The 57034-nt window shown below is 71.0% G+C and carries 51 protein-coding genes and 1 tRNA gene (1 of these 52 cut by a window edge); 33 read left to right on the top strand and 19 right to left on the bottom strand.

The genetic code is table 11. From position 1 onward, the window contains the following. From ABZU74_RS22170 to ABZU74_RS22160, 3 genes are all read left to right on the top strand, one after another. A protein-coding gene (locus tag ABZU74_RS22170; protein ID WP_355426908.1) for an FAD-binding protein crosses the window boundary here: on the top strand, positions 1-738 show its 3' portion. The gene continues 645 nt to the left of window position 1, outside the view; the window shows 738 of its 1383 coding nt (coding positions 646-1383); the start codon falls outside the window, past its left edge; it ends in the stop codon at positions 736-738. A 234-nt stretch (positions 739-972) separates the two neighbouring features. Further along, positions 973-2421, top strand: a complete 1449-nt coding sequence (gene pyk, locus ABZU74_RS22165) for a pyruvate kinase (RefSeq protein ID WP_355426905.1) — start codon at positions 973-975, stop codon at positions 2419-2421. Continuing rightward, the gene (locus tag ABZU74_RS22160; protein ID WP_355426902.1) at positions 2418-3302 is read left to right on the top strand and encodes an acyl-CoA thioesterase II; all 885 of its coding nucleotides are present in this window, start codon (positions 2418-2420) and stop codon (positions 3300-3302) included. The genes pyk and ABZU74_RS22160 overlap by 4 nt, the downstream gene beginning before the upstream one ends. 96 nt (positions 3303-3398) lie before the next feature. Here ABZU74_RS22160 and ABZU74_RS22155 read toward each other — a convergent pair whose 3' ends face one another. Further along, positions 3399-4067 (bottom strand): YceI family protein, encoded by a 669-nt coding sequence (locus ABZU74_RS22155; protein ID WP_355426899.1) that lies wholly within the window; start codon positions 4065-4067, stop codon positions 3399-3401. A gap of 272 nt (positions 4068-4339) precedes the next feature. On the opposite strand from ABZU74_RS22155, the gene ABZU74_RS22150 reads away from it, so the two are divergent. The 3 genes from ABZU74_RS22150 (at position 4340) to ABZU74_RS22140 (ending at position 8847) form a co-directional block, all read left to right on the top strand. Beyond that, positions 4340-4804, top strand: coding sequence for an Rrf2 family transcriptional regulator (locus ABZU74_RS22150; protein ID WP_355426896.1), 465 nt, complete (start codon positions 4340-4342; stop codon positions 4802-4804). Between the two features lie 390 nt (positions 4805-5194). Continuing rightward, positions 5195-6193: a sulfite exporter TauE/SafE family protein gene (locus ABZU74_RS22145; protein WP_355427004.1), complete on the top strand. Its 999-nt coding sequence runs from the start codon at positions 5195-5197 to the stop codon at positions 6191-6193. Between the two features lie 392 nt (positions 6194-6585). Continuing rightward, positions 6586-8847 (top strand): cellulose binding domain-containing protein, encoded by a 2262-nt coding sequence (locus ABZU74_RS22140; protein ID WP_355426893.1) that lies wholly within the window; start codon positions 6586-6588, stop codon positions 8845-8847. A gap of 200 nt (positions 8848-9047) precedes the next feature. On the opposite strand, the gene ABZU74_RS22135 is transcribed toward ABZU74_RS22140, so the two are convergent. Both ABZU74_RS22135 and ABZU74_RS22130 read right to left on the bottom strand, forming a co-directional pair. Next, complete coding sequence (locus tag ABZU74_RS22135) at positions 9048-10058, bottom strand: LLM class flavin-dependent oxidoreductase (protein WP_238671665.1); 1011 nt, start codon at positions 10056-10058, stop codon at positions 9048-9050. Positions 10059-10130: 72 nt separating this feature from the next. Then, entirely contained in the window at positions 10131-10610 is a 480-nt protein-coding gene (locus tag ABZU74_RS22130) for an Lrp/AsnC family transcriptional regulator (RefSeq protein WP_030334356.1), read from the bottom strand. Between the two features lie 83 nt (positions 10611-10693). On the opposite strand from ABZU74_RS22130, the gene ABZU74_RS22125 reads away from it, so the two are divergent. Then, complete coding sequence (locus ABZU74_RS22125) at positions 10694-11872, top strand: PLP-dependent transferase (protein ID WP_355426889.1); 1179 nt, start codon at positions 10694-10696, stop codon at positions 11870-11872. Positions 11873-11874: 2 nt separating this feature from the next. Here the strand turns inward: ABZU74_RS22125 and ABZU74_RS22120 are convergent, their stop codons facing one another. The 3 genes from ABZU74_RS22120 to ABZU74_RS22110 all read right to left on the bottom strand — a co-directional run bounded on the left by ABZU74_RS22120 (position 11875) and on the right by ABZU74_RS22110 (position 13466). Then, positions 11875-12525: an NAD-dependent epimerase/dehydratase family protein gene (locus tag ABZU74_RS22120; protein ID WP_355426886.1), complete on the bottom strand. Its 651-nt coding sequence runs from the start codon at positions 12523-12525 to the stop codon at positions 11875-11877. Between the two features lie 82 nt (positions 12526-12607). Next, positions 12608-13030 carry a hypothetical protein gene (locus tag ABZU74_RS22115; protein WP_355427001.1) on the bottom strand — a complete coding sequence of 141 codons (423 nt, stop codon included), beginning with the start codon at positions 13028-13030 and terminating at the stop codon, positions 12608-12610. Positions 13031-13389: 359 nt separating this feature from the next. After that, positions 13390-13466, bottom strand: a tRNA-Leu gene (locus ABZU74_RS22110). 105 nt (positions 13467-13571) lie between these two features. On the opposite strand from ABZU74_RS22110, the gene ABZU74_RS22105 reads away from it, so the two are divergent. The 8 genes from ABZU74_RS22105 to polA all read left to right on the top strand — a co-directional run bounded on the left by ABZU74_RS22105 (position 13572) and on the right by polA (position 23558). Further along, positions 13572-14195 (top strand): response regulator, encoded by a 624-nt coding sequence (locus ABZU74_RS22105; RefSeq protein ID WP_130402813.1) that lies wholly within the window; start codon positions 13572-13574, stop codon positions 14193-14195. A 50-nt stretch (positions 14196-14245) separates the two neighbouring features. Continuing rightward, positions 14246-15430, top strand: coding sequence for a hypothetical protein (locus ABZU74_RS22100; protein ID WP_355426884.1), 1185 nt, complete (start codon positions 14246-14248; stop codon positions 15428-15430). Between the two features lie 209 nt (positions 15431-15639). After that, positions 15640-16806 carry a branched-chain amino acid ABC transporter substrate-binding protein gene (locus ABZU74_RS22095; RefSeq protein ID WP_355426881.1) on the top strand — a complete coding sequence of 389 codons (1167 nt, stop codon included), beginning with the start codon at positions 15640-15642 and terminating at the stop codon, positions 16804-16806. 109 nt (positions 16807-16915) lie between these two features. Then, a complete protein-coding gene (locus tag ABZU74_RS22090) occupies positions 16916-17866 on the top strand; it encodes a branched-chain amino acid ABC transporter permease (RefSeq protein ID WP_355426878.1) in 951 nt (316 codons plus the stop codon). Then, positions 17863-19053: a branched-chain amino acid ABC transporter permease gene (locus ABZU74_RS22085; RefSeq protein ID WP_355426875.1), complete on the top strand. Its 1191-nt coding sequence runs from the start codon at positions 17863-17865 to the stop codon at positions 19051-19053. The genes ABZU74_RS22090 and ABZU74_RS22085 overlap by 4 nt, the downstream gene beginning before the upstream one ends. A gap of 43 nt (positions 19054-19096) precedes the next feature. Further along, complete coding sequence (locus tag ABZU74_RS22080) at positions 19097-19966, top strand: ABC transporter ATP-binding protein (RefSeq protein ID WP_355426998.1); 870 nt, start codon at positions 19097-19099, stop codon at positions 19964-19966. Next, positions 19956-20666 (top strand): ABC transporter ATP-binding protein, encoded by a 711-nt coding sequence (locus ABZU74_RS22075; RefSeq protein WP_355426872.1) that lies wholly within the window; start codon positions 19956-19958, stop codon positions 20664-20666. The genes ABZU74_RS22080 and ABZU74_RS22075 overlap by 11 nt, the downstream gene beginning before the upstream one ends. Positions 20667-20858: 192 nt before the next feature. Next, the gene (gene polA, locus ABZU74_RS22070; RefSeq protein WP_355426869.1) at positions 20859-23558 is read left to right on the top strand and encodes a DNA polymerase I; all 2700 of its coding nucleotides are present in this window, start codon (positions 20859-20861) and stop codon (positions 23556-23558) included. A 168-nt stretch (positions 23559-23726) separates the two neighbouring features. Here the strand turns inward: polA and ABZU74_RS22065 are convergent, their stop codons facing one another. From ABZU74_RS22065 to ABZU74_RS22050, 4 genes are read right to left on the bottom strand one after another with little or no spacing between them, the layout of a single operon-like run. Then, on the bottom strand, positions 23727-24074 hold the full coding sequence (locus tag ABZU74_RS22065) for a DUF3140 domain-containing protein (protein WP_196924458.1): 348 nt from the start codon (positions 24072-24074) through the stop codon (positions 23727-23729). Beyond that, positions 24061-24279 (bottom strand): DUF2945 domain-containing protein, encoded by a 219-nt coding sequence (locus tag ABZU74_RS22060; RefSeq protein ID WP_355426866.1) that lies wholly within the window; start codon positions 24277-24279, stop codon positions 24061-24063. The genes ABZU74_RS22065 and ABZU74_RS22060 overlap by 14 nt, the downstream gene beginning before the upstream one ends. Positions 24280-24315: 36 nt before the next feature. After that, complete coding sequence (locus tag ABZU74_RS22055) at positions 24316-24918, bottom strand: Uma2 family endonuclease (RefSeq protein ID WP_355426863.1); 603 nt, start codon at positions 24916-24918, stop codon at positions 24316-24318. 56 nt (positions 24919-24974) lie between these two features. Further along, positions 24975-25781, bottom strand: a complete 807-nt coding sequence (locus ABZU74_RS22050; protein WP_355426860.1) for a class I SAM-dependent methyltransferase — start codon at positions 25779-25781, stop codon at positions 24975-24977. A gap of 471 nt (positions 25782-26252) precedes the next feature. Here ABZU74_RS22050 and rpsA point away from each other — a divergent pair, with 471 nt between their 5' ends. Then, the gene (gene rpsA, locus ABZU74_RS22045; protein WP_112582670.1) at positions 26253-27764 is read left to right on the top strand and encodes a 30S ribosomal protein S1; all 1512 of its coding nucleotides are present in this window, start codon (positions 26253-26255) and stop codon (positions 27762-27764) included. Between the two features lie 229 nt (positions 27765-27993). Further along, entirely contained in the window at positions 27994-29175 is a 1182-nt protein-coding gene (gene coaE, locus ABZU74_RS22040) for a dephospho-CoA kinase (protein ID WP_355426857.1), read from the top strand. A gap of 2 nt (positions 29176-29177) precedes the next feature. On the opposite strand, the gene ABZU74_RS22035 is transcribed toward coaE, so the two are convergent. Next, entirely contained in the window at positions 29178-31058 is a 1881-nt protein-coding gene (locus tag ABZU74_RS22035) for a hypothetical protein (protein WP_355426854.1), read from the bottom strand. 206 nt (positions 31059-31264) lie between these two features. On the opposite strand from ABZU74_RS22035, the gene uvrB reads away from it, so the two are divergent. The 4 genes from uvrB (at position 31265) to ABZU74_RS22015 (ending at position 35772) form a co-directional block, all read left to right on the top strand. Continuing rightward, entirely contained in the window at positions 31265-33373 is a 2109-nt protein-coding gene (uvrB, locus tag ABZU74_RS22030; protein WP_355426851.1) for an excinuclease ABC subunit UvrB, read from the top strand. A gap of 82 nt (positions 33374-33455) precedes the next feature. Then, positions 33456-34265 carry an AraC family transcriptional regulator gene (locus tag ABZU74_RS22025; protein ID WP_355426995.1) on the top strand — a complete coding sequence of 270 codons (810 nt, stop codon included), beginning with the start codon at positions 33456-33458 and terminating at the stop codon, positions 34263-34265. 90 nt (positions 34266-34355) lie between these two features. Then, entirely contained in the window at positions 34356-34724 is a 369-nt protein-coding gene (locus ABZU74_RS22020) for a VOC family protein (protein ID WP_355426848.1), read from the top strand. 190 nt (positions 34725-34914) lie between these two features. Then, positions 34915-35772, top strand: a complete 858-nt coding sequence (locus tag ABZU74_RS22015; RefSeq protein ID WP_355426845.1) for a helix-turn-helix transcriptional regulator — start codon at positions 34915-34917, stop codon at positions 35770-35772. 121 nt (positions 35773-35893) lie between these two features. Here ABZU74_RS22015 and ABZU74_RS22010 read toward each other — a convergent pair whose 3' ends face one another. Next, positions 35894-36187, bottom strand: coding sequence for an antibiotic biosynthesis monooxygenase family protein (locus tag ABZU74_RS22010; protein WP_355426843.1), 294 nt, complete (start codon positions 36185-36187; stop codon positions 35894-35896). Between the two features lie 83 nt (positions 36188-36270). Here ABZU74_RS22010 and pnuC point away from each other — a divergent pair, with 83 nt between their 5' ends. From pnuC to ABZU74_RS21995, 3 genes are all read left to right on the top strand, one after another. After that, a complete protein-coding gene (pnuC, locus tag ABZU74_RS22005) occupies positions 36271-36927 on the top strand; it encodes a nicotinamide riboside transporter PnuC (RefSeq protein ID WP_355426841.1) in 657 nt (218 codons plus the stop codon). Then, the gene (locus ABZU74_RS22000) at positions 36924-38048 is read left to right on the top strand and encodes an AAA family ATPase (RefSeq protein ID WP_355426839.1); all 1125 of its coding nucleotides are present in this window, start codon (positions 36924-36926) and stop codon (positions 38046-38048) included. Before pnuC ends, ABZU74_RS22000 begins: the two co-directional genes overlap by 4 nt. A 313-nt stretch (positions 38049-38361) precedes the next feature. Next, entirely contained in the window at positions 38362-39360 is a 999-nt protein-coding gene (locus tag ABZU74_RS21995; RefSeq protein ID WP_355426836.1) for a TerC family protein, read from the top strand. 203 nt (positions 39361-39563) lie between these two features. Here the strand turns inward: ABZU74_RS21995 and ABZU74_RS21990 are convergent, their stop codons facing one another. Both ABZU74_RS21990 and ABZU74_RS21985 read right to left on the bottom strand, forming a co-directional pair. Beyond that, positions 39564-40520 (bottom strand): NlpC/P60 family protein, encoded by a 957-nt coding sequence (locus ABZU74_RS21990; RefSeq protein ID WP_355426834.1) that lies wholly within the window; start codon positions 40518-40520, stop codon positions 39564-39566. Between the two features lie 29 nt (positions 40521-40549). After that, positions 40550-41647, bottom strand: a complete 1098-nt coding sequence (locus tag ABZU74_RS21985; RefSeq protein WP_355426831.1) for a dipeptide epimerase — start codon at positions 41645-41647, stop codon at positions 40550-40552. Between the two features lie 44 nt (positions 41648-41691). On the opposite strand from ABZU74_RS21985, the gene ABZU74_RS21980 reads away from it, so the two are divergent. Beyond that, a complete protein-coding gene (locus ABZU74_RS21980) occupies positions 41692-42489 on the top strand; it encodes a tyrosine-protein phosphatase (protein ID WP_355426828.1) in 798 nt (265 codons plus the stop codon). Here ABZU74_RS21980 and ABZU74_RS21975 read toward each other — a convergent pair. From ABZU74_RS21975 to typA, 3 genes are all read right to left on the bottom strand, one after another. Beyond that, positions 42458-43159 carry a lysoplasmalogenase gene (locus ABZU74_RS21975; protein ID WP_355426825.1) on the bottom strand — a complete coding sequence of 234 codons (702 nt, stop codon included), beginning with the start codon at positions 43157-43159 and terminating at the stop codon, positions 42458-42460. The two genes, ABZU74_RS21980 and ABZU74_RS21975, sit on opposite strands and share 32 nt — an antisense overlap. Positions 43160-43235: 76 nt before the next feature. Then, positions 43236-44087, bottom strand: coding sequence for a serine hydrolase (locus tag ABZU74_RS21970; RefSeq protein ID WP_355426822.1), 852 nt, complete (start codon positions 44085-44087; stop codon positions 43236-43238). A gap of 114 nt (positions 44088-44201) precedes the next feature. Then, positions 44202-46070: a translational GTPase TypA gene (gene typA, locus ABZU74_RS21965; RefSeq protein WP_355426819.1), complete on the bottom strand. Its 1869-nt coding sequence runs from the start codon at positions 46068-46070 to the stop codon at positions 44202-44204. A 133-nt stretch (positions 46071-46203) separates the two neighbouring features. On the opposite strand from typA, the gene ABZU74_RS21960 reads away from it, so the two are divergent. Then, positions 46204-47625 carry a DedA family protein gene (locus tag ABZU74_RS21960; protein WP_355426816.1) on the top strand — a complete coding sequence of 474 codons (1422 nt, stop codon included), beginning with the start codon at positions 46204-46206 and terminating at the stop codon, positions 47623-47625. Here ABZU74_RS21960 and ABZU74_RS21955 read toward each other — a convergent pair. After that, positions 47622-49745: an efflux RND transporter permease subunit gene (locus tag ABZU74_RS21955; RefSeq protein WP_355426813.1), complete on the bottom strand. Its 2124-nt coding sequence runs from the start codon at positions 49743-49745 to the stop codon at positions 47622-47624. The genes ABZU74_RS21960 and ABZU74_RS21955 overlap by 4 nt on opposite strands. Positions 49746-49868: 123 nt before the next feature. Here ABZU74_RS21955 and ABZU74_RS21950 point away from each other — a divergent pair, with 123 nt between their 5' ends. From ABZU74_RS21950 to ABZU74_RS21930, 5 genes are all read left to right on the top strand, one after another. Then, a complete protein-coding gene (locus ABZU74_RS21950) occupies positions 49869-50384 on the top strand; it encodes a MarR family transcriptional regulator (protein WP_355426810.1) in 516 nt (171 codons plus the stop codon). Positions 50385-50386: 2 nt separating this feature from the next. Beyond that, positions 50387-52066 carry a CocE/NonD family hydrolase gene (locus ABZU74_RS21945; RefSeq protein WP_355426807.1) on the top strand — a complete coding sequence of 560 codons (1680 nt, stop codon included), beginning with the start codon at positions 50387-50389 and terminating at the stop codon, positions 52064-52066. 158 nt (positions 52067-52224) lie between these two features. After that, the gene (locus tag ABZU74_RS21940) at positions 52225-53100 is read left to right on the top strand and encodes a hypothetical protein (RefSeq protein ID WP_355426804.1); all 876 of its coding nucleotides are present in this window, start codon (positions 52225-52227) and stop codon (positions 53098-53100) included. A gap of 108 nt (positions 53101-53208) precedes the next feature. Then, positions 53209-53784 (top strand): helix-turn-helix domain-containing protein, encoded by a 576-nt coding sequence (locus ABZU74_RS21935; protein ID WP_355426801.1) that lies wholly within the window; start codon positions 53209-53211, stop codon positions 53782-53784. After that, positions 53781-55061, top strand: coding sequence for an MFS transporter (locus ABZU74_RS21930; RefSeq protein WP_355426798.1), 1281 nt, complete (start codon positions 53781-53783; stop codon positions 55059-55061). The genes ABZU74_RS21935 and ABZU74_RS21930 overlap by 4 nt, the downstream gene beginning before the upstream one ends. Before the next feature lie 49 nt (positions 55062-55110). On the opposite strand, the gene ABZU74_RS21925 is transcribed toward ABZU74_RS21930, so the two are convergent. Then, a complete protein-coding gene (locus tag ABZU74_RS21925; protein WP_007462771.1) occupies positions 55111-55314 on the bottom strand; it encodes a cold-shock protein in 204 nt (67 codons plus the stop codon). Positions 55315-55507: 193 nt separating this feature from the next. Between ABZU74_RS21925 and ABZU74_RS21920 the strand changes: the two genes are divergently transcribed. Both ABZU74_RS21920 and ABZU74_RS21915 read left to right on the top strand, forming a co-directional pair. After that, positions 55508-56191: a 50S ribosomal protein L11 methyltransferase gene (locus ABZU74_RS21920; protein WP_355426795.1), complete on the top strand. Its 684-nt coding sequence runs from the start codon at positions 55508-55510 to the stop codon at positions 56189-56191. Positions 56192-56293: 102 nt separating this feature from the next. After that, a complete protein-coding gene (locus tag ABZU74_RS21915) occupies positions 56294-56902 on the top strand; it encodes a VTT domain-containing protein (protein WP_355426792.1) in 609 nt (202 codons plus the stop codon). Positions 56903-57034: the final 132 nt, after the last annotated feature.

Raw genomic sequence — 57034 nt, 5'->3', positions numbered from 1 at the left:
GTCCTGGCCGGCATGATCATGTTTGCGCTGTCCGAGGCGCCGGCCGTGCTGCGCGGCTACGGCGCGCTTGTCGCCGAGGCCCCGGACGAGCTGACCGTGATGGCCGGCTTCCTGCCCGGCCCGGCCGACGAGCCGGTGATCTTCATCTGCCCGTTCTACAGCGGCCCGGACCTGGCCGCCGGGGCGCCGTGGATGGACCGGCTGCGGGCGCTGGGCACCCCGCTCGTCGACCAGATCGGCCCGATGCCCTACGCGGACGCGCTGCGGATGTTCGACGGCGGAATGGTCGACGGCAACCACTACCTGCTGCGGACCCGGTGGTTGCCCGCGCTCACCGACGGCACCGTTGACACGCTCGTCGACGCGGCCCGGCAGGTCACCTCGCCGTTCTCCGCCCTGGCAGTGCACCACTTCCACGGCGCGGCCACCCGGGTCCGACCCGCCGACACGGCGTTCGGGCTGCGCACCGACCACCTGATGGCCGAGATCATCGCGGTGTGGGCGCCCGGCGACCAGGCCGGCCCGCACCGCGAGTGGGCCGAGCGGACCTCGGCGGCGCTCGCCCCGCAGGCCCTGCCCGGTGGTTACCCCAACCTGCTCGCCCCGGAGGAGACCGACCGGGTCCGGCTCGCCTATGGCGCGAACTGGGCGCGGCTGCGCCACGCCAAGCGCCGCTACGACCCCCGCGACCTGCTCCACGCGGTGCCCACCCTGCCGCCCTCGGGACCCCCGGAATGAGCCGCCGCCGACCGCCGTCGGGGCACTCGGAGTGGGCCGCCGCCGGGAGCACCCCGACAACGCACGCCAACGGAGGCGTACGATTCCCGGCGCGCGGTCGCTGATGCCCGTCGCCACAACGTTCCCGGTGCGGTTCCGCCCGCCGGCCCGACGCGCACCGCGCGTCGTTGGACACCTGTTCCGCTGCCTGCAAGGGGTCGGCCCCGAGTCCGACCTGAAGGAGAGACTAGCCTGATGGGCGTGACACGCCGCGTAAAGATCGTCTGCACTCTGGGTCCCGCCACCTCGTCCCCGGAGCGCATCCGGGGTCTTGTCGAGGCCGGCATGAACGTGGCGAGGCTCAACTTCAGCCACGGCAGCCACGCCGACCACGAGGCGGTCTACCGACTGGTCCGGGAGGCGTCCGAGGCAGCGGGTAAGCCGGTCGCCATTCTCGCCGACCTGCAAGGTCCCAAGATCCGGCTCGGTCGGTTCGCCGACGGCCCCCACGAGTGGCGCACCGGTGACTCGGTCGTCATCACCGGTGACGACATCATCGGCAGCAAGGAGCGGGTCTCCTGCACCTACCGCAAGCTGCCGCAGGAGGTGAAGCCCGGTGACCGGCTGCTGATCGACGACGGTCGGGTCGCCGTCGAGGTCACCGACGTCACCGGCAACGACATCCGCTGCCTCGTCACCGAGGGCGGCCCGGTCTCCAACAACAAGGGCGTGTCGCTGCCCAACGTGGCGGTCAGCGTGCCCGCCATGTCGGACAAGGACGCCGAGGACCTGCGTTTCTCCCTGGGTCTCGGTGTCGACCTGGTGGCGCTCTCCTTCGTCCGCTCGGCCGAGGACATCAAGCTCGTGCACGGGATCATGGCCGAGGAGGGCGTGTTCCGCCCGGTGCTCGCCAAGGTCGAGAAGCCGGAGGCGGTGGAGCACCTGGAGGCCATCGTGCTGGCCTTCGACGGTGTCATGGTCGCCCGTGGTGACCTCGGTGTCGAGATGCCGCTGGACGAGGTCCCGCTGGTGCAGAAGCGTGCCGTGCAGCTGTGCCGGGAGAACGCCAAGCCCGTCATCGTGGCCACCCAGATGCTCGATTCCATGATCGAAAATTCCCGCCCCACCCGCGCGGAGGCGTCCGACGTCGCCAACGCGGTGCTCGACGGCGCGGACGCGGTGATGCTCTCCGGCGAGACCAGCGTCGGCAAGTACCCGGTGCTCACCGTCAGCACCATGGCCAAGATCGTGACGACCACCGAGGCCGGTTCGATCGGGGTGCCGCGGTTGCAGCACGACCCGCGTACCCACGGTGGCGCCCTCACCGTCGCCGCCTCGTCGATCGCCCGGGCCATCAACGCCAAAGCGCTCGTCGCGTTCTCCCAGACCGGGGACACCGTGCGACGGCTGTCCCGCCTGCACTGCGACCTGCCGCTGCTGGCCTTCACACCGGTCCCCGAGGTGCGCGACCAGCTCGCCCTCACCTGGGGCGTGGAGACCTTCCTGATGCCGTTCGTGCAGCACACCGACGACATGTTCCGCCAGGTCGACCAGGCGCTGCTCGGCCTCGACCGGGCCAACCCCGGCGACTACGTGGTGATCGTGGCGGGCAGCCCGCCCGGCACCCCCGGCTCGACCAACACGCTGCGCGTCCACCAGCTCGGTTCGCTCGTCGACGCCGCGTCGGCGCGGGCGCTGCAGTGAGCGACGGTCGGGTCGCGGTCGGCCAGGCGGCGGTGGACCAGCTGCTGGAAGTGCTGGACCTCGACCCGACCGGGGAGATGACCTTCCGGGGGATGAGCCCCCCGGTCGGCCCACAACGGGTGTACGGCGGCCAGGTCGCCGGTCAGGCCCTGGTCGCCGCCGGCCGCACCGTCGACCCGGAGCGGTTCGTGCACTCGCTGCACGGCTACTTCGTCCGCCCCGGCGACCCGGTCGAGCCGATCGCGTACGAGGTGGAGAACATCCGCGACGGCCGATCCTTCTCGGTCCGCCGGTCGGTCGCCCTCCAGCACGGCAAGCCGATCTTCTTCATGTCGGCGTCGTTCCAGCGGGCCGAGGAAGGTCTGGACCACCAGGCCCCGGCCCCGCTGGACGTACCCCCGCCGCAGGACGTGCCGACGATGACCGACCGGCTCTCCCGCTACCCGGAGCGGCTGGGCATCTGGGGTCAGATCCCGCGACCGATCGACGTGCGCTACGTGGGCGAGCCCGGCTGGGTCCGCCCCGGCGACCGGCCCGCCGACCCGCACCAGCGAGTCTGGATGCGCATCGACGGCAAACTGCCCGACGACCCGCTGTTGCACGCCTGCGCGCTCACCTACGCCTCGGACCTCACCCTGCTGGACTCGGTGCTCTCCGCACACGGCGAGGTGTGGGGGCCGGGTGGGTTGGTCGGCGCGAGCCTGGACCACGCGCTCTGGTTCCACCGTCCGTTCCGGGCCGACGAGTGGTTCCTCTACGACTGCCTCAGCCCGTCGGCGTCCGGCGCGCGAGGGCTGGCCACCGGCCGGATGTTCACCACCGACGGCCGGCAGATCGCCAGCGCCGTCCAGGAAGGTCTGCTGCGCCGCGTCGGCGCCTGACGCTGTCGCCCATCCCGCCAGTCAGCTGTCGCTCATCCCCGCCAGCCAGTCAGCTGTCGCTCATCCCCGCCAGGCCGCTGGCGGGGATGAGGTGGGTCAAACCTGGTAGATGGCCTCCCCGGCGATCTCGATCTGCACCGTCTTGCCGACCAGCACCCCGCCGCTCTCCAGGACGACATTCCAGAGCAGGCTGTAGTCCTCACGGTTCATCTCGGCCGTCGCGCTGAAACCGAAGATGTTCTGCCCGTACGGATCCTGACGGGCGCCACCGAAATTCACCTCCAGGTCGACGGCCCGGGTGATCCCTTTCACGGTCAGCTCACCGGTGAGGACGAATCGCCCGGGAATACCGTCGGACTTCGGCGGAACAATGTGACTCCGGCCTCGTCCGCCCAACCGATGGTTGCGCAGACGCGCCCACTGGAATATGGGGTCCTCGTTGCCCTGCCATTTGATGCCGGTGCTTCGATATTCAAGGGTGGGAAAACGCTCCACGTCGAGGAAGTCGGCACTCTTCAGATGCGTGTCCCGGTCGACGCTCCCGGTGGTGATGCTGGCCGACATGATGGTGGCCGTCACCGAGGAGAGCAGCGGGTCCTCCGCCACGAAGATCTGTGCGGTGGCCTCGGCGAACTCGCCGCGTACCGGGCTCACCATCATGTGCCGGGACAGGAAACCGATCCGCTTGTGCGCCTGATCGAGAAGATAGGTGCCGGCCACCGGGATGGTCATGCCATCCCAGGTGCGGGTGGCGATATCGGTCATCGTGTTGCCTTCCCCCCCCCGGAACGCAACCCGGGTGTTTATCAATATGTTGCTGGCGGCCGGGCAAACGGCCAGACATTCGTACTCACGCCCAGCATAGGGACGCTCCAGACCGGCATTTCGGCCGCCACCGTGCCGTGGATCATGACCTACTTCACCGGTCCCTGCCGGCGGCCCGGACGGGCGACGGCGGCGTAACTTTCCATCGATGCGCAGCCGATCGGCCGAGGGTCGGCCGCCCGCCCGGTTGACCAGCGACTAACCTTGCCGACATGCGCCTCTCCGCCCGGGTCGACTATGCCCTCCGTGCGGCCGCCGAGCTTGCCGCGACGGCCAGCGGCCCCGGGCGCGGTCGGCCGGTCACGGCCGACCAGATCGCCCGCGCCCAGGAGATCCCGCCGAAGTTCCTGGAAAGCATCCTTCTCCAGTTGCGTCGGGGCGGCATCGTGCACGCCCAGCGCGGCCCGGAGGGCGGCTACTGGCTGGCCCGCCCCGCCGAGGAGATCTCCCTCGCCGAGGTCATCCGGGTGATCGACGGGCCCCTCGCCCACGTACGCGGGCAGCGCCCCGAGCAGCTCGGCTACCACGGCCCGGCGTACGCCCTCCAGGAGGTCTGGATCGCGCTGCGGGCGAGCGAGCGGGAGATCCTGGAGTTGGTCAGCGTCGCCGACGTGGCCGCGGGCACCCTGCCCGCGCGGGTCACCGAGCTGGCCGCCGACCCACGCGCCTGGATCTGAGCGCCGGTTCGCTTGCCGGCCCCACGGCACCTGGCCGCTGGCGTCTTCGCCCGGGTCTGCATGCCGGCTCGGCTTCCGGCCCCCTCACCGGCCGCTGAGCCGGCGCGCCCCGGCCTTCATGCCGGCTCGGTTGATTACCTAGCAGCACCTGCCCGCTGACCCCGTGCGCCTGGGTTGGGGCGCCGCTCGGTTTCAGCCTTGCGGCACCGGGCGCTGACTCGTGCGCCTGGATTGCGCGCCGCTCGGGTTCCGGCCTTGCGGCAAACGGGGCGCTGACGCGGCGTGCCGTCCGGCCGCGTCCCATCCACCGATCGGGGGCTTGACCCCGGCTGGCCCATCCCGCATTGTCGACCAAGTCGATAGGAGATGCCGAAAAGTCTGGGGGCGCTCGTGCGCAAGCTGTTGGTCCTCGCTCTGGTCGGGCTCGTCGCGCAACTGATCGATGGTTCGCTCGGCATGGCATACGGATTGACCTCGTCCACTCTGCTGCTGGTCGCCGGGGTCGCCCCGGCCGCCGCCTCGGCCTCGGTGCACCTGGCCGAGATCGGCACCACGCTCGCCGCCGGGGTCGCGCACTGGCGATTCGGCAACGTCGACTGGCGAGTGGTCACCCGCATCGCCCTGCCCGGCGCGATCGGCGCCTTCGCCGGCGCCACAGTGCTCAGCAGCATCTCCACCGAGGCCGCCGCACCGTGGATGGCCGGCATTCTCTTCACACTCGGCGCGTACCTCCTGGTCCGCTTCGCCCGGCCGCTGCGCACCGACCGGGTCGGCGGGCGGCTACGCGGTCGGTTCCTCGGCCCCCTGGGCCTGGTTGCCGGTTTCGTCGACGCGACCGGCGGCGGCGGGTGGGGCCCGGTGGCCACCCCGGCGTTGCTGGTCTCCGGCCGCATGGAACCCCGCAAGGTGATCGGCTCGGTGGACACCGCCGAGTTCGTCGTGGCCGGCGCGGCCAGCGTCGGCTTCCTGATCGGGTTGGGCACTGAGGGATTCCTGCTCCCCACCGTCGCGGCGCTGCTCATCGGCGGGCTCATCGCCGCCCCGCTGGCCGCCTGGCTGGTGCGAATCGTGCCCGCCCAACTGCTCGGCGCGGCAGTCGGTGGCGTGATCGTGCTGACAAACGCCCGCACCCTGATCCGTTCCGCCGAGCTGGACGGACCGACCCGCCCCGCCCTGTACGCCCTGCTGGCCGCCGGCTGGCTGGCCGCCCTGGTGCTGGCCGTGCGCGCCCTACGTCGTACCCGCCGCGCCCGCGCCGAGGCCGTGAGCGCTTCCGCCGCCGCCACAACCACCGCTGCCGGCGCGCCCGCTGCTGCCGCTCTCACCGCTTCTGCTGCCAGCGAGGTCCCGGCCGACCTCGCCGCAACTGGTACGCCTGCCCGACGCTGAACGCCGCCCCACCCCGGCCCCGCCCCGACCTCGGTTGGTTCCCTTCCCGCCCGCGGCCCCGTCCCTGGCCGAACGCTGTGATGGCCAAGGTTGAGTCACCAAGATCGCGCTCGATCGTGGATGTAGTGGCATCCCCGCGCTTCGTAACCACTACATCCTGGTTCGAGCGTGACCTTGGCGGCTGCGGCACCCGCAGCAGAACGATGATGGTCGATGTTGCGCGCCGGAAAGCGCTTGCCTTACGATGCGCGGTGAGTCGGATCCGTGAGTTCCAGGGCGTTTCACCCCGATCAGATCGCCGTCCTCCGCCGTCGCGGTGGGGTAGGTCCACTGTGCTTCCCGGGCAGGGCCGGTGGACCGCAGCGATCATCACCGGATCCCGGAGGCAGTGCATGCACCCGTCCAGACATCGGCTGATCCTGCTCGCCGCCACCACGGCGGCCACCGTCGTGGCCGGCACCCTCGGCACGGTCGTCGCCTCGGCCGCCGCCGTCGGCTGCCGGGTCGACTATCAGATCACCAACCAGTGGCAGGGCGGCTTCGGCGCCAACGTCACCGTCACCAACCTCGGCGACCCGGTCAACGGCTGGGCCCTCACCTGGTCGTACGCCGCGGGCCAGCAGGTCACCCAGGCGTGGAACACCGCCGTCACCCAGTCCGGCGCCCAAGTGACAGCGCGCAACGTCGACCACAACGTCGCCATCGCCACGAACGGCAACGCCTCGTTCGGGTTCAACGGGTCGTGGACCGGCAGCAACCCGGTGCCGAGCAGCTTCGCCCTCAACGGCACCACCTGCACCGGCGCCCCACCCACCGACGAGCCGACCACTCCGCCCCCCACCACACCGCCCCCCACCACACCGCCACCCACCACGCCGCCCCCGACCACGCCTCCGCCGGCGACCGGGGTGGTGCAGATGGAGAACCTGGACCGAGGGCTGATCAGCGTCCGCTCCGGCAGCGGCAACCTGGTCTCCTGGCGGCTGCTCGGCACCGAGACCTCCGGGGTGGCGTTCAACCTCTACCGGGGGGCGACCAAGGTCAACGCCAGCCCGATCACCGGCGCCACCAACTACCTCGACAGCGGCGCGGCGGCCGGCTCGGCGTACACAGTGCGGGCCGTGGTGGGCGGCGCCGAGCAGGCGGCGTCGGCGCCGGCGTTGCAGTTCGGCGCGGGCTACCTGGACGTGCCGTTGCAGGTCCCGGCCGGGGGCAGCACCCCGAGTGGTGAGAGCTACTCGTACAGCGCCAGTGACGCCTCCGTCGGCGATCTCAACGGCGACGGCAGCTACGAGATCGTGCTCAAGTGGGAACCGTCGAACGCCAAGGACAACTCCCAGTCCGGCTACACCGGCAACGTCTACGTCGACGCGTACACCCTCACCGGCACCAGGTTGTGGCGGGTCGACCTGGGCCGCAACATCCGGGCCGGCGCCCACTACACCCAGTTCCAGGTGTACGACTACGACGGCGACGGCCGCGCCGAGGTGGCCATGAAGACCGCCGACGGCACCCGCTCCGGCACCGGTCAGCTCATCGGCTCGTCGTCGGCTGACTACCGCAACTCCAGTGGCTACGTGCTGTCCGGCCCGGAGTACCTGACCATGTTCAACGGTCAGAACGGCGCGGTGCTGTCCACCGTCAGCTACGACCCGCCGCGCGGCACCGTGTCGTCCTGGGGTGACTCGTACGGCAACCGGGTGGACCGGTTCCTCGCCGGCACCGCGTACCTGGACGGGCAGCGTCCCTCGCTGATCATGGCCCGGGGTTACTACACCCGCGCGGTGATCGCGGCCTGGGACTTCCGCAACGGCACCCTGACCAGGCGCTGGACGTTCGACTCGAACTCCTCGGGCAACGGCGCCGCCGCCGGTCAGGGCAACCACCAACTCTCGGTGGCCGACGTCGACGCCGACGGCCGTCAGGAGATCGTGTACGGGGCCGCCACCATCGACGACAACGGCCGGCTGCTCCACTCGACGGGCAACGGCCACGGGGACGCCCTGCACGTCGGGGACCTCGACCCGGGCCGCGCCGGACTGGAGGTGTTCAAGGTCGACGAGGATGCCAGTAAGCCCAGCTCCTACTTTGCCGACGCCCGTACCGGTCAGGTCCTCTGGTCCACGCCGGCGTCCGGCGACAACGGCCGGGGTGTCTCCGCGGACATCTGGGCGGGCAGTCCTGGCGCGGAGTCGTGGTCGTCAGCGGTCGCCGGACTGGCGAACACCAGGGGGCAGAACGTGGGCCGCAAGCCGTCCTCGGCCAACTTTCTGGCCTGGTGGGACGGCGACCCGGTGCGGGAACTGCTCGACGGCACAAAGATCGACAAGTACGGCACCGGCGGTGAGACCCGGCTGCTCGACGGCAGCGGCGTGGCGTCCAACAACGGCACCAAGTCCACGCCGGCGCTCTCCGGCGACATCCTGGGCGACTGGCGTGAGGAGGTGATCTGGCGGACCACCGACAGTCGGGCGTTGCGCATCTACAGCACACCCACCCCGACCAGCACCCGGATCTACACCCTGATGCACGATCCGCAGTATCGGGTGGCGATCGCGTGGCAGAACACCGCTTACAACCAACCGCCGCACCCGGGGTTCTTCATCGGCAACGGAATGGGCACCCCGCCAACGCCGGACATCCACCTACGTTGATGCAACCCCTGGCGGTCCCGAGTGGGGTCGCCTAGGGTGGCAGGCACCGGGCCGCAGCCGCGGAATCCGCTCAGCTCCGGCCCGGTGCGCCACACCGCGGCATTCCCAACCCGTCCCGACCGGGAATGCCGTACCACCACCGGCACCAACATTAGGCACCGTCCGGGTCGGCGGGGTGACGCTGACGTGAAGATCGTGTTTCACGCGCTCCGGCGCAGACCGCCCGCCACCTGCTCGGCGATCAACTCGTACGACCGCACCCGGTCCTGCACGTCGTACACCAGGGTGGTCAGCATCAGCTCGTCCGCGCCGGTGCGCTCCACCAGCTCGGTCAGCTGCCGACGCACCGTCTCCGGCGAGCCCATCGCCTGACCGTCGCGGCGCGCCACGACGAACTCCCGCTCGATCTCGGAGTACGGGTACGCCGCCGCCTCGTCCGGCGTCGACAGCGGCTCCGGTCGCCCGGAGCGCAACTTCAGGAACGACAGGGCGCTCGGCCCGGCCAGCCACTCGGCCCGCTCGTCGGTCTCCGCGCACACCGCGTTGACCGCCACCATCGCGTACGGCTTGTCCAGCCACTGCGACGGCCGGAAGTTCTGCCGGTACAGGGCCAACGCCGGCAGGGTGTTCTGCGAGCTGAAGTGGTGCGCGAACGAGAACGGCAGACCGAGCAGGCCGGCGAGCTGGGCGCTGAAGCCGCTGGAGCCCAACAGCCACACGGCCGGCTGCTCACCGCGACCCGGGGTGGCGATGATCTGCCCCGGCTTCTCCCCGCTGAAGTAGTTCATCAGGTCCGTCAGCTCGCGCGGGAAACCCTCGGCCGACAGGCCCTCCATGGTGCGCCGCAACGCCAGCGCGGTCACCTGGTCGGTGCCCGGCGCCCGCCCGATGCCCAGGTCGATCCGACCGGGGTGCAGCGCCTCCAGGGTGCCGAACTGTTCGGCCACCACCAGCGGCGCGTGGTTGGGCAACATCACCCCGCCCGACCCCAGCCGGATCGTCGAGGTGTTCGCGGCCAGGTGCGCCAGCAGCACCGCGGGGGCGGAGCTGGCGATCGCCGGCATGTTGTGGTGCTCGGCCACCCAGAAACGGTGGTAGCCCAACTCCTCGGTGCGACGGGCCAGCTCGGTGGTGGCCTGCAATGCCGCGCCAGCGGTGGTGCCCTTGGCGACCGGAGCAAGATCAAGAACAGACAACGGTACGGTGATCACACGGTCAGCCAACCCGTCACCGGCCGGCTTTGTTCCGACATCCGGGTTTTCGTCGGTCACCTCACCCGCCGCTCAACCCATCCCGCGCGCCTGCTCGAAGATCAGGCTGGTCTGCGTGTGCTGCACCACCGGGTCGACCGCCAGGTGATCCAGCACGAAGTCCCGCAACGCGTCGCCGGACGCCGCCCGCACATGCAGCACGTAGTCCTCCGCACCCGCCACGTGAAACACCGACACCACCCCCGGCAGCCGCACCGACCGGGCTCGGAACGCGTCCACTGCCGCCCGCTCGTGCGCAGTCAACCGCACCGACACCAACGCCTGCAACGGCAGACCGAGCGCCGCCGGATCCACCTCGGCGTGGAAACCACGGATCGCACCGCGCTCCCGCAGCGCCCGGGTACGCGTCAGGCACGTCGACGGCGCCACACCCACTCGCTCGGCGAGGGCATTGTTCGGCAGCCGACCGTCCGCGGCCAGTTCGGTCAGGATCGCGCGGTCCACCTCGTCCAAGGCCGGATACGGCCGCACATCATTCGGCTCAGGGGGCATTCCGCCATCCTCGCCCGAACCCATCGCGGAAACCAGCCCATTTCACAGAATCATCTGCCGAACTGTTGCCCACCAACGGCCAGATGTTCGACGCTACCGCCATGGCAACGATGGACACCCGGGCCGTACACGCCGGCCGTGACGACCTCCGCACCCTCGGCGTGCACGTACCACCCATCGACCTGTCCACCACCAACCCGCTGCCGTCGGTCGACGACGGCGGCGCCGCGTACGAGCAACTCGCCACCGGCGGCACCCTCCCCGCCGACGGCGGCGCCGTCTACCAACGGCTCTGGAACCCGACGGTCGCCCGCTTCGAAACCGCCCTCGCCGAGTTGGAAGGCACCACCCAGGCCGTCGCCTTCGCCAGCGGAATGGCCGCCCTCACCGCCACCCTGCTCGCCGCGGCCCGCGGCGACCGCCGACACGTCGTCGCCGTCCGCCCCCTCTACGGCGGCACCGACCACGTCCTCGCCACCGGCCTGCTCGGCACCACCGTCACCTGGACGCGCCCCGACGAGGTCGCCGCCGCCATCGGCCCCGACACCGCCCTGGTCATCGTCGAGACACCCGCCAACCCCACAGTCGACCTGGTCGACATCGCCGCCCTCGCCGCCGCGGCCGGCGACGTCCCGCTGCTCGTCGACAACACCGTCGCCACCCCCGTGCTGCAACAACCCGCCCGGCATGGCGCCACCCTCGTTCTGCACAGCGCCACCAAGAGCATCGGCGGGCACGGCGACGTCCTCGCCGGTGTCGTCGCCTGCGACGACACCTGGGCCGTACGGCTACGTCAGGTCCGCGCGGTCACCGGGGCGATCCTGCACCCCCTCGGCGGCTACCTGCTGCACCGCGGCCTGCAAACCCTGCCGCTGCGGGTCCGCGCCCAACAGGCCACCGCCGAGAAACTGGCCGGCTGGCTCGCCAACCACCCCGCCGTACACCGGGTGCACCACCCCTCGGTGCACGACCCGGCGGCGCTGGTCGGGCGGCAGATGTCCGGACCCGGCAGCCTGCTCGCCTTCGAGGTACGCGGCGGCGCGCCCGCCGCGGCCGCCGTCGCCGGCGCCTGCCGCCTCATCACCCACGCGGTCTCGCTCGGCGGCGTCGACACCCTCATCCAGCACCCCGCCTCACTCACCCACCGGCCGGTCCAGGGCGACGCCAAACCCGCCGAAGCCCTGCTGCGTCTCTCCGTCGGTCTCGAAGACCCCGAGGACCTGCGCGCCGACCTCGCCCACGCCCTCGACACGCTCGCCTGACCTCAGCGCAGCTCGCGGTTGCCCAACACCCGGACGGGCGAACCCTGCCGAGCCACCCGCAGCATCGCCCGACCGATCCCGTCGGTAGTGGTGACCTGGTTCGGCAGCAACCGACGCAGCACCGGAAACAGCGGACGGGTGACCGCGTACCCGAATTGGTACCACCGCGTCTTCGACACCGCCCCGTACGTCGGCTGGATGAACCCCGGCCGCGCCGCGTAACCGTTGGGCAGCACATCCATGATCGCGTTCTCGGCACGCCCCTTGACCCGCGCCCACATCACCCGGCCCTGACCCGACGAATCGGTCCCCTGACCCGAGACGTAGACGAACGTGACCTGCGGGCTCACCTCCGCGAACAACCGCGCCGCAGCGAGGGGGTAGTCGTAGCTGACCCGGGTGTACGCGGCCTCATCCAGACCCAAGGAGGACACCCCCAGGCAGTAGAAACACGCGTCGACCCCGGTCAGCTCGGCCCGCACCGCGGCCAACTCGCCCACGTCCGCGACGGTCAACTCCCGCAGCTTCGGATCCTGCCGGCCGGTCGGCCGACGACCGACCGTCAGCACCTCCCGCACGTCATCGGCGAGCAGGCACTCGCGCAACACGCCCTGACCGACCATCCCGGTCGCACCGAAGACAACCACCCGCATCAGATCCACCCCTGTCGTCGCCCGCGTTTTCGCCGTGATCGTCAGCCAGGCTCCCACGGTCGGCCCGATCCGGGGGTGGCGGTCAGGACTTCGGACCGACGTGCCGGTCCAACGCGGCGACAGCGCCGCGGCGTGCCACCGACAACGCGTTGCGTCGGTTCATCCGCCAGGCGACACCGAGCAGGTCGAGGCCCCACTGGCAGAGCCGCATGATGTCGGCCGACTCGTTGACGAACATGTAGCGCGGGTAGACGTACGCCCTGCCGCGCACTGTCACCCGGTTGGCGAACCGGCAGCCGTCGGAGTGGAACAGCCCGCGCAGGAAGTCACCCGGATGCGTCGCAACGATGTCCCGTTGCCAACTGGCGAGAATGATCGGACGCTCGTGTTTCTTGCCTGGACCATGCTGGGGAAGCAGGCATGGCCAATGCTTGGCGGAGCTCTGCACGCTGACGCAACCAGGCTGCTGGACGCGCTGAACCTTCGCCGCGAGCACCTGCCGCATGCTGGCGTCGCATGCCTCGATCAGGCCCGGCCAGCTACTGCTGCAAGCGATGCGCAGCACCGGCACCCGTGCGGAGGTGACGAGATGCCCGTCGCCCAGGTAGAGACCGAGCAGGTAGAGGTATGCAGACGGATCTGTCTGATTCTTGACCTCAGGCCGGCAGCGAAAGCAACGAAGCTCGCTGCCGGACCTTCTCGGCTCGACCTGGTTCGTGCACCAGCCCCTGACCGTTGAGTAGGGAAGTCTCAGACGTCTGGCAACCTCGGCGACCGTGCTCCCGGCGAAGTGCTGCTGCCGCGCACGAATGCGTAGTTCAGGGGGATGCACACGACGATTTTGGAACAGCCGTACGACACTTTTGGTGCCCCCGGTGGGATTCGAACCCACACTGTCGGAGGTTTGAGCTCCGCTTCTCTGCCGGTTGGAATACGGGGACGCTTGGCCGAATGCTCTGGTGGCCTCCCATAGGTTACCTACTACGCTGAGGGCGGCGACACCCGGTCGGGTTGGTGTCGGCTTATGACTGGTGGGGGTAGGGCTGGTGGCTGAGATGCCGACGGATGCCGAGCGCAGGCGCGTACTGATCGCCGAGGACGAGGCGCTGATCCGGCTGGACCTCGCCGAGATGCTTGTCGAAGAGGGTTACGAGGTGGTGGGGGAGGCCGGTGACGGCGAGACAGCCGTGCGCCTCGCCGAGGAGTTGAAGCCCGATCTCGTCATCCTCGACATCAAGATGCCGATCATGGACGGGCTGGCCGCCGCCGAGCGCATCGCCGGTGCCCGGATCGCTCCGGTGATCATTCTGACCGCGTTCAGCCAGCGTGATCTGGTGGAGCGGGCACGCGCGGCGGGCGCGATGGCGTACCTGGTGAAGCCCTTCCAGAAGAGTGACCTGGTCCCGGCGGTGGAGATCGCGCTGTCGCGTTACTCGGAGGTCGCGGCCCTGGAGGCGGAGGTCGCGAGCCTGACCGACCGCCTGGAGATCCGTAAGTCGGTGGAGCGTGCCAAGGGCGCGCTGATGACCACGTACGGGATGACCGAGCCGCAGGCGTTCAAGTGGATCCAGCGCACCGCGATGGACCACCGGATGACTATGAAAGAGGTCGCGGAGCGGATCCTCGCGGAGACCGCTGGCGGCGAGGTGTCGCAGCAGCCGACCGTCTGATCACCGGGTGAGGCTCGGCTGCGGGCGGTCGGATCGATAGCATCAACTGCGTGTCGGTCCGGCGTGCGATGGCGGTGTTCGGGGTTGTCGTCACGCTGCTCGCCGGCTGCCGGGCCGCCGAGAAGGTACGCCTTCCCGAACCGGTTCGGCCGCAATGGGAGATGGCGGTCCTGCCGGTGCCGCCGGGCTCACCGGGTCGGCTGATCGTTCGCGATGTGACCGCCTGCGCGGGTCGGTGGTACGCGGTCGGCGCGGTGGGCGCGCCGGACGGCGGAACCCGCCCGGCGGCCTGGCGCAGCGTGGACGGTCGAGAGTGGACTCCGCTGCCGTCGCGTCCGTCGAGTTACTACGGCGAACGGGCGATCCTCTATGCCGTTGGCTGTCATGAGGGTCGGATCGCCGTCATCGGGGCGCGGGCCGGCGGCGCGCACGGCAATCCGCGGGTGCGGACGTGGCGGCAGGACGCCGACGGCGGTCTGCGCGAGGTGTCGGCGGAGTTTGAGCTGTACGGCGGACCGGAGGCGGTCAGCGCGAGCCGCATCGCGGGTGGTGCCGGCGGGTGGTTGATCGCGGGAGCCCGGACGGGTGGGGCGGCGGTCTGGCGTTCCCCGGATGCGAGTGGCTTCGAGTTGGTCGACCGTGCCGCGGAGCTGGCCAGCGAGGCGGGTCTGACGACGCTCGCCACGGACGCGGTCGCGGTGCCGGAAGGTTGGTTGGTCGGTGGCGGGGGACGGCCCGCGGGTCGGGCCGATCGTGACCCTTTCGTCTGGTCCTCCGCGTCCGGCGTGACGTGGAAGCGGTTGGCGCTGCCGGCGACGGGGGAGGACGAGATCGTCCAGCGTCTCGTGCGGGTCGGCTCGTCGGTGTACGCCGTGGGGGTGCGGGGGAGCCTTTTCCAGGCGTGGGTGCTGGAGTCGACGGGTGCGGTTTCGGGTGCCGGGAAGTGGCGCGCCCTGGGGGCCTTCGGGGCGACGGGCGCGGGCGCGGTGGCCGGTGTTGAGTCGGCGGCCGGCGGTGGTGGCGCGGTGTTGGCGATGACGATGGCGGCCGACGGGCACCGGTTGTGGCGATCCGACACGGGCGGCTCGTCGTGGCTGCCGGTGGTGCTTCCGGTGGACGTTTCCGCAGGTGGGGACACGTCGGCGGCGGCCACTATGTGGGACCGCGGGATGGTGGTCACAGTCGACGACGGGGTGGCGGCGAGGGTGTGGTTTGCGCCGTTGGGGCCCGTCTGACGGGTTGTCGACAGGCGCCGATGTGACATCTAAACGCGAGGTTCCCCGCCTCTGGTAACGGTTGAGTCAATGCCGCCTACGACACCTTACGGTGAGTAGTGCTTGTGGGATAACGTCCCGCCCCAGACCGGGTGAACGGTCCGGTCCGTGGTCGCCTCCGGCTTTCTGCCAGGCGACTTCGGGCTTCTGGACGGAGGAGGGTTCCAGCCTTGAGGCAAAACTTCGTGCGCGTCCTCGGCAGCGTCGCCATCTTGGCGCTTGTTGCCGGCGGCGCCAGCGCATGTAAGAAGGACGAGGGCACGTCGGAAGGTTCCGCCAACAAGGCGTGCGACCTCAAGATCGGTTTCTTCGGTGCGCTCTCCGGCGCCGACGCCGGCCTGGTCACCCCGATGAAGCAGGGTGCCGACCTCGCCGTGGAGAAGTACAACGCGGAGAACGCGGACTGCAAGGTCACCGTTCAGGCGTTCGACTCGCAGGGCAAGGCCGACCTGGCGGGTGGCCTCGCGACCAGCGCGGCGGCCGACACGAAGATCGTGGCGATGGTCGGTCCGGCGTTCTCCGGTGAGAGCGAGGTCGCGCTGCCGATCTTCGACACCGCCGGTCTCGCCGTCATCAGCCCGTCGGCCACCCGGCCGAGCCTGGCGGAGAAGGGCTGGAAGGTCTTCCACCGCGGCGTGGGTAACGACTTCTCCCAGGGCCCGGCGATCGCCAGCTACATCAAGAACGTGCTGAAGGCCCAGAAGGCGTTCGTCATCGACGACCAGTCGGCGTACGGCGCCGGTCTGGCCGACGAGGCCAAGAAGGGCCTCGGCTCCCTGGTCATCGGCACCGACAAGGTCGTCGACAACGCGCAGGAGTTCGGTGCGCAGATCTCCAAGGTGAAGACCAGCGGTGCGACCGTGCTGTTCTACGCGGGCTACACCGAGGAGGCCGCGCCGTTCCTGAAGCAGCTGCGGGCTGCGGGCTGGACCGGCACGTTCATCGGTGGTGACGGCATCAACGACGCCAACATGCTGTCGGTCGCCGGTCAGAAGGACGTCGAGGGCACCATCGCCACCTGCCCGTGCGGCCCGGCGACGGCTGCCAAGGGCACCTTCGTGACCGACTTCAAGGCCAAGTACAGCGTCGACCCGGGCGTGTACGCCGACGTGTCGTTCGACCTGGCCAACATCTACCTCGAGGCCATCAAGTCCGGCAAGACCAGCCGCGCTGACATCCAGGCCTTCCTCTCCACCTACAACAAGGCTGGCTCCGCCTCGGGCGTGACCTACAAGTGGGAGCCGAACGGCGAGCTGGACCCGGCGCAGGTCAAGGTGTGGGCCTTCAAGGCGACCGCCGGTGCGTGGGCTCCTGACGTGGAGGTCCCGAAGGCCTGATCCCTTTGGGGTCACAGGTTTGAGGGCGTGACGAACAGAGTTGTTTCGATGCGGTCGGGGTGTGTAACCCCGGCCGCATCGGCTCAACGCAACACCCTTCGGAGCATCGGTGGACTTTGCAGAACTCGTCCGGGGCTTCCCGGAACTGACCACAACCGGGTTGGTGCAGGGTGCGATCTACGCGCTCATCGCCCTCGGCTACACCCTCGTCTATGGCGTTCTTCGCCTGATCAACTTCGCGCACTCCGAGGTCTTCATGATCGGCACCTTCGGTGCCATCTGGACCTGGGCGGCCTTCGGGCTCGATAGCAACAGTGGTGCGCCCTCGGTGGGTCACGCGCTGCTTCTGATCGCCCTCGCGATCGTGGCGGCCGCGTTGCTGTCCGGCAGCGTCGCGCTGCTGATCGAGGTTACCGCCTACCGGCCGCTGCGGCGCCGCAACGCACCGCCGCTGGCCTTCCTGATTACCGCTATCGGTGCGTCGTACGCCCTGATGGAGCTGATGGGGACGCTGACCCAGCGTCGGCAGGTCGGCTCGCCGGCTCTGCTGCCGGCCGACACGTTGTTCAGCATCGGCGGCTGGAGCATCACGCCCGTGCAGATGCTGACGCTGAGCGTGGCCATCATCATGATGGTCGGGCTCGACTGGTTCGTTAACCGCACGCGCTTCGGCAAGGGCATCCGCGCGGTCGCGCAGGACGCCAACACCGCCGCGCTGATGGGTGTCAACAAGAGTCGCGTGATCGCGCTGGTCTTCGTGCTGGGTGGTCTGATGGCCGGTGTGGCCGCCGTCTTCAGTGACATGAAGAGCGGGAACACCCGGTACAACATCGGCTTCCTGCTCGGGCTCAAGGCATTCTCCGCCGCGGTGCTGGGCGGTATCGGCAACCTGCGCGGCGCGGCGATCGGCGGCGTGTTGCTGGGGCTGGTCGAGAACTACGGGTCGGCTCTCTTCGGCTCGCAGTGGCGGGATCTCATCGCGTTCGTCGTGCTGATCGTCCTGCTGATGTTCCGGCCGACCGGTCTGCTGGGCGAGTCGTTGGGGAGGGCGCGGGCATGACCGCTCTGCGAGAGCGTTGGCACTCCGCTTCGAGTGCCATCGGTCGGCGGGTCGACGAGCTGCCGAAGTCCGCCCGGATCACCGGGTTGCTGGCTTTCATCGCGTTCCTCTACGTCCTGCCGAACAAGTGGTTCTACGAGTACCTGAACATTCCTGGCCTGTGGATCCCGCTGTACACCACGCGCAACGACATGGCGGCGGTGCTGTTCTACTGCGCGTGGATCGTGCTGCTGTCGCTCGGTCTCAACGTGGTGGTGGGCTACGCCGGTCTGTTGGATCTGGGCTTCTTCGGCTTCTTCGCCGTCGGCGCGTACACGGTGGCGTTGTTGACGTCGCCGGAGAGCAAGCTCATCACCGAGTACAACTGGCTGGAGAGCCCGTGGCCGTGGTTGGTCACGGTGCCGATCGCCATCGCCCTGGCGTTGCTGTCGGGTGTGCTGCTCGGCGCGCCGACCCTGCGCCTGCGCGGCGACTACCTGGCGATCGTGACGCTCGGCTTCGCGGAGATGATCCGGATCGTCGCGAAGAACCAGGACTGGATCCTCAACGGTGACCGGGGCATCCCGCAGGTGGGGCACCCGCCGGGCAAGTACCCGGACGGAACGGCCATCTTCCAGTTCGAGTTCAAGCCGTACTACTGGCTGCTGCTCACGGTGATCATTGGCGCCGTCTTCCTGATCCGGAACCTGGCGAACAGCCGGGTGGGCCGGGCCTGGGTGGCGATCCGCGAGGACGAGGACGCGGCGGAGCTGATGGGCGTACCGACGTTCCGGTTCAAGCTGTGGGCGTTCGCGATCGGTGCGGCGGTCGGTGGTTTGTCCGGCACGTTGTGGGCAGGTCAGGCGAACTTCGTCAACTCCTCGACGTTCTCGTTGGAGAATTCGATCCTGGTGTTGGCGGCGGTTCTGCTCGGTGGTGCGGGCAGCATCGGCGGTGCGATCCTCGGTGGCTTCCTGGTCATCTACGTTCCGGAGTGGCTGCGGTCGGTGGGTGACGTGTTCGGTCTGCCGGAGACGGCCACCGTCTTCGGTAACGACTTCGACGTCAGCCCGACGTCGTTGCGCTACTTCATCTTCGGGATTCTGCTGATCATCGTGATGATCTTCCGACCGCAGGGTCTCTGGCCGAACCGGCGGCGGGCCGCCGAGCTCAAGGACCGGCAGAAGGAGGTGGCTGTCGTTGAGTGAGCCACGGATGGGTAGCGAGCGCGACGCCAGCAGCGAGCGCGACATGGCGATCGACGCGCGGACGACGGTGGGTAGCCCGCCGGAGAAGTCCTCGACGCCGGACGAGGCCGTCAGCGAGCCGGCTCCGGCGACCGACGGTCGTAAGCCGCTGTTGGAGGTCGACCACGTCACGCTGCGTTTCGGCGGCGTGGTGGCCCTCAACGACGTCAACTTCACCCTCTACGAGGGGGAGATCCTCGGGCTGATCGGCCCGAACGGCGCGGGCAAGACCACCTGCTTCAACGCGATGACGGGCGTGTACACCCCGACGACCGGGCAGATCCGGTTCCGGGGTGAGAAGGTCAGCGGCCGTAAGCGGTTCCAGATCACCAAGCTGGGCATCGCACGTACCTTCCAGAACATCCGCCTCTTCCCGGAGATGACGGCACTGGAGAACGTGCAGGTCGGCGCGGACGCCAACCACAAGACCAGCGTCCCGAGCGCCCTGCTGCGGTTGCCGCGGCACTGGCGGGAGGAGCGGCAGGGCAAGGAGAAGGCCCGCGCGCTGCTGGACTTCGTGGGCATCCAGGGTCGCGCCGGCGACCTGGCCCGCAACCTGTCGTACGGTGACCAGCGTCGTCTGGAGATCGCTCGGGCCCTGGCCACCGATCCCACCCTGCTCTGCCTCGACGAGCCGGCCGCCGGCTTCAACCCGGCGGAGAAGGTGGCGCTGCTGCAGCTGATCCGCAAGATCCGCGACTCCGGCGTGACCGTCCTGCTGATCGAGCACGACATGCGACTGGTCATGGGCGTGGTGGACCGGCTGGTGGTGCTGGAGTTCGGGCAGAAGATCGCCGAGGGGTCGCCGGCCGAGGTGCGCGACGACCCGAAGGTGATTGCGGCCTACCTGGGAGGTGTCGAGGATGCTGCTTGAGATCGATAATCTGAAGCTGCTCTACGGCCGGATCGAGGCGCTGCACGGCATTAGCCTGCACGTGGACCAGGGCGAGATCGTGGCGCTCATCGGCGCCAACGGTGCCGGCAAGACCACGACCATGAAGGCGATCTCGGGGTTGCACGCCATCTCCGGCGGCAGCATCAAGTTCGACGGCGTCGACGTCAGCCGGCTGCGTGCCGACCTGCGGGTGATCCGCGGGATCGGGCAGTCGCCCGAGGGCCGCGGTGTCTTCCCGGGCATGACGGTGCTGGAAAACCTGGAGATGGGGGCCTACACCCGTCGGGACAAGGCCGATATCGCCAAGGACCTGGCGATGGTGTTCGAGCTGTTCCCACGGCTGCACGAGCGGCGCAAGCAGGCCGGCGGCACGCTCTCCGGCGGTGAGCAGCAGATGCTCGCGGTCGGTCGGGCGCTGATGACCCGTCCGAAGCTGCTGCTGCTGGACGAGCCGTCCATGGGTCTGGCACCAAAGTTGATCCAGCAGATCTTCGAGATCATCACCCAGATCAACGAGCAGGGCACCACGATCCTGCTGGTCGAGCAGAACGCTCAGCAGGCGCTCTCCCGGGCCCACCGGGGCTACGTGTTGGAGACCGGTCGGATCGTCAAGGAGGGCACCGGCCAGGAACTCCTGCACGACCCGGCGGTCAAGGAGGCGTACCTCGGCGTGGCCTGAGTTGTCGAACGTGAACCGGCCGGCAGGTTTCCTGCCGGCCGGTTCGCCGTCTCCGAGCCGAGCCCTGCGCGCCTGCTGAAGATGCGACGATCAGCCGGCGACGAGGGAGTCGGAGTGGTCTCCGGCGACTTCTCGACATCACCGCCTGCCGGCGTCGTCACGTCGTCGTACCTACGGACTAGAGTCGCTGCCGTGACAGCTACGACACCGCGCCTGCTTCTCGTCGACGGACATTCCATGGCATACCGGGCTTTCTTCGCCCTGCCTGTGGAAAACTTCTCCACCACGACGGGGCAGCCCACCAACGCGGTGTACGGCTTCACCTCGATGCTGATCAACGTGCTGCGCGACGAGCAGCCGACGCACATCGTGGTGGCCTTCGACGTCTCCCGCCGTTCCTTCCGCACCGACAAGTACGCGGAGTACAAGGCCGGCCGCAGCGAGACCCCGACCGACTTCAAGGGCCAGGTCAGCCTGGTCAAGGAGGTCCTGGCCGCGCTGCAGATCCCGGTGGTGGAGAAAGAGGGCTTCGAGGCCGACGACGTCATCGCCACGCTCGCCTGCCAGGCCCGCGACCAGGGCATGTCGGTGCTGATCAGCAGCGGCGACCGCGACGCGTTCCAGCTGGTCGACGACCAGATCACGGTCCTCTACCCGCGCAAGGGCGTCTCCGACCTGGCCCGGATGGACCCGGCGGCGATCGAGGCGAAATACGGCGTTCCGCCACAGCAGTACCGGGACCTCGCCGCGCTGGTCGGCGAGACCAGTGACAACCTGCCCGGCATTCCGGGCGTCGGCCCGAAGACCGCCGCCAAGTGGATCACCACGTACGGCGGGGTGGAGGGCGTGATCGCCCGGGCCGACGAGATCAAGGGCAAGGCCGGCGACAGCCTGCGGGAGCGGCTCGCCGACGTGATCCGCAACTACGAGATCAACTGCCTCGTCTCGGACCTGGAGCTGCCGCTGCGCCCGGAGGACACCCGCTGGACGGGGTGGGACCGGGAGGCCGTGCACCAGGTCTTCGACACCCTGGAGTTCCGCATTCTGCGCGACCGTCTCTACCAGTATCTGGAGGCGGTCGAGCCGGAGGCCGAGTCCGGTTTCGACCTCACCGGCGAGGTGCTCACCGAGCCCGGCGCGCTGGCCGGATGGCTGAGCACGCACGTTCCGACCGGCACCCCGGTCGGGCTTGCGGTCAAACTCGACACCGGCCCCAACCGCCGGCACACCGCCTCGATCACCGGTCTCGCGCTGGCCACCGCCGGCGGCGCGGCGGCCTGGGTCGACCCGGCGCAGCTCGACCCGACCGACGAGGGCGCCCTGGCCAGCTGGTTGGCCGACGCGCAGCGTCCCAAGGTGCTGCACGACAGCAAGCCGGCCGTGCTGGCCTGCGCCGCGCACGGTTGGCAGCTCGACGGCATCGTGCGGGACACCCAGATCGCCGCGTACCTGGCCCGTCCCGACCAGCGGTCCTACGACCTGACCGACCTGGCGCTGCGCTACCTGCACCGGGAGCTGCGGGTGGACGTCCCGGAGTCCGGCCAGCTCACCCTCGACGGCCTCGGCGACGAAGGGGTGGTCGAGCAGAACCTGATGCTCCAGGCCCGGGCCACCCTCGACCTGGCCGACGCGATCGACGCCGAGCTGTCCCGCGACGGCGAGCAGTCCGCCCGGCTGATGGCCGGCGTGGAGCTGCCGTTGATGCGGGTGCTGGCCACCATGGAGAGCACCGGCATCGCCGCTGACACCCACTACCTGTCCGAGCTGGAGGCCCACTTCGCCGCCGAGGTGAAGGCCGCCGCGCAGGGCGCGTACGAGGCGGTGGGCCGGGAGTTCAACCTCGGCTCGCCCAAGCAGTTGCAGGAAATCCTCTTCACCGAGCTGGGCCTGCCGAAGACCAAGAAGATCAAGACCGGTTACACCACCGACGCGGACGCCCTGCAGTGGCTCTACGCGCAGCAGCCGCACCCGGTGCTGGCCCACCTGCTGCGGCACCGGGACGTGGCCAAGCTCAAGTCGACAGTCGACGGGCTGCTCAAGTCGGTCTCCGACGACGGCCGGATCCATACCACGTTCAACCAGACCGTGGCGGCCACCGGTCGGCTCTCGTCCACCGAACCCAACCTGCAGAACATCCCGATCCGCACCGAGGAGGGCCGGCGGATCCGGCGGGCCTTCGTGGTGGGGGAGGGCTACGAGTCTCTGCTCACCGCCGACTACAGCCAGATCGAGATGCGCATCATGGCGCACCTCAGCTCGGACGACGCGCTGATCGACGCGTTCAACTCCGGCGCCGACTTCCACGCCGTGACCGCATCGTCGGTGTTCGGGGTGCCGGTCGACGAGGTCACCCCCGACCAACGCCGCAAGATCAAGGCCATGAACTACGGCCTGGCGTACGGGCTGAGCGCCTTCGGCCTGTCCCAACAGCTCAGCATCAGCACCGAAGAGGCGCGCGGGCTGATGGAAAACTACTTCGCCGGCTTCGGTGGGGTGCGCGACTACCTTCAGCAGGTGGTCGCCCGGGCCCGCCAGGACGGCTACACCTCCACCATCCTGGGTCGGCGTCGCTACCTGCCCGACCTGGTCAGCGACAACCGGCAGCGCCGCGACATCGCCGAGCGGATGGCGCTCAACGCCCCCATCCAGGGCTCCGCCGCCGACATCATCAAGGTGGCGATGCTGCACGTCGACACCGCGCTCGGCGAGGCCGGGCTGCGCTCGCGGATGCTGCTCCAGGTGCACGACGAGCTGGTCTTCGAGGTCGCTCCGGGTGAGCGGGAGGCGTTGGAGGCCCTGGTCCGGCGGGAAATGGGCGAGGCGTACCCGCTGTCGGTGCCGCTGGAGGTGTCCGTCGGCTTGGGCCGCGACTGGAACAGCGCGGATCACTGATTTTGGTGTTGCGGTGTGGGGGTTCCGGGGCAGCCCGACCCACTCCGGGCGGTCAGGCTTGATCCCTGCGTGGGTCGGGCTGCCCCGGAACCCCTGACCGGGTCGCCCTGGTCGCGACCGCTGGTGTTGTGGGTCACGCCGTCGCCCTGGTTCTGAACAGTGACGTGGTTACTTCAAGGGGTCGTGGCCCCAGTTCATGAGGGACCAGCGCCACTTGGTGTCGCGGACGTCGCCCGAGGGCCGCTGGGCCATGTGCCGGCGTACGTAGCCGACCACCTTGCGCATGTGCTTGTAGTCGCCCTCGGACAGGTCGCCGCGTTTGCGACGGAGCAGGTTGATGATCTTCCGACCGGATTCGTGCCCGACGGACTCGCCACCACCAGCCTGACCGCCCTTGTGCCAACCGACCTGCTTCGACTCGTCGGTCTCCAGCCACGTGGACAGCTCACCGGGCTTCATGTTCACCGCTTCGGTGAACTCCCGGTAGGTGTCCCGGCCATCGTCACTTCTGCTCATGACGCAGCGCCTCGGGCCGGTGGGCCACGTCGCGGCCCGTGCCGTCACTGCGGACCCGGTACTGCGGATCATCGGGGGCCGCGTTCACGGCCCGCCCGCGGATCCGTGTCCGCTCGGTGATCGTCCCCCGCACCACGCCGTACGCGCGGCTGCCGTGGGCCGACCAGGAGACATGGTCGCCCTTACGGAATCTCTGTTCGGCCATGGCCCTCGGCTACCCGAGGCGGCCAGGGCGAAACGACTACGGGGTGATCTCGGCGACCGGCAGCTTGATGTCGAACGGCTCGGTCAGCTCAATCACGTCGGCACCGTCGGCGACCAGCTCGTACTGCCGCTCACCGCCCGGCCCCACATGGTCGCCGATCCGGTACGCGTAGACGTGCACCGGGTCCTGCTCGATCCGCCAGTAGAACGGGATGCCGGCGGCGGCGTACTCCCCGGGTTTCGCGAACCGGTCGATCCGTCGCGTGCCCGCCGAAACGATCTCCACGGCGAGTACGACGTCCTCCGGCCGCAGGAGGGAATGAACGGATGCGACGCTGGCACTGTGCAACAGCACATCCGGCTGTCGACTCGTGTTGTGGCTCAGCCTGAGCCCGACGGCCTGGGTGGCACGAAGGTGAAGCGGCGCGTGGTTGCGCAGCCAAAGCCAGAGCAGGCTGGAGATGTTCTGATGGCCCAGGGTGGGGGAGGGTGTCACCTGGACAACTCCGTCGACGAGTTCGACGCGGGGGGCGTCGTCCGGCAGGGTGAGCAGGTCCTCCAGCGTGTAGTCGGCACGCTGCTGCCGCATCGGGTCCGGACACCAGGGGCCAGGTGATGTCGGGATGGGCTCAGCGCTCATAGGGCGAGCCTACCGGCGATCGATGGGTCGCAGGTCGGACAGCGGGTACGACGCGCTCACCCGGCGGGCTTCTCGGTGACGAAGATGGCGGTGCCGGGGAAGAGCCGTCCGCGCAGCGGGCTCCACTGCCCCCAGACCCCCTCGTGCCCCTCCGGCCACTCCGGCTCCACCAGGTCCAAGAGTCGGAACCCGGCGCCGACCAGCTCGCGGATCCGGTCGCCGAGGGTGCGGTGCTGCTCGACGTAGGTGGCCACGCCGGTCTCGTCCTGCTCCACGTAGGGGGAGCGGTCGAAGTAGGAGTGCACGGCCGTCAGGCCGCCCTCGCCCGGGTCGTCGAGGAAAATCCACCGCATCGGGTGGGTCACCGAGAACACCCACCGGCCGCCCGGGCGCAGCACCCGGTGCACCTCGGCGAGCAGCGCCGCCGAGTCGTCCACGAACGGGATCGCGCCGAACGCGGTGCAGGCGACGTCGAACGACAGGTCGGCGAACGGCAGGGCGAGCGCGTCGGCCTGCACCAGCGGTACGCGTACCCCGGTGCGGTCGGCGGCCTCGGCGGCGTGCCGCAACATGCCGGCGGACAGGTCGAAGGCGACCGGCTGGGCGCCCTGGGTGGCGAGCCAGCGGGCGCCGGCCGCGGCGCCGGCGCCCACTTCGAGCACCCGTCGACCCGACACGTCGCCGAGCAGGCGGGCGTCGGCCTCGCGCAGGCCCTCGGGGCACCACACGAAGTCCACGTCGCCGAGGAACGCGCCGTGTTCGGCCTGGTAGTCGTCGGCGTCGGTGTCCCACCAGCCGCGGTTGGCGCGCCGGGCCTCGGCGTCACCCACCCGGCGCCGGGTAACCCGGCTGTCGTCATCCACGCGCCCACGCTAGGCCCCGCCCACCCCGGTGGGTACGGCGACGCGTCCACGATCTGCCCGACTCCTCGCGTGGCAGCCTTGATCCACTCTGGCTCGGTGGGACACACCGACATCCCAGGAAACAAGTCGATCACGCGCGGCGCGTGGGTGCGCGGGCGGCGGGGCGGGAGGGTCTGCTGTGACGCAGGAGACAGCAGGGGTGTTTTCCGGGCGATTGTTCGGCTTTCGCAGGTCATCGCACGAAGAGAACCCGGGAGGGCTTGCACGCTGTGGTAATGCGCACGGTAGGCTAGACGATGCGCTCGCGGATCGCGTTGCCTCGGCAGGGAGCAGGTGCGCGGTCGACGGAGCCACATCATGATCTCACTAGGCGATCGTTCGGTGTGCCCGGCGACGGATCCGCTGGCGCGAACAGGTCACTGCGACACACCAGCCTGCTGTGACAACCCACCGACCGGAGCAACCGCCCACATGACGAGCAGCATCGAGGCCCCCTCGAGCGCCACCCGGGTCACCCACGACGATCTCGGTTCCGAGGAGGCTTTCCTCGCCGCGATCGACGAGACCATCAAGTACTTCAACGACGGCGACATTGTCGAAGGCACCGTCGTCAAGGTCGATCGGGACGAGGTCCTGCTCGACATCGGCTACAAGACCGAGGGTGTCATCCCCTCTCGGGAGTTGTCGATCAAGCACGACGTGGACCCCGCCGAGGTTGTGACGGTTGGCGACCACATCGAGGCCCTGGTCCTCCAGAAGGAGGACAAGGAGGGTCGTCTGATCCTCTCGAAGAAGCGGGCACAGTACGAGCGGGCCTGGGGCACGATCGAGAAGATCAAGGACGAGGACGGCGTCGTCCGCGGTTCGGTCATCGAGGTGGTCAAGGGCGGCCTCATCCTCGACATCGGGCTGCGCGGCTTCCTGCCCGCGTCCCTGGTCGAGATGCGTCGTGTGCGTGACCTGCAGCCGTACGTCGGACGGGAGCTCGAGGCCAAGATCATCGAGCTGGACAAGAACCGCAACAACGTGGTTCTGTCCCGCCGGGCCTGGCTGGAGCAGACGCAGTCCGAGGTGCGCACCGAGTTCCTCAACAAGCTGCAGAAGGGCCAGGTCCGCAAGGGCGTCGTGTCCTCGATCGTCAACTTCGGCGCCTTCGTGGACCTCGGCGGCGTCGACGGTCTGGTGCACGTCTCCGAGCTGTCCTGGAAGCACATCGACCACCCGTCCGAGGTCGTCGAGGTGGGCCAGGAGGTCGAGGTCGAGGTCCTGGACGTCGACCTGGACCGCGAGCGGGTCTCGCTGTCGCTGAAGGCGACCCAGGAGGACCCGTGGCGGCAGTTCGCCCGCACCCACGCGATCCAGCAGATCGTGCCGGGTAAGGTCACCAAGCTGGTGCCGTTCGGTGCGTTCGTCCGGGTGGACGACGGCATCGAGGGCCTGGTCCACATCTCCGAGCTGGCCGAGCGCCACGTGGAGATCCCGGAGCAGGTCGTCCAGGTTGGCTCCGAGGTCATGGTCAAGGTCATCGACATCGACCTCGAGCGTCGCCGGATCTCGCTGTCGCTCAAGCAGGCCAACGAGGGCTTCGTCGAGGGCGAGGAGCACTTCGACCCGACCCTCTACGGCATGGCCGCGACGTACGACACCGAGGGCAACTACATCTACCCGGAGGGCTTCGACCCGGAGACGGGCGAGTGGCTCGAGGGGTACGACAAGCAGCGCGAGACCTGGGAGAACCAGTACGCCGAGGCTCGTCTGCGCTGGGAGGCCCACACCAAGCAGGTGCAGACCTCTCGGGCCGCCGACGCCGAGGCTGCCGCCAACCCGACTCCGGCCGTCCCGGCCGCTGGCGGCGGCGGTGGCGGTGGCACCACCTCTTCGTCCAGCCCGGCCCCGAGCCGGCAGGCCGAGGAGCCGGCCGGCACGCTGGCCACCGACGAGGCGCTCGCCGCACTGCGGGAGAAGCTCGCCGGCGGTAAGTGACCCGCTGAACGACGACGGGCCCCGTCCCCGCGATCTCCGGATCGCTGGGGGCGGGGCCTTCGCCGTACCCGCCGTAGGCCACCGGCGCGAGCTGCGCTCGGCGGCTGGTGTGGACCGCCACGATCGTGGCGCGGGGCGTTGGGCCGCACCACGGGCGCAGGGTGGGTTGGGTGTCGCCGGGCCGTGGGTGGGTTTGGCGGCGGGTTTGTCGATCCGGTTGACTGTTCGGGTGCTGAGGGTGGGGTTGACCGGCGGAATCGGGTCGGGCAAGAGCGCGGTGGCCGCGCGGCTCGTCGAGCGGGGCGCGGTGCTCATTGACGCCGACCGGGTGGCCCGGGAGGTGGTGGCGCCGGGTACGGACGGGCTGGCCGAGATCGTGGCCGCTTTCTCCGACGCTGTGGTGGACGCCGATGGCGCACTGGACCGTGCCGCACTGGGAGCTGTGGTGTTCGCCGACGAGACCGCCCGGCGTCGGCTGGAGGCCATCACCCACCCCCGGGTGCGGGCCCGTACCGCGGAGCTGGCCGCGGCGGCGGCACCTGACGCGATCGTCGTCAACGACGTACCGCTGCTGGTCGAGGTGGGTCTCGCGCCGACGTACCACCTGGTGGTCGTGGTGCAGGCGGCCGTGTCGACCCGACTGGAGCGGCTGGCGCGCGACCGGGGGATGCCTCGCGCGGAGGCCGAGCGGAGAATCGCCGCCCAGGCCGACGACGTCCGCCGCCGGGCGGCGGCGGACGTGGTGCTGACGAACGACGGCAGCCTGACGGCGCTGCACGACGCCGTCGACCTGCTTTGGAAGCAGCGGCTGGTTCCCTACGAGGACAACCTGCGCCAGCGGCGGGTGGTGCCGCCGGCCCCGGCGGAGAAGGCCGGGGCCGACGCGAGTTGGCCGGAGCAGTACGCGCGGTTGGCCGCCCGGATCCAGCACACGCTCGGTTCGGATGCCCTGCGCATCGATCACATCGGTTCGACGGCGGTGCCCGGTCTGGCCGCCCAGAACGTCATCGATGTGCAGGTGGCGGTCTCCAGCCTCGCCGACGCCGACGGGCCGTTGGCGGATCGGCTGGCGGGCGCCGGGTTCCCGCGGGTGCCGGGGCAGTGGTGGGACGACCCGCGCCCGGCTGGCCGGGGCCGGTGGGAGAAGCGGCTGCACGGCAGCGCGGACCCGGCCCGCCCGGTTCGTCTGCACCTACGGCTGGCGGATTCGCCGGGTTGGCGGTATGCGCTGCTGATGCGCGACCACCTGCGTGCCGACCCGGATCAGCGGTCCGCGTACCTGCTGCTCAAGCGGGACCTGATCGACGCGGCGCCGGAGGCCGGCGATTCCGGCACGGCCCGGAACCCGTGGTTCGACGAGGAGTACCTGCGGGCCGAGCAGTGGGCCGCGCAGACCGGCTGGCGCCCCTGAGGTCAGCGGGCACCGGGCCGAGGGGCCGAAGACCGAGGGGCTGAGGGTCGAGGGGCGACCAGCCGAGGGTTGGCGGCCAGTCGGGGTACGACGGCGGGGTGGAGATCCAGGTGGGCCCACGCGCCGGCGTCGGTCTGCAACTCGAGCCGGCGGAGCAACCCGTCCCGGTCGATCCAGTAGCGCAGCCGCCCGTCCGCCGGGCCCGACTCGATGACGTCCACGCTCCGTCCGGCGGCGACGTCCTCGCGTACCCGCACGGCCGCGCCGCGGTGCCCGACCGACCCGGCGGTCACCGCGGCCTCGACCAGCACGCTCAGGTCGTCCCGGCCGGGTCGGGAAACCCGCCAGCCCCCGGCCGGGGGCGGCAGTGGCGGCCGGGCCGGCGCCTCCGCGGTGCCGCCGCCGGCGGTGACCGCCGGCAGGTCCGCCCGGGCCAGACCGGCGGCGTCGCGTCGCAGCAGGGTCCGGCGATCGGGTACGCCCAGATCGGCGACCGCGAGGTACGCGGTACGCGCGGTCCAGCTCAACCAGCCGGCGCCCCGCAGGTTCGTGTCCGTGCCCGTCGGCGCGGTAAGCGTCAACGTGGCGCCGCCCTGGGCGCGGAGCCGGGCCGGCAGCCGGTCGAGCCGACGTTGCTCGGCGTCGGTCAGCGCGCGGGGCAGACCGGGTCGGCCGCCGAGTGCGTCCACCGGCCTCAGTGTCGGCCGGTCCGCCCGGTTGAAGATCAGGGTGACCGGGCCGGCGCCGGGCAGCCGGGTCACCAGCTTGTGCAGTCGGGCGTCCTGGTCCAGCCAGTACCGGGTCTGTTCGTCCGGGGCGGGCGTCGCGGCGCCGGGGGTGCCGACCGAGGTGCTGGCGGCCGGCGTGCCGGTGGGCAGTGGCGCCTGTATGACGTCCAGTGGGCCGGCCGGCACGGTCTCCCGGGCGATCCAGCGTGCTCCGTTGGACGGCGCCGTCCGGGTCGGGGTGTCCGGGCGGTCGGCGGCGAGGTCGAGGAGCAGGTCGAGCACCGGTGCCAGCTGCGCACCGGGTGCCAGTCGGTGCAGCCGCCACCGGTCCTCCGGGGCTACCAGTGGTGGCGCGGCGGGAGTGGGCACCGCCGCCGGATCGGGCCGGACCACCAGCACCCGGCCGCTTCTCTGCAGCAGCCCGCGTTCGGCGCCCGCGCCCGGCCCGCCCACGTCGAGGTAGAGCAACGACCGGGACCAGTCCACCCAGCCCACCAGCTCGATGCGGGTGGCGCCGGTGCCGGCCGTGACGCGTACGCCGGCGCGCAGGTCCCGCAGGTTGGTGACCCGCACGGCGGCCAGCCGTTCGCTCTCCGGCACGGTGAGCGGCCGGGCCGGCTCGGGCGGGTCGGGCGCCCAGCTCAACAGCCCGAGCACCAGGGCCGTCGCGGACGTCAGCGCCGTCAGACCGAGCAACAGCAGCACCGTACGCCGACGACGGCCGGCCGAGGTCGGGCCGGTGGTGTCGGCGGCGCCGGTGGTGTCGGCGGTGTCGGGGGTGTCGTCGCGGCGGGCGGTGTTGTCGCGGTTTTCCGCGAGGCTCCGCGCGGCGGCGGCCCGGTGCGTGTCGGTGGTCCTGCGGCCGGCGGTGGCTCGGCGCGTGCCGCCGCTGGGCCGGCCGGCCGTGGGCCCACCTCCGGTGTCGGTGGTGGGCCGGTTGGCCGCTGAGGCGCCGCCGGCCGGGCCGGTGCGGTGCCGCCCGCTGCCGGTGCTCGGGTCGTCCGACCGGGGCGTGCCGGTGCGGGCGGTGGTGTCGGGCGCCGGGGTCGGGGAGGTGTCCACGGAGGTGAAACGGGCGGGGAGGCATCGGGGTGACGAGCAGGGGCGCTCGCGGCGGCCGGTCTGCGCCTCGAGCGCGACCACACGGGTGCGCACGCCGGACGAGCCGGGTGCTGCGACCGCAGTGCCGGGGGTGACCGGCCGTGATGTTGGCCTGGCCACCGGCCCGGTCGGCCGCCGCGAGCGGCCTACATCAAGAGGGTAGTCCCGGTGACATGGGCCACACAATGGGAATATTGAAGCTGATCACGTACCTGGCGTGACGGCCGTTCCTGTCGGACCTCCGGCGTACCGTTGGTGGCATGGCGCTCGACATTCCCCGGCTCGACAACCGCTTCCAGGTCGTCAGTGACTTCCAGCCGGCCGGCGACCAACCGGCGGCCATCGATGATCTTGAGCGCCGGGTTCGGCGCGGCGACCGCAACACCGTGCTGCTCGGCGCGACCGGCACCGGCAAGAGCGCCACCACGGCGTGGCTGATCGAGCGGCTGCAACGCCCCACCCTGGTGCTCGCCCCGAACAAGACGCTCTGTGCGCAGCTGGCCAAGGAGTTCAGCGAGCTGCTGCCGCACAACGCTGTCGAATACTTCGTCTCGTACTACGACTACTACCAGCCCGAGGCGTACATCCCGCAGACCGACACCTACATCGAGAAGGACTCCTCGATCAACGAGGAGGTGGAGCGGCTGCGGCACTCGGCGACGATGTCGCTGCTCACCCGTCGCGACGTGATCGTGGTGGCGACCGTCTCGGCGATCTACGGTCTGGGCACCCCGGAGGAGTACCTCAACCGGGCGGTGAAGGTGCAGACCGGGCAGGAGCTCGACCGCGACCAGTTGCTGCGCCGGCTGGTCGACATCCAGTACACCCGCAACGACATGGCCTTCCAGCGGGGCACCTTCCGGGTCCGCGGCGACACCCTGGAGATCATCCCGGCGTACGAGGAGCTGGCGGTCCGCATCGAGCTCTTCGGTGACGAGGTGGAGAAGCTCTACTACCTCAACCCGTTGACCGGTGACGTGGTCCGCGAGGTCGACCAGCTGGTGATCTTCCCGGCCACGCACTACGCGGCGGGTCCGGAGCGGATGGAGCGGGCGATCCGCGACATCGAGGTGGAGCTGGCCGAGCGGCTCGCCGAGCTGGAGCGCCAAGGCAAGCTGCTGGAGGCGCAGCGGTTGCGGATGCGCACCACCTACGACATCGAGATGATGCGGCAGGTAGGTTTCTGCTCCGGCATCGAGAACTACTCGATGCACATGGACGGGCGGCTGCCCGGCAGCCCGCCGCACGCCCTGCTCGACTACTTCCCCGACGACTTCCTCACTGTGGTCGACGAGTCGCACGTGACCATCCCGCAGATCGGCGGCATGTACGAGGGCGACGCGTCGCGCAAGCGGATGCTCATCGACCACGGCTTCCGGCTGCCCAGCGCGGCCGACAACCGGCCGTTGCGCTTCGACGAGTTCCTGGAGCGGGTCGGCCAGATGGTCTTCCTCTCCGCGACCCCCGGCACCTGGGAGATGGAGCAGGCCCAGGGCGAGTTCGTCGAGCAGGTGATCCGACCCACCGGTCTGGTCGACCCGGAGGTCGTGATCAAGCCGACCAAGGGCCAGATCGACGACCTGATGCACGAGATCAAGCTGCGCACCGACCGGGACGAGCGGGTGCTGGTCACCACGCTTACCAAGAAGATGGCCGAGGACCTGTCCGACTACCTCCTGGAGAACGGCATCCGGGTGCGTTACCTGCACTCGGAGGTCGACACGCTGCGCCGGGTGGAGCTGCTGCGCGAGCTGCGCAAGGGCGACTACGACGTGCTGGTCGGCATCAACCTGCTCCGCGAAGGTCTGGACCTGCCCGAGGTGTCGCTGGTGGCGATTCTCGACGCCGACAAGGAGGGCTTCCTGCGCAGCGGTCGGTCGCTGATCCAGACCATCGGGCGGGCCGCCCGTAACGTCTCCGGTCAGGTGCACATGTACGCCGACAAGATCACCCCGTCGATGGCGGCGGCGATCGACGAGACCGATCGGCGTCGGGCCAAGCAGATCGCGCACAACGAGGCGCACGGCATCAGCCCGGAGCCGCTGCGCAAGAAGATCCACGACATCCTGGACGACATCTACCGCGAGGCGGAGGACACCGAGAATTCCCGGGTTGGGGGCGCGGTGCGTCAGCTCTCCCGGGGCAAGGCGCCGGTCAAGGAGACCCGCAGCCGGAGTCGGTCCGCCGCCGGCACCACCTCGCGGGAGGGGATGGCCCGCGCCGACCTCGCCCAGCTCATCCAGGAGCTCAACGACCAGATGTTGGCCGCCGCCCGCGAGTTGCAGTTCGAGTTGGCGGCTCGGATCCGCGACGAGGTCTCCGACCTGAAGAAGGAGCTGCGCGGCATGGACGCCGCCGGGGTGAAGTGACGGCCACCCGGTCGGCCACGCCCAGCGTTCCGCTCGGGCCCGGCTGATCGGGGCACGCGAAGGGCGGGCACGGTTGACAGCGGTGGTGCCGATCGGCGAGATGGTCCGCGGGCTGCCCGACGCCAGCCTGCGTCCATTCGTCGACAGCTACGTGGGCTACCGGGAACGGGCGGACGTGCCACTGGTCCGTCGGGAGTCGGCGGGCGTCTTCGTGGTGCTGATCCTGGGTTGGGGCGCTCCGCTGGACGTGACCGACCCGCGCAGCGCGGAGCGCGGCGTCACCGCTGTCGACTCGTTCGTGGCCGGCACCTTCGACGGTTGGTGCGCCACGCGAACGCTGGGTGTGGGGGAGGGCGTCGAGTTGCTGCTCGCCCCGCTGACCGCCCGTCGGCTCCTCGGCCTGCCATTGAGTGAGCTGACCAATCGGGCCGTCGCCGTCGGGCAGCTCCCGGGCCGTTGGCTGGATCGGCTTCGCGGCCGGCTCGCCGAGGCCCCCGGCTGGCCGGAGCGGTTCGCCCTGCTCGACAGGGTGCTCGCCGCCCGGCTGGCGGCGTCCTCGCCGGTGGATCCGCGGCTCGACTGGGCGTGGCGGTGGCTCGTCACCAACTGTGGGCGGGGGAGCGTCGGTGTCCTCGCCGACGAGTTGGGCTGGAGCCGGCGACACCTCGCGTCCCGGTTCCGGCGGGAGGTCGGGCTGCCGCCCAAGATGGCCGCCCGGCTGCTGCGTTTCCAGCAGGCTCAGGCGGTGTCGACCCAGGTCGGCGCGACCGGGAGGGCCGTCGACTGGGCCGCGGTGGCGGCGGGTTGCGGCTACTACGACCAGTCCCACCTGATCCGGGACTTCCACCAGTTCGCGGGGGCGACGCCGGCAGCGCTGCTCGCCGCCCGCTGACGGCGGCCGGCTGACCGCAGTCGCGTCGGCGACCCGCCGAGGTCACATTCGTCCAATCCGGATCGGCGTCGCCGGCCGCAGAATCGGTTCATGCGAACCATCTATCCCGTCTTCCGTTATCCCGACCCCCGCGCCGCGATCGACTGGCTCGGCGCCGCCTTCGGTTTCCAGGTGCATGCCGTGCACGAGGCCCCGGACGGCACTGTGGCGCACGCCGAACTGGTTCTCGACACCGGCATGGTCATGCTGGGGGGCCGGGCCGACGCCGCGTCCCGGCCGGCCGACGACGCCTGGTCGGTCTACGTTGCCGTGCCGGACGTCGACGCGCACTGCGCCCGGGCCCGCGCGGCCGGCGCCGAGATCACCCGCGAACCGTTCGACACCGACTACGGCTCCCGTGACTACGCAGCCCGCGACCTGGCGGGCAACGTCTGGTCCTTCGGCACCTACCGACCCTGAACCCAGCCGCACCGACCTACGGCCCGGCGGGCTCCGGTCTCGCCGGCCGTAACGGCTTCTGACCTGCGGAAACGGGACGTGCGGACCGGCCCGACCGGTCGACGGCACCGAATGCCCTGATTGCGGTGCGCGAGCGCGCTATTGCACTGGGTGATCGTCCTGCGTAGTCTCCCTCGGTGGGGAGGCCGGGATGCCGCTGCCAACAAGTCCTGTCATTCGACGCGCACGTCTCGGCGCAGAATTGCGCCAACTTCGTCGGCGCGAGTCGCTGACCCTGGAGCAGGTCTGCGACCGGCTGGGCTGGGCCTCGACGTCGAAGCTGTCCCGCATCGAGCTGGGCCAGAGTCGCCCGGACCTGGCCGACGTGCTCGATCTGCTGGACGTCTACAAGGTGCCGACGCCCGCCCGGGAAGCGCTGATCGTCATCGCCCGGGACGCGGCGACCAGTCGAGGCTGGTGGAAGACGCTGGGCGAGATGAGCGAACGGCAGCGCATCTACGCCGAGTTGGAGGCGGGCGCCGCCGACATCGTCGAGTACCAGCCGTCGGTGGTGCCGGGGCTGCTCCAGACCCCCGCGTACGCCCGGGTGCTGGTGACGGCCGGCGTCCAGCTCACGCCAGAGGTCGACGTGGAGGCCGAGGTGCGGGCCCGGGCGCTGCGGCAGGAGGTGCTGCGGCGGGCCTATCCGCCGCGCTACACGGCGGTGCTCGCCGAGGCCGTCTGCGACCCGGGTGACCTGCCGGTGGCGGTCTGGCGTGAACAGCTGCGGCATCTGGTCGCCGTGACCGGCCTGTCCCACGTCACGGTGCGGCTGTTGCCCCGCGGGGCGGCCGGTGGCGGGCTGCACCCGCTCACACCGTATTCCTGCTATGCCTTTCCCGACCCGGCGGACCCGCGGACGGTGATGCTCGAGGCGTTGACCACCGACGTCCGGTTGGCCACAGTGCTCGACGTCGACCGCTACGAGCGGATGACCGAGGCGCTGCTGGCCGCTGCGCTGTCACCGGAGGAGACGGTCACCGTGCTGGCCCGCCGCGTCGGCGAGTAACGGTTGCGGGTGCGACGGTGCGACGCCGCGCGGCCACCGGGCCCGGCGCCCCCGAGCCCGTCGGGACCGGCGGCCGGCGCGTGCGCCCCGGCACGGTAACCGCGCGGTACGACAGTTCGGCTCAGGCCGGTACGTCGAGGAAGTGTTCGACCAGGGGCGGGCCCGCGAAGTGCGGCCCGATCAGCGCCCGCCACCGAACGAACCGTTCGGTGGCCCGGAAGTTCTCCTCGTGTGCCTCGACCGAGTCCCATTCGACGAGCAGCACGAAGCGGGTCGGCGACTCGATTCCTCGGGTCATCCGCACGGACCGGCAGCCGGTCGCCCCGGCGAGCACCGGGTGACCCTCGGCGTACGCCTTGGCGAACGCGTCCTCGTGGCCGGGAAGGACATCGATCAGCGCGACCTCAAGCACCATGTCGGACAGCCTCCCACGGTGGCCGGGGCCGGTGGGATCGCGGGGGTCTGTTCCGGCGTCGGCGACGCCCCTAGGGTGGCCTCGTGATCATCGACTGGCTCACCGGCACCGCGTTTCAGGTGGCCGGTACGGGCACCACCTGGGCGGAGTTGCTGGGGTTCGCGACCGGTGTGCTCAACGTGTGGCTGGTGGCCCGGCAGAAGACCGCCAACTGGCCGATCGGCATCGCCAACGTGCTGCTGCTCATGCTGCTGTTCTGGACCGCCGGGCTGTACGCCGACGCGGGCCTCCAGGTCGTCTACGTCGCGCTCGGCTGCTACGGCTGGTGGCACTGGCTCTACGGTGGCGAGCGGCGCAGCCGGCTCACGGTGAGCCGGACGGGGCAACGGGAGTGGCTGGTGCTGGCCACCGCCGGGGTGGTGCTCACCGGCGCGCTCTGGGCGCTGCTGGACCGGGCCACCGACTCGACAGTGCCGCTGCCGGACGCGTTGACCACGGCGCTGTCCCTGCTGGCGACATACGGGCAGACCCGTAAGCGGGTGGAGAGTTGGTGGCTCTGGATCGCCGCCGACCTGATCTACATTCCCTTGTACGCGTACAAGGGACTGCACCTGACCGCCGTCCTCTACCTGGTCTTCCTCGCCCTGTGCGTCTTCGGGTTGCGGGCCTGGCGGGCCGATCTGCGTCGGGTCGCCCGGCCGAGCGCGGTGCCGCCCGGCCCGGCCCCGGTCAGCGCGTGAACGCCGAGACGTCCGGCCCTGCTCCGGCGCCACGCGGGTCGGCCCGTTCGGCCGCTGCGGAGTTCGGGCACGGGATGGTGGTGGGCAAGTTCTATCCACCGCACGCCGGGCACCACGCGCTGATTGGGGCGGCCGCCGCCCGGTGCGCCGAGGTGACAGTCGTCGTGGCGCCCTCGCGTCGGGAGTCCATTGCGCTCCCGCTGCGCCTCGACTGGTTGCGGGAGGCGCACGCGGACACGCCGTGGGTCCGTTTCGTCGGCCGGTACGACGACCACCCCGTGGACTACGCCGACCCGGCCGTCTGGGACGCGCACTGCGCGGTGTTCCGGGCGGCGGTCGGGTCGAGGTCGGTGGACGCGGTCTTCTCCTCCGAGGCGTACGGAGCCGAGCTGGCGCGCCGCTTCGACGCCGTACCCGTGTCGGTGGATCCGGATCGGCGGACGGTGCCGGTGTCCGGGACAGCCGTGCGCGCGGACCCGGTGGGTCACTGGCGGTGGCTGAGCGCGCCGGTGCGGGCGTGGTTCGTTCGGCGGGTGGTGGTGGTCGGGGCCGAGTCGACCGGGACCACGACGATGGCGGCGGCGCTCGCGGGGCACTACAGCACGTCCTGGGTGCCGGAGTACGGCCGTGAGTTGACCGCTCGCAAACTGGCCCGGTTGCGGGAACTCACGCCGGAGGCGACAGTCTTCGACGTCACCTGGGATCGGGACGACTTCCGTGCCGTGGTCAGCGAGCAGCAGGCGGCCGAGGACGCGGCGGCCCGGACGAGCGGCCCGCTGCTGTTCTGCGACACCGACGCGCGGGCGACGGCGGTGTGGGAGGAGCGCTACCTGGGCAGCGCGTCGGAGGAGGTGCGGGCGGCGGCGCGCCGGCCGGCGCTGTATCTGCTGACGGATCACCGGGGGGTGCCGTTCACCGACGACGGGCTGCGCGACGGTGAGCACCTGCGGGCCTGGATGACCGAGCGGTTCCGGGCCGAGCTGGCGGGGTGCGGGGTGCCGGTGGTGGAGCTGACCGGGTCGCATGCCGAGCGGTTGGCCCGGGCGGTGCGGGCCTGCGACGACCTGGTAGCCGCCGGCTGGTCGCTCACCGATCCGATCGTCGCACCCGATTTGCACTAGCCTCCTAGGAAGCCTTAGACGGTGTGACGATCCGACGGGTGGCCAGCGCCACCGGGTGCCCGGGGTGTGATCACGGCGCGTGGTGGGCAACAATGGTCACCGAGGAGGGGAGTATTCCCCCGCAACGGAGTCGTCAGCACGGTCGATCACCGGAACCACGGTGGCCCGACCCGGCCCCGTAGGTCGCCGCCCCTCTCCGGGGCGACGGCGGAAGAGACCTCCGACAGTCACCAGAGTGAGCGACAGCGGCACGCCGGCTCCCGCAAGGGCGTACGGTGTGCCCGACGCCGCGTGTCTGCCGGAGGAATGAACGTTGGACGTGTCCGGATTGGTGTGGGCGGGGACGCTTGTCGCACTGACTGCGGTCCTGCTCGTCGACCTGTTGATCATCGGTCGGCGCCCGCACGAGCCGAGTGTGCGAGAGTCGAGCCTCTGGGTCGCCTTCTACGTCGGTCTCGCTCTGCTCTTCGGCGCTGGTGTCTGGCTGACCTCCGGAGCCAGCGCGGCCGGCCAGTTCTACACCGGCTGGCTCACCGAGTACAGCCTCTCGGTGGACAACCTCTTCGTCTTCGTGATCATCATGGCCCGCTTCGGGGTGCCCCGGCAGTACCAGCAGAAGGTGCTGCTCGTCGGCATAGTGCTGGCGCTCGTGATGCGCGGTGGGTTCATCGCCGCGGGTGCGGCGCTGATCACGCAGTTCTCCTGGGTCTTCTACATCTTCGGCGCGTTCCTGATCTACACCGCGGTGAACCTGGCCCGGCAGGGTGAGCCGGACGAGGACGAGTTCTCCGAGAACGTGCTGATCCGGTGGAGCCGCAAGGCGCTGCCGATCTCGAAGGAGTACGACGGCGCGAAGCTCACCACCCACGTGGCCGGTCGGCGGCTGTTCACCCCGATGCTGATCGTGATGATCGCGATCGGCACCACCGACCTGATCTTCGCGCTTGACTCGATCCCGGCGATCTTCGGCATCACCCAGGAGCCGTACCTGGTCTTCACCGCGAACGTCTTCGCGCTGATGGGCCTTCGGCAGCTCTACTTCCTGCTCGGTGGCCTGCTCGACCGGCTGATCTACCTGAGCTACGGCCTGGCCGTCGTGCTCGGCTTCATCGGGGTCAAGCTGGTGCTGGAGGCGCTGGCCGACAACAACCTGCCGTTCATCAACGGGGGCGAGCACGTCGGCTGGGCGCCGCACATCCCGATCTGGTTGTCGCTGCTGGTCATCATCGGCACCCTGGGCATCGCCACCGCCGCCAGCCTGATCAAGTCCTCCCGGGACCGGCGTCGCGAGTTGGCCGACGCCCGACGCTGACCGGTCACCGGCCGGGTGCGGACACGCGCCCGGCCGGTTAAGGGCGTGGTTCGGAAGTGCTGGCCGGCCTGCGCCGGGCCCAGCCGCCGCCCGGCGGCGTTGTCGCGGTGTCCGGATACAACACCGGTATCCGGACACCGCTCCGCCTTGCCAGACGACGGCTGGACTCCGGCTCGACTCGACCGACACTTCCGAACCACGCCCTAGACCCGGTGGGCGCCCACCAGCGTGGCGGTCCGGTCGGCCGGCAGCGGCTCCTCGATCACCCGTCGCCGCCGGTAGCAGGCGTGCAGCATCCGGCGCTCCCCGCCCTCGCCGGGCGTGGCGGTGACGATGCCGATGTGATGGATCTTGCGGCCGGGTCGGGCGAAGAAGTAGAGATCACCGGGGCGTTCCGCGCCCAACGGCAGTGGGGTGGTGGCCACGGCCTGATCATCGGCGTCGCGGGGCAGCAGCACCCCGAACCGCCGCCAGGCCAGATGCACCAGCCCCGAGCAGTCGATGCCGTGCGCGGAGAGACCGCCCCAGATGTAGACCACGTCCAGCAGTCGCTGTGCCACCGCGAGCGCCTGCTCGGCGGTCGGCGACGCGGCCGACGCCGGGACCAGGTGCCCGTCGGGCAGCCAGAGCGGTGTGGCCCGGCCGGGGACGTGCACCGGCCGCCAGCCGTCCTGCGCGGGGCCGGCCGGGACGAGGCGGGTGCCGACGACGACACCGGGCAGCTCCACCGGCCCGTTCGGGGCGGCGTGCAGCCCGGTGACCGTGGCGTCCACCACCAGCGGGCGGTCGGTGCTGGTCTGGGCCGGGTCGTCGAGAACGGCCAGCTGCCCGGCGGGGAGCCAGCCCGGGTAGCCGCGCGGGTCCAGCTTCGCGGCTGGTTGTTCGACGGCGACGACCCGAGCCCAGCCGTCCGGGCGGAGCTCGCTGACGAGGACCCGTTCGCCGAGCAGGAGTTGGCTCAGCACGCAGTCGCCGACCTGCTGGTCGGTGTCGAGTCCGGAGACCCAGGTCGGGATGTCGACGCCGGCGGTCAGCGCTGGGCAGTCGACCGGGCGGACCGCCTCGGGGGACGTCCACAGCGTCGCCACGGCGACCCGGACGACGGCCTCACGGCCCGGTTGCAGCTCCACGTCAACCCCCAGATCGTGTCGGCTGTCCACAGAAACTCTATGAAAGAAACCGACAGCCATCAACCGCGAGCCTGCACTTTTGCTTCAGTCAGGCCGGAGATGCCCAGGCCAGGGGCATCCGGCAACACCACTGTCGCCCCGTCGTAGCGTATGCCGCCCTGCACCGGTGACCAGGCCAGCCACCAGGCGGCGTCCAGGTCGGCGACGGCTGTCGTGCCGTACGCGGCGACCAGACTCGCCGCCGCCCCGATGCCGACCTGGCTCTCCATCATCGAGCCGACCACAGTGCCGAGCCCGTGGGCGGTGGCCAGGTCGAGGAGGGTACGGGCCGGATGCAGCCCACCGCACTTGGCCAGCTTCACGTTGACCAGGTCGGCGGCCCGGCGACGGATCACCTCCACCAGGTCACGGACCCCGAAGACCGCCTCGTCGGCCAGGATCGGCACGGACACCCGGTCGCTGACCCAGGCCAGCCCGTCCAGGTCCCAGCGGGCCACCGGCTGCTCGACCAGCTCCACGTCCAACCCGGCGTCCTCGATGCCGCGGATCACCCGGACCGCCTCCCGGGGCGTCCAGCCCTGGTTGGCGTCCAGCCGGATCCGGGTGCCCGGACCGACGGCCGCCCGCACCGCCCGCACCCGGTCCAGGTCACCGACCGCGTCGGTGCCGACCTTCAACTTGAGAACGCCGAAGCCGTCGGCCTGCCGCTGCCGGGCCGCGGCCGCCAGGTCCACCGCGTCCCCCGCCGCCAGCGTCACGTCCGTGGGGACCCGCAGCGAGGTGCCCCCGAGCAACCGCACCAGGGGTACGCCCAGTCGCCGCGCGGCGAGGTCGTGCAGGGCGACGTCCACCGCGGCCTTCGCGGCCTCGTTGCCGACCACCGCGCGCTGCACCTCGGCGCACCGGGTCACCAGGTCGTCCGGGTCACGGCCGATCAGCTGCGGGCCAAGCAACTCGCGGACACACGCCTGTGCGCCAGCGACCGACGCGCCGGTGACCTGCCAGACCTGGGGCGCCTCGCCGAAGCCGGACCGGCCGTCGCTGTCGACGAGTTCGACGACCAGGGTGTCCACTGTGGTGGTACGGCGCAGCGCGGTGACGAACGGGGTGTGTAAGGGGGCGGAAACCCGGTGGGTGCGTACCGCCGAGATCGTCATGTGAGGCACCCTATACGCAGGTTCAGCGCGGGAGGGGAGACCGGATGGCCGGGCAGGGCTGGGAGCTGGTGGGTGCACCGAACGCACGTGACCTGGGTGGGCTCGTCGGCGCGGAGGGGCGGCGGATCCGGGTCGGCCAGTTGATCCGCACTCCGGCGCTGGGTCGGCTGACCGACGAGGACCTACCGGTGCTGGCGAAGCTCGGCCCGGCGTGCGTTGTCGATCTGCGCGACGGCACGGAGATCGCGGTCGCCCCGGAGGACCGGTTCGCCAGTGAGCCACGGGTGGTGCGCCTGCCGGTGCACGACCCGGGGCACCCGGTCTTCACGTACGTCTCGGCGGTGCTGCTCGGTCACGACCTGGACGCGTACGCGGAGCTGGCCCGGCAGGGCACGGCGGGGGCGATGGCGGCGATCTACCGCTGGTTCGTGACCGGTGAGTCGGCGCGGGTCGGTTTCGCCGAGGCGGTGCGGCTGGCGGCCCGACCGGAGAACCTGCCGCTGGTCTACCACTGCTCGGCCGGCAAGGACCGCACCGGTTGGCTCACCGTCATCCTGTTGACGGCGCTCGGGGTGGACGAGGCGGCGATCCGCGCCGACTACCTGCGCAACAACGAGCTGACCGAGAGCCTGCGGGCGGTGATCGTCGAGGCGATGCGACGGCGCAATCCCGAGCTGGACGTCGACGCGGTGCTGCCGGTGCTGGAGGTTCGCGCCGAGTACCTCGACGCCGGTTACGCCGAGGTGCGTCGGGTGCACGGCTCGTTCGACGCGTACCTGCGCGACGGGTTGGGGCTCACCGACTCCGACCTCAGCGCGCTGCGGGCGCAACTGCTGGAGTGACAGGTGAGCCGGGCGGTCTGCCGGCGCGGGCGGCCCAACCGGTGACGATCAGCGCCTGACCGGCGGCGTAGGTCGCCATGACCAGCACCGGCGCACCGGGTGGCTGGGCCACCTCGGCGACCCCGGCGGCGATCAGCAGGTCGGAGCCGAGGAAGAGCGCGGCGCCCAGACCGACCCGCCAGCCCTGGGTGGTGGCGGTGCTGGCCATGGCGGCCAGCGCGATCGCGTAGCCGGCCACCGGCACGGCCAGCCCGACGTCGGTCAGCCCCGCCCACATCCAGGTCAGGGCGACGACGGTCAGCACCGCGTACCCCAGGGGGACGGCGACCAGCGGCGTGCGGCGCAGCGCGGTCGCGGCGCCGTGTCGGGTGAAGGCCGCGAGGTAGCAGAGGTGCGTGCCGAGGAAACAGGCCATGCCGGCGAGGAACCAGTAGGTGCCGTCGATCATCAGGGCGACGTCGCCGCCGGTGGCGAAGGCCAGCGCGGCGAGCAGCAACCGGTCCGGTCGGGCCGCGCGTTCGGCGCTGACCCACCAGAGGTACGCGGCCAGCAGCGGCATCAGCAGCGGCTTGGTGAGCAGGAGGGCCAGGCCGTCGCCGGTGGCGTTGGCCAGCAGGTTCGCGGCCGTCACGACGAGGAAGGCGATCAGCATCGAACGACTGCGGGGCATCGGCGGCTCCGGGGTGGGGGTGCGAGCAGCCTAGCCGCAGTCGGCGACGCTGGCGCGGGCCGTCGAGGCCGTCGGTTCAGAGCTGGTGGCGGGCGGCCCAGACCTGCGCCGAGATGTGCGCGAGCAGCAGGCAGGCGTCGTCCTCCACCTGGTCGTCGCCCCCGGCCAGGTCGGTGGTGGTGCAGACGGCGATCAGGTACGGCGGGGCGTCGTCGGGCAGCACCACGCCAGCGCCGTGGCGGACGCCGCGTACCCACCCGTTCTTGTGCGCGATGCGGGTGCCCTCGGGCAGGCCGGCGGCCAGGTCCTCGCGGTGCTCCTGGGCGAGCAGGACGTCCAGCATGGTGGCGCAGGCCGCCGGCGAGGCGAGTGGGCCGGGAGTGTCGGCCCCGGTGGCCAGGGCGCCGAGCAGGGCGGCCAGGTCGGCGGCGGTGACCGTGTTGGTGATGGCGGCCTCGCGGGCGGCGAAGTCCTCGATGCCGCGGCCGGTGACGCTGGTACGGGCACCGGCGAGCGCCCAGACCTCGGCGACCGCGGGCAGCCCGACGTGGCCGAGGACGAGGTTGGTGGCGAGGTTGCTGGAGCGCACGATCATCCGGTCGGCCAACCAGCGCAGCGTCGCGGTGCCGCCGATGCGGTCCCAGACCGCGTCGTCGTTGTCGTAGGCCTGCGCGCAGGCGAAGCGGGGTGCGCCGGGCTGGGCGGAGGCGAAGTCGTTGACGACCGGGACCGGGGCGTCCAGGTCCAGGGTGCCGGCCTCGGCGGCGCGGTGCAGCGCGGCGAGCACCGCCACCTTCATGGTGCTCGCGGCGTAGTGGGCGGCATCCGCGTGCCGGGTCCAGGTAGGCGGCGCGTCGAGCCGACCCACGTACGCGGAGATGGTGCCGGGCACCCGGTCGAGGTGGGCGTCGAGATCATCCCAGGTCATGCCGGTGACCGTAGCGGATCACGGGTGAGCAGGGTCCGCGTACCCGTCGGGAGAGAAGCGAACGGGCGCGCCGGCCGCAAGCGGCCGACGCGCCCGGTGTCGGGTGCTGGTGGGTCAGCCGGCGTGCTTGCGGCGGGCGGCGGCCCGGCCCCGCAGCTGCTGGTCGAGCACCACCTTGCGGATGCGCACCGCGGTCGGGGTGACCTCGACGCACTCGTCCTCGCGGCAGAACTCCAGGGCCTGCTCCAGCGAGAGCTTGCGCGGCGGGATCAGCTTCTCCGTCTCGTCGGAGGTCGACGCCCGCATGTTGGTGAGCTTCTTCTCCTTGGTGATGTTGACGTCCATGTCGTCGGAGCGGGAGTTCTCCCCGACGATCATGCCCTCGTACACCTCGGTGGTGGGGTCGACGAAGAGCTGGCCGCGCTCCTGGAGGTTGATCATCGCGAAGGCGGTGACCGCGCCGGCCCGGTCGGCGACGAGCGAACCGTTGTTGCGGGTACGCAGCTCGCCGAACCACGGCTCGTACGACTCGAAGACGTGATGCAGGATGCCGGTGCCCCGGGTGTCGGTGAGGAACTCGGTGCGGAAGCCGATCAGGCCGCGGGCCGGCACCAGCCACTCCATCCGGATCCAGCCGGTGCCGTGGTTGACCAGCTGCTCCATCCGGCCCTTGCGGGTGGCGAGGAGCTGGGTGATCGCGCCCAGGTATTCCTCCGGGGCGTCGATGGTCAGCCGCTCGACCGGCTCGCAGGTCTTGCCGTCGATCTCTTTGGTGACCACCTGCGGCTTGCCGACGGTCAGCTCGTAGCTCTCCCGGCGCATCTGCTCGACCAGGATGGCCAGCGCCAGCTCGCCGCGGCCCTGCACCTCCCAGGCGTCCGGCCGCTCGGTGGGCAGGACCCGCAGCGACACGTTGCCGACCAGCTCCTTGTCGAGCCGGTCCTTCACCATCCGTGCGGTGACCTTCGAGCCCTTGACCCGGCCGACCAGCGGCGAGGTGTTGGTGCCGATGGTCATCGAGATGGCCGGCTCGTCGACGGTGATCAGCGGCAGCGCGACCGGGTTCTCGACGTCGGCGAGCGTCTCGCCGATCATGATCTCCGGGATGCCGGCGACGGCGATGATGTCGCCCGGGCCGGCGGTCTCGGCCGGCTTACGCTCCAGGCCCTCGGTCATCAACATCTCGGAGATGCGGACCCGCTGGGTGCTGCCGTCGGTGCGGCACCAGGCCACCGTCTGACCCTTGCTGATGGTGCCCTGACGGACCCGGCACAGCGCCAGCCGGCCCAGGAACGGCGAGGCGTCGAGGTTGGTCACGTGCGCCTGCAACGGCGCGCCGTCCTCGTACGCGGGCGCCGGGATGGTGTCCAGCAGGGTGCGGAACAGCGGCTCCAGGGAGGTGCTGTCGTCGGGCACCGAGCCGTCGGCGGGCTGGGTCAGCGAGGCGATGCCGTCGCGGGCGCAGGCGTAGACGATCGGGAAGTCGATCTGCTCCTCGTCGGCGTCCAGGTCGAGGAAGAGCTCGTAGGTGTCGTCCACGACCTCCTTGATCCGGGCGTCCGGACGGTCCACCTTGTTGATCACCAGGATGATCGGCATCCGGGCCCGCAGCGCCTTGCGCAGCACGAAGCGGGTCTGCGGCAGCGGGCCCTCGCTGGCGTCGACGAGCAGCACCACACCGTCGACCATGGTCAGGCCGCGCTCGACCTCGCCACCGAAGTCGGCGTGGCCGGGGGTGTCGATGATGTTGATGGTGACCGGATCGGAGCCGTCCGCCGGCAGGTAGTGCACGCCGGTGTTCTTGGCCAGGATCGTGATGCCCTTTTCCCGCTCCAGGTCGCCGGAGTCCATCACCCGCTCGGTGTTCTCGCCGCGTGCGCCGTACGCGCCGGCCTGCCGCAACATGGCGTCGACCAGGGTGGTCTTGCCGTGGTCGACGTGAGCGATGATGGCGACGTTGCGGAGGTCGGTGCGAAGCTGCATACCCTCTATCCTTCCGCCTGCGCTCGCGCAGGCTGCGTCGGGGTCACCCCCAGGTGCCCCTGATCTATGGTGAAACCGCTGTGCCGGTGGTTACCCCGGCTGGCATGCTGGCTCCCGTGTCCCGGGGGCCTGAATGCACGACCTGCTGACCTGGGTGCAGGGTCTGCCCACCCTGTGGATCTACCTGGTCGCCGCGCTGATCGTGGCGGGCGAGACCGCGGTGATCTTCGGCCTGCTCGTGCCGGGTGAGGCTACCCTGCTGCTGGTCGGCTTCCTCACCTACAACGGTACCTTGCGGCTCGGGCCGGCGTTGCTCGCGATGATCGTCGCGGCGGTCCTCGGTGATGGGTTGGCCTTTCGCGCCGGACGGCGGTACGGCTCCCGGCTGCGCGCCGGGCTGGGTCACCGGGTCGGGCCGCAACGGTGGGCCCGCGCCGACGCCATGCTCGCCCGCCTCGGTGGGCGGGGGGTGTTCGCCGCTCGGTGGGTGGCTTTCGCCCGCACCCTGGTGCCCCGGCTGGCCGGGGCGGCCGGCATGCCGTACCGGCGGTTCGCCCTGTGGAACCTGGCCGGGGTGGTGACCTGGGTGGGCGGCTCGGTGCTGCTCGGTCACCTCGCGGGTGAGTCGTACGACACGGTCTCCCGGTTGCTCGGCCGGGCCACCGGGGTGGCGTTCCTGCTGCTGGCCGGCCTGGTGGGTGTGGTGCTCGTCGGTCGGTGGCTGGGTCGTAACCCCGACCCGGTGCGCGCGCTGCTGTCCCGGGCCGGGGCGTTGCCCCCGGTGCGGTGGCTCACCGCCCGCTACGGGGTGCTGTTCTTCCTGGTGGCCATGCGGATCGGCCCGGCCTGGACGCTGCTGCTCAACCTGGCCGCCGGGCTGCTGTTGCTCTTCGCCGCCGGGCTCGCCATCGCCGGCCTGCTCGCGGTGGCGGTCCGCAACAGTGGGCTGGCCGCGCTGGACGGCGCCATCGCCGGGTGGTTCGCCGCCCGGCGTACCCCGGGTGCCGCCGACGCCACCCTGGTCGTGGTGTCGGTGGTACGCGGGTCGGTGCTGATCCTGTTGGTGGCGCTGGTGGCGGCGGTGCTGGCGTGGCGCAACCGGCCCTGGCGGGCGGATCTGCTCAGCGTGGTCGGCACGGTGGGCGCGTTCGTGCCGTTGGTGGTGCTGGCCGTGGTGGCCGAGCTGACCGGCCCGAACGGGACCGCCCCGGGCGGCGGTGAGGCGGCCCCGCTCTCGACCCAGAACGCCGTGGTCGCGGCGAGCTTCTGCACCCTGGCCTGGCTGGTGTCGCGCGGCGCTCACTGGCCGGTGGCCGTGGCCGCCTGGACCGCCGCCGCGGCCGGTGTGCTCGGGGTCGGCGGCGCGCGGCTCTATCTCGGGCTGGACACGGCGAGCGGGACCGCCGCGGCGGTGCTGCTCGGGGTGCTCTGGACGGTGGTTTTCATGGTCGCCTGGGCGACCAGGGACCGGGCGGTGGGCAATGGTCAGCCCCCGGCCGACCAGGCGGACCGGCGACCGTCGCAGGGGCACCGTCGCCCGGTCGAACCCGGCTAGGGCGCTGCCACCGGCTCCGGTGACCTCGGGGTGGCTTCCGCCGGGTCGCGGGTGATGCGGCCGGGCCACCAGAAGCGGTCGCCGAGCAGGAAGGCCAGCGCCGGCACCAGGACCGTGCGGACCAGCAGGGTGTCGAGCAGGACACCGATGCAGACGATGATGCCGATCTGGGTCAGGGTGATCAGCGGCAGCACGCCGAGCACGGCGAAGACCGCGGCGAGCAGCACTCCGGCGCTGGTGATCACGCCGCCGGTGACCCGCAATGCGGAGAGCATGCCGGGGCGGGTGCCGACGCTGCGGGCGTCCTCCCTCGCCCGGGTGACCAGGAAGATGTTGTAGTCCACTCCGAGCGCCACCAGGAACACGAAGGCGAGCAGCAGCACCCCGCTGTCCAGGGCGGGGAAGCCCAGCACGTGGTCGAAGAGCAGCCAGGCCGCACCGAGGCTGGCGAAGAACGACGCGATCACGGTGAGCACCAGCAGCAGCGGTGCGAGCAGGCCGCGCAGCAGGAGCACGAGCACGCCGCCGACCAGCAGCAGGATGATCGGCAGGATGAGGCGTAGGTCACGGTCGTTGGCCTCGTCGGAGTCGTAGGTGGCGGCCACGGAGCCACCGACGATCGCCCCGGACGGGGCGTCGGCACCGGCGACGGCCGGCGGTGCGGAGTCGGGCACGGCGGCGACGGCCGCACGCAGCGCCTCGATCGCCCGGTCCGAGGCGGTGGTGCCGGGTTCGGCGTCGAGGACCACGTCGACCTGGGCGACGGCCGCGCCGGCGTCGCCGGGGCGCGCCGAGGCGACACCGGGTACCGCGGTGGCGGCGTCGGTGACCGCCCGCACCGCCGCCGGGGTGGTGAGCACGGCGACGGGTTGGGTGCTGCCGGCCGGGAAGGCCCGCGCCAGGGTCTGCGCCCCGGTCACCGCCTCGGGCTCGGCCCGGAACTGTTCGGTCTCGGACAGGCCGGTACGGATGCCCAGCCCACCCAGGGCCAGGCCGCCGAGCAGCAGGGCGGCCAGCGTGGCGACCACCACCGGACGGCGTTGCACGGCGGCACCGAGTCGACCCCAGAGCCGGCCCTCGCGGACCGGTCCGCCGACGCGGGGTACGAACGGCCAGAACAGGCCGCGACCGAAGAGCACCAGCACGGCGGGGAGCACGAACAGGGCCGAGAGCATGGCGAACACCACGCCGGTGGCGCAGGCCACCGCCAGTGCCCGGTTGGTCTCCTGCTCACTGAGCAGCAGGGTGAGGACACCGAGCACGACGGTGCCGCCGCTGGCCAGGATGGGTTCCGCGGTGCGGCGCAGCGCGGCGCGCATCGCCGCGAACCGGTCCTCCTCGCGGCGCAGCTCCTCCCGGTAGCGGGCGATGAGCAGCAGCGCGTAGTCGGTGGCGGCGCCGAAGACCAGCACGCTGGCGATGCCGGTGACCTGGCCCTGCTGGAGGTTGATGCCGACGCCCGGCACGATGACGTCCACAGCGCGCAGGGTGAGCTGCTCGGTCGCGGCGACCACGACCAGCGGCACGATCCACAGGAACGGGCTGCGGTAGGTGATCAGCAGGAGCAGCGCGACCACGGCGGCGGTCACCGCGAGCAGTGTGATGTCGGCGCCGTCGAACACCGAGGAGAGGTCGGCGGTGAAGGCCGGGGCGCCGGTCACCTCGGCGGTCAGCCCGCCGGGCAGGTCCGCCAGGGCGGCGCGCAGCTGGGTCACCGTGTCGGTGACGAACTCCTGCCCGCCCGCGGTGTCCAGTGGCACGGCGACGAGGGCCACCGTGCCGTCCGGGGAGACCTGGGCGGGGCCGACCTGCCCGCCGGCCGCGAAGCGGCGCAGGTCGTCGGCGCGAGCGCCGACGGTGGCCCGGTCGGCTTCGCTCAGCGCGCCGCCGTCACCCCGGCTGACCACCACGATGGCCGGCTGTACGTCGCTGGAGGGCAGCTGGTCCTGGAGACGCTGCACCTGGGTCGACTGCCACTGCACGGACAGGCCGGTGGCGGAGACCGGTGCCGGGTTGTCCGGCTGGGGAGTTCCGAAGACGGCGGCGCCCACGACGATCGCGGCGGCCACGGTGAGCCAGGCGGCCAGCCGGCCACGAGCGACTCTGGTGAACACAGACATCAGATGACCCCACGGTATTTCGGATTTCGAGTATCTTGATAGCCGAGATTATCCAGAGCTGTTCTATGCTGCAACCCGGGGGACCGACGACGGGGAGAGCGGCGCGAGGTGGCGACTCACGGCATGTACCGACGGCGCGACACGCGCCGCGAGCAGCTGGTCGCGGAGATCACCAACAACCTTCGGCGGTACGCGGTGGACGCCCAGCAGGTCGGCCACGCCTTCGCCAACCTGCACGGCCTCAACCCGACCGACCTGCAGGCGTTGATCGTGGTGATGGACGCCGAGCTGCTCGGTGACCCGATCACCCCCGGCCGCCTCGGTGAGCAGCTCAACCTCTCCTCCGGCTCGGTCACGGCCCTGATCGACAGGCTGGAACGGGCCGGGCACATCCGCCGTGACCGGGACACCGTCGACCGACGCAAGGTGCTGCTGCACTACGCCGACCAGGGCGCCGCCCTGGCCATGGAGTTCTTCCAACCGCTGGGCGCCCGTACCGACACGGTGATGGCCCGCTTCGGCGAGGACGAGCTGGAGGTGGTGCACCGGTTCATGACGGAGATGAGCGAATCGCTGCGGGGGCACCGCGACGAGGTGCGCGCCGCCCGGCCGGAGTCACCCCGCCGACCGATGGCCTGACAGTGCCGGACCGGCTCGCCACCCGCCTCGCCGGCGCCGCGCTGCGCCTGCCACCGACCCGCCCCGGCCGGGTGCGGGTCACCCGTGGCCTCCCGGTGCGGGCCCGCGACGGTGTGGTGCTGCGCACCGACCACTACGCCCCGGCCGTCAGCGGCGCGCCGACCGTGCTGATCCGCACCCCCTACGGGCGGGGTGGGCCCCTGCGGCTGCTCGGTCGGCTGCTCGCCGCCCGGGGTCGACACGCGGTGATCCAGTCGTGCCGGGGCACCGGGGGCTCCGGTGGGACGTTCGCCCCGCTGGTGCACGAGCGCGACGACGGCGTGGACACCCTGGACTGGCTGCGTCGCCAACAGTGGTGGTCCGGGCAGCTCGGCATGTTCGGGGTCAGCTACCAGGGCTTCGCGCAGTGGGCGCTGGCCGCCGACGCCGGCGACGAGCTGCGCGCGATGGTCGCCGTGGTGACCGCCTCGGCCACCCGGGACTCGACGTACGCGGGGGAGTCCTTCGCCCTGGACACCGTGCTGACCTGGGCGGAGCTGCTGCACGCGCAGACCGTGCCGTGGCTGGCCCGGCAGTGGGAACTCAAACGCGGGCAGCCCCGGCTGGCCGCCGCGCTGGAGCATCTCCCGCTGGCCGACGCCGACCGGGTGGCCACCGGGGTGACCATCCCGTTCTTTCAGGAGTGGCTGCGCCACCACACCCCGCAGGCCGCGTACTGGCGGACCCGGGTCTTCGCCGACCGGGTCGCCCAGGTGCGGGCCCCGGTGGTCATGGTCACCGGTTGGCACGACATCTTCCTGCCCGCGCAGCTCGACGACCACGCCGTGCTGCGCGCCGCCGGCACACCGTCGCGCCTGGTGATCGGCCCGTGGACGCACGGCAGCCCCGGACTGTTCGTGGCCGCGCTGCGCGAGGGACTGGCCTGGCTCGACGAACACCTACCGGCCGCGCCTCGACCGCGCGAACGGGCTCGGTCCGCCGTGTCGCCCGTCCGGCTGTACGTCAGCGGTGCCGGCGGTGGCTGGCGGGACCTGCCGGACTGGCCGCCACCGGCGGTCGAGACCGCTTGGCACCTGCAACCCGGTGGCGCGTTGGCGGCACGCCCACCGGTCGCGTCGACGCCGGACGAACTCCGCTACGACCCCGCCGACCCCACCCCGTCGCTGGGCGGGCCCCTGCTCGTCGCCAAGCGGGCCGGCCCGGTGGACAACCGGCGCGTCGAGGCCCGACCCGACGTGCTGACCTACACCAGCGCCCCGCTGACCGGGCCGGTCGAGGTGATCGGCCCGGTCCGCGCCGAGATCCACGTCCGCAGCGACCTGCCGTACCTGGACGTCTTCGTTCGTCTGTGCGACGTGGACCGCCGGGGTCGCTCGTGGAACGTGTGCGACGGCCTGGTGCGGGTCACCCCCGAGCGCTTCCCGGCCGACCCTTTCGGGGTGCTGCGGATTCCGGTGCCGCTCTGGCCGACCGCGTACCGGTTCGCCGCCGGGCACCGGCTGCGGGTGCAGGTCTCCGGTGGCGCCCATCCACGGTGGGCCCGCAATCCCGGCACCGGGGAACCCCTCGGCACGGCGGTGACGCTGCGTGCCGGTTCCCGGCAGGTTCTGCACGAGCCGGCCTACCCCTCGGCGCTGCTACTGCCGATCGTCCACTCTGCCCCGACGCAGCCTCCAATCTGAACGGACCCATCCTGAGCTGGGCGTTTGTCCAAAACGCGGGCTATGGTGGAGTCAACGCCCGGCGCCGTGCACCAGTAGGCCGGGCTCGTCCGAAGCCCAGCACCGCGTACGCGGTGTGATGTCGTGCCCGGTCCCCACCTCTCGGAAAGGGGGACCCCATGACCCGGGCCCCGGCTAATCTTCTGGCCGTCCGAAGTCTGCTCCTCACTCACCTCGACAACGCCCCCGGGCCAGACGACCTGGACCCGGGTGAGGTCGGCATCGTCGGCGACTCGGCCCACCGGGGCGGCTACCACTGCGGATCGGACCGGGTGGTCACCAACGACTACTCGGTGGTCGAGTCGCCCCGCGACCGGGCCGGGTTGACCCTCGACGCGGCGGCGCTGGATGTCGGCCAGTTCAACGTCCGCTCCGGTGGGCGTACGAACACCCTGCCCAGCTTCTCGGTCTGGTGCGTGGCGCAGTGCGCAGCGAACGCGGCCGACACCCGGGACATCCGGGAGATCATCTACAGCCCCGACGGCACCACTGTGAAGCGGTGGGATCGCCTCGGCAAGCGCACCAGCGGCGACAGCTCACACCGCTGGCACACCCACTTCAGCTTCTTCCGCGACGCCATCAAGGCGGGCCGCGACCAGCGACCCCTGTTCCGCCGCTACCTCAGCTCCATCGGACTCCTGGAGGACGACGACATGACCCCCGAAGAGCACAACTGGCTGGCCACCGTCCACAAGAACCTCACCAGGCTGGACGGCCGCAACCCGGTCGGGCAGATCTACACCCGGATGGCGATGGGTGAGGACGTCACCGTCCCGAACTACAAACCCGCACACCCGACGCTGAGGTCGCTCGCCGCCCAGCTGACCGCGTTGCAGACGGCGCTGACCGCGCTGTCCAACCAGGACCTCACCGACGAACCGGCGATCGTCCAGGGCGTGCTGGCCTCGCTGACGCCGGAGAAGATCGCCGCGGCCATCCCGCCCACGATGGCCAAGCAGGTCGCCGACGAGCTGGCCCGCCGGCTGGTCGCCTGAGCGAGGGGCGGCCCGAGGCCGCCGGGCCGCCCCTCTTGGCGCAGTTTCGCAACAGCTGTTGGGCAATGGGCGTTGCGCAACAGCTGTTGCGAATGCCATGCTGTCGACATGGACAGCTCCGACGTACGCCAGATCACCGACTCCCGGGTGCTGGCCGCCATGTCCCACCCGCTGCGCCGCCGGCTGATGGACGTGTTCAAGGTCCACGGGCCCTCCACCGTCGGGCTGCTCGCTGAGCGCACCGACCAGGCCCCCGCGAACGTCAGCCACCACCTCAAGGTCCTCGCTGCGGCGGATCTGGTCACCGAGGCGCCCGAGCTGGCCCGGGACCGACGCGAGCGGTGGTGGCGCCTGGTCACCCGAGGGCTGCGCTGGTCCAACGCCGACTTCGACGCCGACCCGGCCACCCGGGCGGTCGCCGACGCCGCCACCTCGCTCAACCTGGACCGACACGTCGCCCTGGCCCGAGCCTGGCACGCCGCCGACGAGAGCACCCAGGCCACCTGGAACGACGCGCCGTTCTCCACCGACCACTGGCTGCGCCTCACACCCGAGGAACTGGCCGAGTTGAGCCGCGAGATGATCGACCTTCTCGCGCGCTGGGCCGACCGGGACCTGCCCGACGACGACGCCGACCGCAGGCCCGTCTTCGTGTTCGTCCACGGCGTACCGGCCCGACCGTGACCACCGTCACCCGCAACGACCCCACCGACGTCCGGCCGGCCGGAGGCCTGCTGCGCCACCGCGACTTCCGGTTGCTCTGGGCCGGCCAAACCGTCAGCAGCGTCGGCAGCAACGTCACCACTGTCGCGCTGCCCCTGGTCGCGGTCGCCGTCCTCGACGCCGGCACCTTCCAGGTGGCGGTGCTCACCGCCGCGGCCTGGCTGCCCTGGTTGCTGATCGGCCTGCCGGCCGGCGCGTGGGTCGACCGGCTGCCCGGCCGACCGGTGATGGTGGTCTGCGACCTGCTCTGCGCGGCGGCCTTCCTGAGCGTGCCGCTGGCCGCCCTGCTGGGCCGGCTCACCGTCACGCAACTGCTGGTGGTTGCCCTCAGCGCCGGCGCCGCGCGGGTCTTCTTCGAAACCGCCGACCAGGTCTACCTGCCGGTGCTGCTGCGACCCGGGCAACTACCGGAGGGCAATGCCAGGCTCCAGGCGACCCAGACCGTGAGCTACGTCGTCGGCCCTGGGCTCGCCGGTCTGATCGCCCAACTCACCGGCGCCGTCGCCGCACTGCTCCTGGACGCGCTCACGTTCCTGCTCTCCGCGGTGTTCCTCCTGCGCATCCGCACCCGCGAACCTCGCATACGCCGCTCGGAGCGGTCCCGATCGCTGCGCCGGGACATCACCGAGGGGCTGCGCTTCGTGATCCGGGACCCGTACCTGCGGGTGCTCACGGTCTTCGGCGCGGCCAGCAACATCGGGCTGACCGGCTACCAGGCCGTCCTGGTGGTCTTCCTGGTGCGTGAACTGCGTCTCGAGCCGGGCCTGGTGGGCGGGCTCGTCGGGGTGATGAGCGCCGGCGGGATCGTCGGAGCGCTCGTCGCCACCACTGTGGCCCGGCGCTGCGGCACCGCACGGGCCCTGCTGATCGCGGCGGTGCTCACCGGCCCGCCCGCGCTGCTCATTCCCCTCGCCGCGCCCGGCGTGGGGTTGGCCTGGCCGGCCCTCGGCGGTCTGCTGATCGGCCTGGGGGTGGCCATCGGCAACGTGGTCAAGGGCGCCTTCCGGCAGACGTACACACCGCACCGCCTGCTGGGCCGGGTGACCGTGAGCATGCATCTGCTCAACTACGGCACGATCCCGCTGGCAGCCGTGCTGGCCGGCGCGATAGGCGCCCGCTACGGCGTCGCGACGGCAATCGTCGTGATGACCGCCTGGCTGGCGCTCACCCCGTTGATCCTCTTGGTCGGGCCAATCCGGAGGCGGCGGGACCTGCCCGCCGCCCCGGCGGCGTCTTGAGTGCGCTGCGACGGCGGCCGGAGAACCGACCGCCGTCACCGGCACGGAGCTACATCGGGCGGACGTTGTCCGCCTGCGGACCCTTCTGCCCCTGGGTCACCTCGAACTCGACCTTCTGGCCCTCGTTGAGCTCCCGGTAGCCGCTCGAAGCGATGGCGGAGTAGTGGACGAACACGTCCGGCCCTCCACCGTCCTGCTCGATGAAGCCGAAGCCCTTTTCCGAGTTGAACCACTTAACCGTGCCGGTTGCCATGCATCTCTCCCTGTTCAAAGCGGCTGACCCTCGGCCTCTGGCCGATGATCGCCCGTACCTGTTCGACAGTAACGGGCAAAACCCCGATCCGCTGGCCGAAGTGCCGTAGGTCTTTGACTGAACTCGGGTGAACTCTGCGCGGCGGCATGCAAAACCCACCCCGACCAACCGCCGCTGGGGCATGCTTGCGCCGATGAGGGATGCCGCAGCCGACGCGCTGACCGAGCTGGAACGCGAGATCCACGCGCCCGGCGCCGGTCTGGACCGGCTCCGGTTGATGCCCACCCCGTTCGTCCCCGAGGTGCGGCTGCACCTGGCCGAGGACGCGATCGTCTGGTGGGCCCGGATGGAAGCCGCCGCCGGTCACGCGCTGCCGGCGCCGTACTGGGCATCCGCCTGGGCCGGAGGGCAGGCCCTGGCCCGCCACCTCCTGGACCACCCGGAGCTGGCCGCCGGCCGCCGGGTGCTCGACCTCGCCACCGGATCCGGGCTGGTGGCCATCGCCGCCGCGCTCGCCGGCGCCGCGGAGGTCATCGCCAACGACATCGACCCGTACGCCGTCGCCGCCGTCACCCTGAACGCCCGGGCCAACGACGTCGCCGTCGACGCCACCGGGGACGACCTGCTCGACAGCACCGAGGCGAAGGTGGACCTGGTGGTCGCCGGGGACGTCTTCTACGACCGCGCGATGGCCGACCGGATGCTGCCCTTCCTGCAGCGGGCCGCCGCCGCAGGCGCGGACGTGCTGGTCGGCGACCCCGGCCGCGGACACCTGCCGACGGACCGAATGAGTGTGCTGGCCGACTACCCGGTGCCCACCACCGAACCGTCGGTCGACTCGTCGCTACGCCACGTGCAGGTGCTGCGCCCCGTCTGAGGTGGGACCCCCAACTCAGGGGCGACCCCGAGGCGGATACCAGGGGTCACTGGGGGCTACGACCCGATGTCCGAAGTAGCGCGTCGGCCATAGCGTCGACGCATGACGCAATGGCTGGCCCAGATCGGAGAACTACCGGTTCTACTGCTGATGGGTGCGCTCGGGCTCGTCATGCTCTTCGACGCCGTACCCCTGCTGGGTGTCCTCATCCCCGGCGACGTCGCGATCCTCGCCGCCGTCGGCGTCGGTCGCCCGAGCACCGGGCTGGCCACCTTCACCGCGGTGCTGATCGGCTGCCTGGCCGGCTGGTCGCTGAGCTTCCTGATCGGCCGTCGCTACTCCGACCGGCTGCGCCACAGCCGCATCGGCGGCTGGATCGGCGAGACCCGCTGGACAGCGGCGGAGGGCATCCTGCGCCGCGGCGGCGGCCGGATGATGGTCGTCGCGCCGTTCCTGCCGGTCTTCAACGCGCTGCTGCCACTGGCCGCCGGCGGGCTGCGGATGTCGTACCGCCGATTTCTCGGTTGCGCGACGATCGGCGCGGCCGCCTGGGCCGGTCTCTACCTGGCCCTGGGCACCGCGTCGCGGTCGGTGGCCGGGCTGCTGCCGGGTGATCCCAGCCCGCTGGTGGTCACGATGGGGGTCGGGCTGGTGCTGGCTTCCGTCGCGTTGCTGGGGGCGCGGCGGCGGCTGTTCTCCGTCGTTGGCTGAGCTGTCTTCGTTCTGGGGGTGGGGCGGGGGACCCTGGGGCCGGGTGCGGTGGGTGGGGGCGGGGGCCCGCCGCGCCCGGAGATCGGAAGTGCGTCGGGTAGGGAAAGAGTGGTAGTCGTAAGGTGTAGATGT

Source organism: Micromonospora sp. NPDC005171, from assembly GCF_040608575.1.
Lineage (GTDB): Bacteria > Actinomycetota > Actinomycetes > Mycobacteriales > Micromonosporaceae > Micromonospora.
This window is presented reverse-complemented; position numbering and strand designations above follow the sequence as displayed.

Coding starts and splice junctions, on each gene's coding strand:
- ABZU74_RS22150 (WP_355426896.1), top strand. CDS start 4,340: ATGCGCCTCTCCGCCCGGGTCGACTATGCCCTCCGTGCGGCCGCCGAG.
- ABZU74_RS22065 (WP_196924458.1), bottom strand. CDS start 24,074: ATGAGCAGAAGTGACGATGGCCGGGACACCTACCGGGAGTTCACCGAA.
- ABZU74_RS22140 (WP_355426893.1), top strand. CDS start 6,586: ATGCACCCGTCCAGACATCGGCTGATCCTGCTCGCCGCCACCACGGCG.
- ABZU74_RS21920 (WP_355426795.1), top strand. CDS start 55,508: ATGAGGGATGCCGCAGCCGACGCGCTGACCGAGCTGGAACGCGAGATC.
- ABZU74_RS21955 (WP_355426813.1), bottom strand. CDS start 49,745: ATGTCTGTGTTCACCAGAGTCGCTCGTGGCCGGCTGGCCGCCTGGCTC.
- rpsA (WP_112582670.1), top strand. CDS start 26,253: ATGACGAGCAGCATCGAGGCCCCCTCGAGCGCCACCCGGGTCACCCAC.
- ABZU74_RS22085 (WP_355426875.1), top strand. CDS start 17,863: ATGACCGCTCTGCGAGAGCGTTGGCACTCCGCTTCGAGTGCCATCGGT.
- ABZU74_RS21915 (WP_355426792.1), top strand. CDS start 56,294: ATGACGCAATGGCTGGCCCAGATCGGAGAACTACCGGTTCTACTGCTG.
- ABZU74_RS22060 (WP_355426866.1), bottom strand. CDS start 24,279: ATGGCCGAACAGAGATTCCGTAAGGGCGACCATGTCTCCTGGTCGGCC.
- ABZU74_RS21980 (WP_355426828.1), top strand. CDS start 41,692: ATGGCCGGGCAGGGCTGGGAGCTGGTGGGTGCACCGAACGCACGTGAC.
- typA (WP_355426819.1), bottom strand. CDS start 46,070: ATGCAGCTTCGCACCGACCTCCGCAACGTCGCCATCATCGCTCACGTC.
- ABZU74_RS22120 (WP_355426886.1), bottom strand. CDS start 12,525: ATGCGGGTGGTTGTCTTCGGTGCGACCGGGATGGTCGGTCAGGGCGTG.
- ABZU74_RS21940 (WP_355426804.1), top strand. CDS start 52,225: ATGACCCGGGCCCCGGCTAATCTTCTGGCCGTCCGAAGTCTGCTCCTC.
- ABZU74_RS22015 (WP_355426845.1), top strand. CDS start 34,915: ATGCCGCTGCCAACAAGTCCTGTCATTCGACGCGCACGTCTCGGCGCA.
- ABZU74_RS21985 (WP_355426831.1), bottom strand. CDS start 41,647: ATGACGATCTCGGCGGTACGCACCCACCGGGTTTCCGCCCCCTTACAC.
- ABZU74_RS22080 (WP_355426998.1), top strand. CDS start 19,097: ATGGCGATCGACGCGCGGACGACGGTGGGTAGCCCGCCGGAGAAGTCC.
- ABZU74_RS21960 (WP_355426816.1), top strand. CDS start 46,204: ATGCACGACCTGCTGACCTGGGTGCAGGGTCTGCCCACCCTGTGGATC.
- ABZU74_RS22010 (WP_355426843.1), bottom strand. CDS start 36,187: ATGGTGCTTGAGGTCGCGCTGATCGATGTCCTTCCCGGCCACGAGGAC.
- ABZU74_RS22130 (WP_030334356.1), bottom strand. CDS start 10,610: ATGCCCCCTGAGCCGAATGATGTGCGGCCGTATCCGGCCTTGGACGAG.
- ABZU74_RS22155 (WP_355426899.1), bottom strand. CDS start 4,067: ATGACCGATATCGCCACCCGCACCTGGGATGGCATGACCATCCCGGTG.
- uvrB (WP_355426851.1), top strand. CDS start 31,265: ATGGCGCTCGACATTCCCCGGCTCGACAACCGCTTCCAGGTCGTCAGT.
- ABZU74_RS21950 (WP_355426810.1), top strand. CDS start 49,869: ATGTACCGACGGCGCGACACGCGCCGCGAGCAGCTGGTCGCGGAGATC.
- ABZU74_RS21975 (WP_355426825.1), bottom strand. CDS start 43,159: ATGCCCCGCAGTCGTTCGATGCTGATCGCCTTCCTCGTCGTGACGGCC.
- ABZU74_RS22125 (WP_355426889.1), top strand. CDS start 10,694: ATGTTCGACGCTACCGCCATGGCAACGATGGACACCCGGGCCGTACAC.
- ABZU74_RS21935 (WP_355426801.1), top strand. CDS start 53,209: ATGGACAGCTCCGACGTACGCCAGATCACCGACTCCCGGGTGCTGGCC.
- ABZU74_RS21925 (WP_007462771.1), bottom strand. CDS start 55,314: ATGGCAACCGGCACGGTTAAGTGGTTCAACTCGGAAAAGGGCTTCGGC.
- pyk (WP_355426905.1), top strand. CDS start 973: ATGGGCGTGACACGCCGCGTAAAGATCGTCTGCACTCTGGGTCCCGCC.
- ABZU74_RS22075 (WP_355426872.1), top strand. CDS start 19,956: ATGCTGCTTGAGATCGATAATCTGAAGCTGCTCTACGGCCGGATCGAG.
- ABZU74_RS22055 (WP_355426863.1), bottom strand. CDS start 24,918: ATGAGCGCTGAGCCCATCCCGACATCACCTGGCCCCTGGTGTCCGGAC.
- ABZU74_RS22020 (WP_355426848.1), top strand. CDS start 34,356: ATGCGAACCATCTATCCCGTCTTCCGTTATCCCGACCCCCGCGCCGCG.
- ABZU74_RS21970 (WP_355426822.1), bottom strand. CDS start 44,087: ATGACCTGGGATGATCTCGACGCCCACCTCGACCGGGTGCCCGGCACC.
- ABZU74_RS22115 (WP_355427001.1), bottom strand. CDS start 13,030: ATGCGGCAGGTGCTCGCGGCGAAGGTTCAGCGCGTCCAGCAGCCTGGT.